Origin of the sequence: Citrobacter enshiensis, from assembly GCF_029338175.1 — a bacterium.
GTDB classification, from domain to species: Bacteria; Pseudomonadota; Gammaproteobacteria; order Enterobacterales; family Enterobacteriaceae; genus Citrobacter_D; species Citrobacter_D enshiensis.
The window spans coordinates 3334312-3391982 of sequence record NZ_CP119862.1; the positions used below are offsets into that span (position 1 = coordinate 3334312).

The window sequence follows — 57671 nt, forward strand, 5'->3', positions numbered from 1 at the left end:
TGCGACTGCATCTTCCATAATCCATTCCTGTCAGTTATGTTGCGTATTATTTTATTGTTTTATATGAATATTAATGACTTATGCGCCAATCTGAATATCGCATGCGTTGAATGCGGCGCGCAAGCGACGGGCAAAAGCGAGTGCGTGCTCGCCATCGCCGTGAAGACACACCGTCTGCGCCTCCACCTTCGCCCACTCGCCGGTAATGCTTTTGACTCGCCCGGACTGCACCATCTCCAGGGTTTGCGCCAGAGACTGTTCTTCGTCTTCGATAAGCGCCCCGGGCTGGGTGCGCGGCACCAGACTGCCATCCGCCAGATACCCTCGATCGGCAAACACTTCCTGACGCGTTGTCAGGCCATAGTGTGCGCCTGCGCGGATCAGTTCACTGCCGGCCAGTCCCACCAGAATCAACGCCGGATCGCAGGCATGCACCGCCCTGGCGATGGCATCTGCCAGCTGCGCGTCTTTGGCTGCCTGGTTATACAACATGCCGTGTGGTTTAACGTGGCGCATCACGCCGCCTTCCGCCTTTGCGATCGACGCCAGCGCGCCAATTTGATACAGCGTTTGGGCATACACCGTTTCCGGCGGCAGCGTCATGGCGGTGCGACCAAAGTTTTCCCGATCCGGAAAACTGGGGTGTGCGCCAATCGCCACACCATTTTTTAGCGCTTCACGCACGCTGACCAGCATGGTTGTCGCATCGCCCGCGTGAAATCCGCAGGCGATGTTGGCAGAGGAGACCAGCGTGAGCAGTTCGCTGTCGCTGGCGCAGCCTTCACCTAAGTCTGCATTGAGGTCAATTTTCATCATTGAGTCGCCATGTGAGCTGTTCCACGTAACGTTGCTGATCCCGGCGCGCTTTTAGCGCCTCCTCCAGCGAACACTGAACAAAATGAATCGGCTGTCCGAGGGGAATTTGCGCCAGGTGGTACATATCGGCTTCGATAATGCAGGCGATACGCGGATAGCCGCCCGTTGTCTGAGCATCATTCATCAGGACTATCGGCTGACCATTGTGCGGCACCTGCACGACGCCAGGCAGTAAACCGTGGGACATCAGTTCACGATCCGTGGTGCGTGTTAACGGCTGTCCCTGCAAACGATAGCCCATCCGGTTACTTTGCGGGCTGAGTTGCCAGGGCGAGCGCCAGAATGCCTCCTGCGAGGCCGCATCAAATTCATGATATTCCGGGCCAGGCAGAGCGCGGATCCGGTTCCCCCATAGCAGTTGCTTAACCCCCTGCGGACCGCTGAATTGCCGCGCCGGTTTCCCTGTCGCCAGGCGGTCTCCGTCTTTTAGCAGTCGGCCTCCCAGACCACCGATCCCCACTTTCAGATCGGTACTGCATGACCCCATCACCGGCGGGACATCAATCCCGCCCGCGATGGCCAAATAGCTGCGCATCCCGTGTTGCGGTCGTTTTAGCGTCAGGCGCTGTCCTGCCTTCATCGGCAGCCGCCAGCCTGTCCAGACGGGTTTGCCGTCCAGTCGCGCCTCACAGCTTGCGCCGGTCAGGGCAAACCAGCCGTCGGCCATAAACTCCACCACCAGCTGACCCAGCGTCACTTCCAGTGCCGCGGCATTGGCATCATTGCCCACCAGCAGATTGGCGATGTGCAATGCCGGTTTATCCAGCGCACCACAGTGGCTAATCCCGGACTGACGATAGCCATGCCGTCCGCCATCCTGCACGGAGGTGTACAGACCCGCACGAATAATATTCAGCATACGCCCTCCTTCTGCGGCACAAATCGCACACTGTCTCCGGGACGCAACAGAATCGGTTCGTCCCGCATCGGATCGAACAGTTTTAGCGAGGTATGACCGATCAACTGCCAGCCGCCCGGCGTCGGTAAGGGGTAAATCCCCGTTTGCGCGCCGCCGATGCCCACGGAACCTGCCGGAACAATCAGGCGTGGCTCCGCGCGTCTCGGGGTATGTAATTGTTCCGGTAAGTTCCCAAGATAGGGGAAACCAGGCTGAAAACCTAAAAACCAGACCACGTACTCGACGGACGAATGCAGTTCAACCACCTGCTTCTCACTCAGGCCGCTGTGTCGGGCCACCTCGGCCAGATCCGGTCCCCCAGCCCCGCCGTAAGTGACCGGAATTTCAATAAAACGTGAGTCAGGCTCCAGCGCCACGCTCTCTTCCCACCAGCGCTGCAGGCGCTCTATGGCATCCAGCGCCAGGGTTTGCGGCTCATGCAAAATAACCGTGATATTGTTCATTCCCGGTATGGCTTCCGCCACATTCGGCAGCTCGGCCAGACGCTGTGTCAACCGCCAGATCCGTTTTTGGGTAGCCAGAGTGACCGGCGGTTCAAGTTCAAGCACCACCGCCGTTTCACCCAACAGATAACAACGCGCTCGTTGCACTTTCGTCCCTCTTAGTGTTGTTTATGCCGGATTGGGAATATCAATAAAGGTAACGTCAAGATCGGTGTTTTCATTCAGCCATTCGCTTAACGCACGAATACCGCCACGCTCGGTCGCGTGGTGTCCGGCGGCATAAAAATGCAGTCCCTGTTCACGCGCGGAATGAATCGTCTGTTCAGACACTTCGCCCGTAATAAATGCATCGACGCCAAAACGGGCGGCGCTGTCGATAAAGCTTTGACCGCCACCGGTACACCACGCCACACGCTGAACCGTATCCGGCCCGGTATCCCCACACCATAACGGTTTACGTCCCAGGCGCGCTTCAATCCATGATGCCAGCTCCAGTCCCGGAACCGGCATCGCCAGCTCGCCCCACGGAACTAACGGCTCAATCTCACCCATTACGGTGATCCCGAGCAACGCCGCGAGCTGCGCGTTGTTGCCCAGTTCAGGATGGGCATCCAGCGGCAGGTGCCAGCCGTAGAGGTTAATATCATGGGTCAGCAGTGTTTTCAGTCGGTTACGCTTCATTCCACGGATAACCGGTGATTCCCCTTTCCAGAAGTAACCATGATGAACGATAACCGCATCTGCCTGCAGGCGGACGGCTTCGTCAAGCAACGCCTGGCTTGCCGTTACACCGGTCACGATTTTTTGTACCGTTGTTTTTCCTTCAACCTGCAATCCATTCGGCGCGTAATCACTGATGGCCGCACTGTTTAGCTTTTCGTTGATCAGATGTTCCAGTTCAGTGTTTTTCATCATTGTTCCCTTCTTAATGTATTCATTACGTTAAAATAGCGTTCTCCCGCCAGTTCGTCGATAGCCATTTCTTTGACTCATTGAGAAACAATAGCGCCGTTTTAAGACGAAATTTTCATGCTGTGCGGCGGGGTGCTGGCCTGGCTGGTCAAAGAGCGTGTCACCGGGAATAGTGCGTATCTGGGGTAAGTTCGCGCGGGGTCTTGGTTTGATGGGCGCCGGTTTCTGTATTCTGACGCTAAGCGCTCGCTGGTCTGCCGCTTACGGTCATTCTTCTATGCCGCTGATGGTATTCGGCCTGGTCGTGATGGGGTTTGCTGAACGGTTTATTGATCCGGTGACGGTCAAATTCTGACCTCATTCTGCCCGACGGGTAGTGCCTGTCGGGCCTCCTCCCTTTCTACGCATCGCTCTTTCGCGCCGCGTCATACGCCGCCAGCGTTTCTAAACGCGCCTGTTTGTGATCCACAATCGGATGCGGGTAATCCAGCGTAACGCCTTCTTTCTGGGCCCACGTCCAGGGAGTGTGGATGGCCTTTCCGGGTACGTTGCGCAATTCCGGCACCCACCGGCGAATAAAGTCGCCGTCACGGTCAAACTTTTCGCCCTGTGTCGTGGGGTTAAAAATGCGAAAGTATGGCGCGGCATCGGTGCCGGTCGAGGCGGCCCACTGCCAGCCACCGTTGTTGGCGGCAAGATCGCCATCGATAAGCGTCGACATGAAATACCGCTCCCCTTCCCGCCAGTCGATCAGCAGGTCTTTCACTAAAAAGCTGGCGGTAATCATCCGTAATCGATTGTGCATCCATCCTGTTGCATTGAGCTGGCGCATCGCGGCATCCACGATGGGATAACCCGTTTTCCCTTCCCGCCACGCCTGAAAATGGGCGGCGTTACGGTTCCACGGCACGCGATCGGTCCAGGGAATGAACGGACGGTGTTGACACAGCCCTGGATAAAAGGTGATCAAATGCCGATAAAATTCACGCCAGATCAGCTCATTCAGCCAGACGCTTCCCGCGCCGCCATCAACAGCCTGTGGCTGCTCCGCCAGTAAGCGATGCAGACACTGACGCGGCGAGAGTCCACCGGTCGCCAGGCTCGCGGATAACCGACTGGTTCCGTCAAGGGCGGGAAAATCCCGTAACTGCTCATAGCGTTCCGCCGTCTGCTGGCAAAACTGACGCAACTTCGCAATCGCCGCCTTTTCCCCGGCAGGGAACAACGTCGGGTCGAAATCCTGCTGCGGCATAGTCAATGTCAACGACGTTATGTCGCACGACATTGCCCCACCGTCACGGCGCTCAGGTGCCGCAACACACGCTGGCATCTCCTCTTTGAGTCGCTTTAGCCAGGCGTTTTTAAAGGGGGTAAACACTTTGTACATCTCGTGATTGCCGGTCATCACCGCGCCGGGCGGCAATATCACGCTGTCATCAAATCCTTCACAAACAACATGGCTTAGTGCGCGCTCTACCGCGACATCACGCTGGCGTTCGTTCACTTCATATTGATAGTTGTAAAACAGATGGCTGACGCCATGCTGCTGGCATACCTCAGAAACCACGCCGACGCTGGCCGCGAAATCATCCACTTCACGAAACAGCAGCGGGATGCCTTTCTCCGCCAGCGCGATTTGCAACGCGTTGAGTTGGGTATTAACCAACGCCGCCTGACGCGGGGACATGTCGTGCGCCGCCCACTGGGCCGGGGTGGAGATGAACAGTGCCAGTACCCGCGCCGAACGATCCCGGCAGGCGGCAGCTAAAGCAAGATTATCATGCAGACGTAAATCACGACGAAACCAGACCAGATGGGTGGTCATAACACTCCTGAATCAGTTATACGTTTAGCTTCCGTAGCGCAAACGCAGGGCCTCGGGCCAGGGATCAAAGTAACGTTGCCCACAAAGGTAAGCATCCGGATACTCCGCCATATAGTGTTTGAGTAACGTGATCGGCGCAAGCAGCGGTTGCGTCGCGCGGCGATACCCGTCGATCAGCGCGGTCAGCTCCTGGCGTTGACGGGCATTCAATTGGTTACGGAAATATCCCTGAACATGCATCAGAACATTGGTGTGATTACGCCGGGTGGCGGGGTGCGAGAGCAGCGTCATTAACCGCAGGCGGTACTCTGAAAAATAAACGTCGAGATCCGGCCAGTCGTGAATGGCCGCCACAAAACGCCCCAGGTCCCGATACTCCGGCTGTGAATGCGCCAGCAGCAGCAGTTTGTAGCGGCTGTGATAACCCAACAGCGCCGCGCGGGTCAGTCCCTGTTGACGAATCCCATTCAGTTCATGCAGCGCATAGATGCGTTCGACAAAGTTTTCACGAATTTGCGGATCGTGCAGCCGCCCGTCCTCTTCCACCGGCAGCCACGGAAAGGTTTCCATTAAAATCGAGGTGTAGATCCCGCGCCCGGCTTTACGGTTGTTTTTGCCGTCAGCATCGTAGACACGTACGCGCTCCATCCCGCAACTGGGCGATTTGGCGCAAACGATGTACCCGCACAAATGTTCGAACCCGGTAACTCGCACATGGCTGAACGTGGTCATGGCATCGGTCAGGTTCCCTTCCCGCTTATCGCTAAAGCGTAACGCGAAGGCGCCGCCTTCATCTTTCACCAGACGCAATGCGGGTCTGGGTACAGGCAGACCGATCGCCATTTCCGGGCAAACCGCTTCAAAATGAACCCAGGGGGATAACGTTTCAACGGCAAATTCCAGCCGTTTATGCCCGCCATCAAAGCGAACCGCGTCGCCTAATAAACAGGCGCTGATGCCAACAGGGATTTTCTCACTCATCACAGCTCCTTTTTCGTGCCTGAGATAAGTGTAGACATAAGGGACGCTACATTGTGGTGGTAATGCGGGTCAATTAAGGAATGAGGAAGAACTTTTTACTCTGGTGAAGAGTGACGTTCACCTTATGTCCACGGCTTCTCTGCAATCACCATACCTGTGAACGTGCAAGGGAAGCCCCGGTCAGCCGTCAACGTCTCATCGATTTCAGCCGGACCGTGGTGTCGCTCCCGCATTCTGACTTTCAGTGATTTCCGTTTGGCTGTTTAACCAAAAACTCAGATAGTCAGGTGTGGGAAGGGTCCGGCCGAAAATTGCCGACGTGTTTCCGTAAGGCCGGGGGAACCCGCAGGGATGCGGGTTCAGGGCGCGTTTTACAGGGACGTTACCTCGCGCCCGGTCCGGTAGCCTGGAGGAATAAACGGAGGGTACCGCGAAGCGGCAATTTTCCTGCCGGGAGCCGGGATTGTTAAGGGGGCGGCGATAGCCCCCTTAACCCGTTCACGGGAAATAAGATACCAGAGAAGCGAAGAACATGAAGTGAACGGAACCCTTCGCAAAACCAGCATGTTACCTTTTCAGGCGACGATCAATTAATAAAAATCGCAGGTGGCTTTTTCAGCCTGATCCATCCACACCGGCTTATCGCTGGTTTTCGACCAGACGCGATGCAGATAGCTATAAAAACGGGCGCGGTCTTTCCAGAACAACATCACCGGCAGCGCCAGTACACCAGCCATAACGGCAAAAGTACGGCGTAACAAGACAATGTGTGCAGGATATTCTTTATAGAGTTCCATACTTTTCTCCCCTTTATCTGGCCGGTGAATCGCACCGGAAAAATGAACTTGGTTAACTGATGAAAAGAGTATCGCTTTTCGTGTAATTTTACTACTCATCCGACCACTTATTTTTAGCTATTTAAGCTTTATTTACCTTCACCACCGTAATTAAGTTACAAGAAAGTTAAATTAAAACTAACCATTAGTTAAATAATGGTCTTTTTCATTTTTATACTTTTTTTATACCCGCCCCCCGGATTTTTGCGAAATCTTTGCAACCAAAATCCTACCCTTTGGATATCAAAACAAATGCCACGGGAGGTGCTCTGTGAGTACAGGCGTGATAATCGGCATCGGGCTGGTTTTCTTGTTATTGGTTTATCTGGTGTATGCCTTGATTAATGCGGAGGCATTCTGATGGCCGCTTCAGGATTTTTACTCATTGCCAGCTTTTTACTGGTGCTGTTTGTGGTCGCCAGACCGTTAGGATCTGGACTGGCCAGGCTTATCAACAATACACCGCTACCGGGCGTCGGCGGCGTCGAACGCCTGCTCTGGCGGGGTCTGGGGATCCCGACTGAAGAGATGAACTGGCAGCGCTATTTGCTGGCTCTCCTCATGCTGAATTTACTGGGTCTGGCGGTGTTGTTTTTGATGCTGCTCGGGCAAAACCTGCTGCCGTTCAACCCACAGCAACTGCCGGGCCTCTCCTGGCATCTGGCGCTGAATACAGCAGTCAGTTTTGTCACCAATACCAACTGGCAGTCTTATAGCGGGGAGACCACCCTGAGCTACTTCAGTCAGATGGTCGGGCTTACGGTACAGAACTTCCTCTCCGCCGCGACCGGTATTGCGGTGATCTTCGCGCTGATCCGCGCCTTTATGCGCCAGAACATCAGCACGCTGGGCAATGCCTGGATGGATCTGGTCCGCATTACATTGTGGATACTGCTGCCTGTTTCGCTGCTCATTGCGCTGTTCTTTGTTCAGCAAGGCGCACTGCAAAACCTCTCCCCTTATCAGCCTTTTGTCACCCTCGAAGGGGCAAAACAGATCCTGCCGATGGGCCCGGTGGCCTCGCAGGAGGCGATCAAAGTGCTCGGCACTAACGGAGGCGGGTTCTTCAATGCCAACTCATCACACCCGTTTGAGAACCCTACGGCGCTGACCAACATGGTACAGATGCTGGCGATCTTTTTGATCCCGACCGCGCTGTGCTTTGCGTTTGGCGATGCCGTGGGCGATCGCCGACAGGGACGCACCCTGCTGTGGGCAATGTCGCTGATTTTTGTAGTCTGCGTGGCGGTGGTGATGTGGGCGGAAGTCCAGGGTAATCCCCATCTGTTGTCGCTGGGCGCTGACAGCAGCATCAACATGGAAGGCAAAGAGAGCCGCTTTGGGGTCCTGGTCAGCAGCCTGTTTGCGGTGGTGACGACAGCGGCGTCCTGCGGCGCGGTCGTTGCCATGCACGACTCCTTCACCGCATTGGGCGGTATGGTGCCCATGTGGCTGATGCAGATTGGCGAAGTGGTCTTCGGCGGCGTCGGGTCTGGCCTGTACGGCATGTTGCTGTTTGTGCTGCTGGCGGTGTTTATCGCCGGGCTGATGATTGGCCGTACGCCAGAGTATTTGGGTAAAAAAATCGACGTGCGCGAAATGAAAATGACCGCGCTGGCGATTCTGGTCACGCCCGCGCTGGTCCTGCTCGGCACCGCACTCGCCATGATGACGGACGCCGGACGCAGCGGCATGCTAAACCCGGGTCCACACGGTTTCAGCGAAGTGCTGTATGCCGTCTCGTCCGCCGCAAACAATAACGGCAGCGCCTTCGCAGGCCTGAGCGCCAACTCCCCATTCTGGAACTGTCTGCTGGCGTTCTGCATGTTTGTGGGTCGGTTCGGCGTGATTATTCCGGTGATGGCGATTGCCGGGTCACTGGTGAGTAAAAAAATCCAACCCGCCAGTCCCGGCACATTACCCACGCACGGCGCGTTATTTGTCGGGCTGTTGATCGGTACGGTGCTGCTGGTCGGTGCGCTGACCTTTATTCCTGCCCTGGCGCTTGGCCCGGTGGCAGAACACCTCTCCTTACGTTGAGCGATGTGGAGCACATTGTTATGAGTCGTAAACAACTGGCGCTGTTCGAACCCTCCCTGGTCGCTCAGGCGCTTCTCGATGCCGTGAAAAAGTTAAATCCTCACGCACAATGGCGCAACCCGGTGATGTTCATCGTCTGGATTGGCAGTCTGTTGACCACCCTGATAACGGTGGCCATCGCAACCGGACATATGGCGGGCAATCCGCTGTTTACGGGCGCTATCAGCCTATGGCTGTGGGTGACGGTGCTGTTCGCCAATTTCGCCGAGGCGCTGGCAGAAGGACGCAGCAAAGCCCAGGCCAATAGCCTGAAAGGCGTTAAAAAAACCGCGTTTGCCCGCAAACTGCGTGAGCCGAAATATGGTGCAAAAATGGATCACGTCCCGGCGGATGAGCTGCGCAAAGGCGACATTGTGCTGGTAGAAGCAGGCGATATTATTCCCTGCGACGGCGAGGTTATCGAAGGCGGCGCGTCGGTGGACGAAAGCGCCATCACCGGGGAGTCAGCACCGGTTATCCGTGAGTCTGGCGGCGACTTCGCCTCCGTGACCGGCGGGACGCGTATTCTTTCCGACTGGCTGGTTATCGAATGTAGCGTCAACCCCGGCGAGACGTTCCTCGACCGGATGATCGCGATGGTGGAAGGCGCACAGCGGCGCAAAACGCCCAACGAAATTGCGCTCACCATCCTGCTGATTGCGCTGACCATCGTCTTTTTACTGGCGACGGCCACCCTGTGGCCCTTTACCGTCTGGGGCGGAAACGCGGTCAGCGTGACGGTACTGGTCGCCCTGCTGGTGTGCCTGATCCCCACCACCATCGGTGGACTGCTCTCGGCAATCGGGGTGGCGGGGATGAGCCGTATGCTGGGAGCGAATGTGATCGCCACCAGCGGCCGTGCGGTGGAAGCCGCCGGTGACGTGGATGTCTTGCTGCTGGATAAAACCGGCACCATTACCCTCGGCAACCGTCAGGCCTCCGATTTTCTGCCTGCCCAGGGGGTAGACGAAAAAACGTTGGCCGACGCTGCGCAGCTTTCTTCTCTGGCGGATGAGACGCCGGAAGGCCGCAGTATCGTCATCCTCGCCAAACAACGCTTTAATTTGCGCGTCCGCGACGTTCAGTCATTGCATGCCACCTTTGTGCCGTTTACCGCCCAAAGCCGCATGAGCGGGATCAATATTGATAACCGAATGATTCGTAAAGGCTCGGTGGATGCGATTCGTCGCCACGTTGAAGCCAACGGCGGTCATTTTCCTGCCGACGTCGAACAAAAAGTGGATAACGTCGCTCGCCTTGGCGCCACGCCGCTGGTGGTCGTCGAAGGCTCCCGCGTGCTCGGCGTGATTGCGCTGAAAGATATCGTCAAAGGGGGAATAAAAGAACGCTTCGCCCAGTTGCGTAAAATGGGCATCAAAACGGTGATGATCACCGGCGACAACCGTCTGACGGCGGCGGCGATTGCGGCGGAAGCCGGTGTTGATGACTTCCTTGCGGAAGCCACGCCGGAAGCGAAGCTGGCGCTGATCCGCCAGTACCAGGCGGAAGGTCGCCTGGTGGCGATGACCGGAGATGGCACCAACGATGCCCCCGCGCTGGCCCAGGCCGACGTTGCGGTGGCGATGAACTCAGGAACCCAGGCGGCGAAAGAAGCGGGCAACATGGTGGATCTGGACTCTAACCCCACCAAGCTGATTGAAGTGGTTCACATTGGTAAACAGATGCTGATGACGCGCGGTTCGCTGACCACGTTCAGTATCGCCAATGATGTGGCGAAGTATTTCGCGATTATTCCAGCGGCCTTTGCAACGACCTACCCGCAGTTGAATGCCCTGAACGTGATGCACCTGCACTCGCCGGATTCCGCGATCCTCAGTGCGGTCATTTTTAACGCGCTGGTCATTGTTTTTCTGATCCCGCTGGCGCTGAAAGGCGTGAGCTACAAGCCGTTATCCGCTTCAGACATGCTGCGTCGCAACTTGTGGATTTATGGTCTGGGTGGTCTGGTTGTGCCGTTTATTGGCATCAAGGTGATTGATTTACTGCTGACCCTGCTGGGTCTGGTGTGAGGTTTCTGATGACTGGATTTCGTCCTGCATTATCCACGTTACTGTTTCTGGCTGTTATCACCGGCGGCGTTTATCCGTTGCTGACGACTACCCTGAGCCAGTGGTGGTTCCCTGACCAGGCCAACGGTTCGCTCATTCGCGATAGCAACGGCGTGCGCGGCTCCGCGCTGATAGGCCAGGCATTTACCCGCGACGGTTATTTTCAGGGGCGTCCGTCTGCCACGGCTGAAATGCCCTATAATCCAATGGCTTCGGGTGGCAGCAATCTGGCTGTCAGCAATCCTGAGCTGGATAAGCAACTGCAGAGCCGTATTGCCGCGTTGCGGGCCGCCAACCCGGAGGCCAGCCCAACGGTGCCGGTGGAACTGGTGACCGCCTCCGCCAGCGGCCTGGACAACAATCTGACGCCTGCAGCGGTGACCTGGCAAATCCCGCGCGTCGCGAAAGCGCGTCAGCGTCCCGTTGAAGAGGTGGCGCAGCTGGTTGCAAAATATACGCAAAAACCGCTGGCGAGCTTTATCGGGCAGCCGGTGGTAAACCTTGTTGAACTCAACCTGGCGCTGGATGCGTCACAGGGGCACTAAGCAACATGAACGACGAACCCTTGCGTCCTGACCCGGATCGCCTGCTGGAGCAGACCAGCGCCCCCCACCGGGGAAAACTGAAAATATTCTTCGGTGCCTGTGCGGGCGTCGGCAAAACATGGGCGATGCTGGCAGAAGCACAACGGTTACGGGCGCAAGGGCTGGATATCTTGATCGGCGTGGTGGAAACCCACGGACGCAAAGAGACCGCCGCGCTGCTGGAAGGACTCGCCATCCTCCCGCTCAAACGCCATGCGCATCGTGGACGGCATATCAACGACTTTGATCTCGATGCCGCCCTCGCACGCCGTCCGGCACTGCTACTGATGGATGAACTGGCGCACAGTAACGCGCCGGGCTCACGTCATCCCCGTCGCTGGCAGGATATTGAAGAACTGCTGGAGGCGGGGATCGACGTTTTTACGACCGTTAACGTTCAGCATCTGGAAAGTCTGAACGATGTCGTCAGCGGCGTGACGGGGATTCACGTTCGTGAAACCGTCCCCGACCCGTTTTTTGATGCCGCCGACGAAGTGGTGCTGGTCGACCTCCCTCCTGACGATCTCCGCCAGCGCCTCAACGAAGGTAAAGTGTATATCGCCGGTCAGGCAGAACGGGCAATCGAGCATTTCTTTCGCAAAGGGAATCTGATCGCCCTGCGTGAACTGGCGCTGCGCCGTACCGCTGACCGGGTAGACGACCAGATGCGAGCATGGCGCGACCGTCAGGGTGAAGAAAAGGTCTGGCATACCCGCGACGCCATACTATTGTGCATCGGGCATAATACCGGCAGCGAAAAGCTGGTACGCGCGGCGGCCCGGCTGGCTTCGCGACTTGGCAGCATCTGGCACGCGGTGTATGTGGAAACGCCCGCGCTGCACCGGTTACCGGAAAAACAACGACGTGCGATCCTCAGCGCGCTGCGACTGGCCCAGGAGCTGGGCGCTGAAACCGCCACGCTTTCCGACCCTGCTGAAGAGAAAGCCGTCGTGCGCTATGCCAGAGAACATAATCTCGGCAAAATCGTCATGGGGCGCCCCACCACACGCCGCTGGTGGCGCAGCGATTCCTTTGCCGAGCGACTGGCAAAACGCGCGCCGGATCTCGATCAGGTCATTGTTGCGCTGGATGAGCCGCCCGCCCGTCCTCTGGCGCACGCCCCCGATACCCGCACCTTTAAAGACAAATGGCGGGTACAAATTCAGGGCTGCATCGTCGCCGCCGCACTTTGTGCCTTCACCACCCTTATCGCCATGCAGTGGCTGGTGGCCTTCGACGCCGCGAACCTGGTGATGCTGTATCTGCTGGGTGTGGTCGTGATCGCCCTCTTTTATGGTCGCTGGCCGTCGGTGGTGGCGACCATTATTAACGTTGTCAGTTTCGACCTCTTTTTTATTGCTCCCCGGGGCACCCTCGCCGTCTCAGACGTACAGTATCTGCTGACCTTTGCCGTGATGTTAACGGTCGGTTTGGTGATTGGGAATCTGACGGCTGGGGTCCGTTATCAGGCGCGCGTCGCCCGCTACCGCGAACAACGCACCCGCCATCTTTACGAAATGTCGAAAGCGCTGGCGGTCGGACGCAGCAGGCTGGATATCGCGACCACCAGCGAGCAGTTTATCGCCTCCACATTTCAGGCGCGCAGCCAGGTTTTACTGCCCGATGAAAACGGCAAACTGAGGCCCCTGACGCAGCAACAGGGCATCACGCCCTGGGATGACGCCATCGCCCAGTGGAGCTTTGATAAGGGCCAGCCTGCCGGTGCGGGGACTGACACGTTGCCCGGCGTGCCGTATCAAATCCTGCCCTTAAAAAGTGCGGATAAAACACACGGTCTGGTGGTTGTCGAGCCGGACAATCTTCGCCAGTTGATGATCCCGGAACAGCAGCGTCTGCTGGAAACATTCACCCTGCTGGTCGCCAGTGCCCTTGAGCGTCTGATGCTCACGGCCAGTGAAGAACTGGCCCGCCTCGCCAGCGAACGCGAAAGCCTGCGTAATGCCCTGCTCGCCGCGCTTTCTCATGATTTACGCACGCCGCTGACCGTGCTATTTGGTCAGGCGGAAATCCTGACCCTCGATCTGGCGAGCGAAGGATCACCGCATGCCCACCAGGCGAACGAAATCCGCCAGCACGTGCTCAACACCACGCGGCTGGTCAATAATCTGCTGGATATGGCGCGCATTCAGTCTGGTGGGTTTAATCTTAAGAAGGAGTGGCTGACGCTGGAAGAAGTGGTCGGCAGCGCACTGCAAATGCTGGAGCCGGGATTAACGCATCCGATCAATCTTTCACTGCCGGAGCCGCTAACGCTCATTCACGTAGACGGTCCGCTGTTTGAGCGTGTGCTGATCAATCTGCTGGAAAATGCGGTTAAATACGCTGGCGTACAGGCCACGATCGGCATCGATGCCCACATTGATGGGGATCACCTGACTCTGGATGTGTGGGATAACGGCACAGGCATCCCGCAGGGGCAAGAGCGCAGCATATTTGATAAGTTCGCCCGCGGAAATAAAGAGTCTGCGGTACCGGGCGTTGGGTTGGGTCTGGCGATTTGTCAGGCGATTGTCGAGGTGCACGGCGGTACCATCGCGGCGCAGAATCGACCGCAGGGCGGTGCCTGTTTCCGTGTTACACTGCCACAAGAATCTCCCCCTGAACTTGAAGATTTTCATGAGGATATGTGACAAACGTTCTGATTGTTGAAGATGAGCAGGCCATTCGTCGTTTTCTGCGTACCGCGCTGGAAGGCGACGGACTGCGTGTCTATGAAGCCGATACGCTGCAGCGCGGTTTACTGGAAGCCGCGACGCGAAAACCCGACCTTATCATTCTCGATCTTGGTTTACCGGATGGCGACGGTATTGATTTTATTCGCGATCTGCGCCAGTGGAGCGTTATCCCCGTCATCGTGCTTTCTGCCCGCAGTGAAGAGAGCGACAAAATCGCCGCGCTGGATGCCGGTGCCGATGATTATCTGAGTAAGCCCTTTGGTATTGGCGAACTGCAGGCGCGTTTACGTGTCGCTTTACGTCGCCATTCCGCCAGCCCTTCTCCCGACCCGGTCGTCTGTTTTTCCGACGTGAAGGTGGATCTGACCGCAAGACTGGTACATCGCGGCGAAGAAGAGATCCACCTGACGCCGATTGAATTTCGCCTGCTGGCGGTGATGTTGAATAACGCGGGTAAAGTGTTAACCCAACGCCAGTTGTTGAGTCAGGTTTGGGGGCCGAATGCCGTCGAACATAGCCACTATCTGCGTATTTATATGGGGCATTTACGTCAGAAGCTGGAGCAGGACCCAACCCGCCCCCGCCACTTTATTACCGAGACGGGAATCGGTTATCGGTTTATGCCATGAAAATGGGATAAAAAAAGGAGCCTGATTGGCTCCTTTTTCGTTTAGGTAATTGTGTGTTTAGGCGTTTTTCAGCACTTCACTGACAATTTCAACGGCTTCTTTCTCGATCTGTTTGCGATGTTCTTCACCGAGGAAACTTTCACAGTAGATCTTGTAAGCGTCTTCCGTACCGGACGGACGCGCAGCAAACCAGCCGTTGTCGGTCATCACTTTCAGACCGCCAATGGAAGCGCCGTTGCCAGGTGCCGCCGTCAGACGCGCGGTGATCGGATCGCCCGCAAGCATGCTGGCGCTGACCATTTCCGGGGACAGTTTGGACAATGCCGCTTTCTGAGCGGACGTCGCCGCCGCCTGCAAGCGGTTATAGCTCGGCGCACCAAAGCGAGCCGCCAGTTCGTTGTAGTGTTCCTGCGGGTTTTTACCCGTGACCGCGGTGATTTCCGCCGCCAGCAGACACATGATGATGCCGTCTTTGTCGGTAGACCACGGTGTGCCGTCAAAACGCAGGAAAGAGGCCCCCGCACTCTCTTCGCCACCAAAACCGAAGCTGCCGTCGAACAGACCGTCAACAAACCATTTGAAACCTACCGGCACTTCCACCAGTTTACGGCCTAAATCGTTCACCACACGGTCGATCATTGCAGAAGACACCAGCGTTTTACCAACTGCAACATCTTTGCCCCACTGTGGACGATGCTGGAACAGGTAGTTGATGGCAACCGCCAGGTAATGGTTCGGGTTCATCAGTCCTGCTGGCGTGACGATGCCGTGACGGTCATAGTCCGGATCGTTGGCAAACGCTAGATCGAACTTATCACGCAGCGCCAGCAGACCCGCCATCGCACACTCGGAGGAGCAGTCCATACGGATCGCGCCGTCTTTATCCAGGTGCATAAAGCGGAAAGTCTGATCAACCTGATCGTTCACGATGGTCAGATTGAGTTTGTAATGCTCGGCAATACGTTTCCAGTATTCGATACCGGAGCCGCCCAGCGGATCGACGCCCAGCGTCAGGCCCGCTTTTTGAATCGCCGCCATATCGACGATATCCGCCAGCCCTTCAACGAATGGCTGCACCAGATCCTGCTCTTTCACATGACCGGAGGCCATTGCCGCATCCAGTGAAATGCGTTTTACGCCTTTCAGACCATCCGCGAGCAGCGCGTTAGCCCTGTCTTCAACCACTTTGGTAACGTTGGTATCCGCCGGGCCGCCATTGGGCGGATTGTATTTAATACCGCCATCTTCCGGCGGGTTGTGGGACGGCGTAATCACGATGCCGTCAGCCAGCGGACCGCCTTTTTTGTTATGGACCAGGATCGCATTCGAAACCGCAGGCGTCGGCGTAAAGCCGTTGTTTTCCTGAACAATGACATCGACACCGTTCGCCGCCAGTACTTCCAGAACGGAAATAAAGGCAGGCTCGGACAGTGCGTGAGTATCTTTACCCACATAGCAAGGGCCAGTGATGCCGTTTTTCGCACGCTCTTCAGCAATCGCCTGGGCAATGGCCAGAATGTGCAGTTCATTAAAACTATGACGACCGGCGCTGCCGCGATGCCCGGAAGTTCCGAACTTCACCGCGTGCTCCGCATTCCCTGCTTCCGGTTTCAATACATAGTATTGCGCCGTCAGTTGGGCGACATTAATTAAATCACTCTGTTGCGCAGGCTGACCTGCACGCTTGTGGATTGCCATTGCCTGGTCCTTTTAATGCAACGTTTAGATTGTTCCGCAAACCTTTTCAATCAATTCCGCCGGGAATTGCATTGATTGCATGATGTGTTCAATCATGCTGCATTTACGGCCGGTGTTGGTGTTGGTGATCACCCAATACGGCGTGCCTGGCACGTGTTTCGGCTTGGTTTGATTACCATTTTTCAGCAGAGTCTGCTCGTCTGCCGCAAAATATACGCGCGTACGACCGTGCAACGAATCCGTCGCCTCAGCAAACGCGTTGTGATCCAGTGAGTAAAGTGTAGACAGTACCAACATAAAGCGATTTACCGCTTTCTTCTGCTCCGCATATTCATCGGAGAGCAGAAGTTCACGCATGGCGCGCACTTTATCTTTTACGGGGTTGACCGGCTTCGCTTCAACGATAGCGGGTTGCGCTGTGCGCACCTCTTTCGCCGCCGGAGTGACAGGCTGTGATGCGGCGGAAAATTTCAACATACGCCGTAAAATGTCGGATGCGCTCTCGCCGATATGCTTGGTGTGGCTGGCAATATAGCTATAGAGTTCATCATCAACTTCAATCGTTTTCATCTTAATCCAGTGCGGTGTCTTATCTGAATACAAGTCGTTGGGATTATAGGGGCAAATCCCAACAGCGGATAGCGTCAAGCCAGGCTGTCAGAAAAACTCGGAGTAAACCGTAGTTGTTGCAGCCCCGTGGCAGAATGGTCAACATAATACCCTAACCCGACAGAGCGAAAAAAAGAACTTTGCCATGAAATTGAACATCCGAGCGCAATCTGCACAAAAGCTGCACAATAATTCTCCCATCGTCCTTGTTCACGGCTTGTTTGGTAGCCTTGATAACCTCGGCATACTGGCGCGCGATCTTGTAGAGGATCACGACATCATCCAGGTTGATATGCGTAACCACGGTCTTTCTCCCCGCTCAGCGGAGATGAATTACCCGGCGATGGCGCAGGATCTGCTGGATACCCTGGACGCTGCGAATATCGAAAAAGCCACCTTCATTGGTCACTCAATGGGCGGAAAAGCCGTCATGGCGCTGACCGCACTGGCGCCGGATCGTATTGATCAACTGGTGGCGATTGATATTGCGCCGGTTGATTATCACGTGCGCCGCCACGATGAGATCTTTGCCGCGATCAACGCCGTGACCGAATCTGACGCGCAAACACGCCAGCAGGCGGCAGCCGTCATGCGCCAGCACCTCCAGGAAGAAGGCGTGATCCAGTTCCTGTTAAAGTCGTATGTCGATGGCGAGTGGCGCTTTAACGTGCCCGTATTGTGGGAGCAGTACCCGCATATCGTGGGGTGGGAAACCATTCCCGCCTGGGATCATCCGGCATTGTTTATCCCAGGCGGCAATTCCCCCTACGTCACCGAGGCCTATCGTCACGATTTACTGACCCAATTTCCTCAGGCCCGGGCGCATGTGATTGCGGGTGCTGGCCATTGGGTGCATGCAGAAAAACCGGATGCCGTGCTACGCGCGATACGCCGGTATCTGGCGGATAAGGCTAACTGATTAAAAACTCAGCGTCCGCGCGCGATTACGTGCGTGGACGTTGGCGTGCCTCACTCGCTGATGTATGATGGCGCGCTATCCATCCGGGCATACGCCTGGCTGATTGTTTCCCCGAAGTCACCAAAATCATGGCCAAAGAACAAACGGACCGTACGACATTAGATCTGTTCGCGCACGAGCGTCGCCCGGGACGACCCAAAACCAATCCGCTTTCGCGTGATGAACAGCTACGCATTAACAAGCGTAATCAGCTTAAACGCGACAAGGTTCGTGGGCTTAAGCGTGTCGAACTGAAGCTGAATGCTGATGCCGTGGATGCGCTGAATGAACTGGCGGAAGCACGCAATATGAGCCGCAGTGAGCTCATTGAAGAGATGCTGACAAACCAGCTTATCTCGCTGCGTGGCCAGGGGTCTGTCTGAATTTCTGCTCTAAATCATAAATCGTGTAGCACAGAGTGCAGTCCTGCGTGTTTGCTGTTTCCGCATGCCTGACTGATCTGCTATGATTGCCCTTATCCGTGGGCAATACGCCACCACCATTTCAATAAGTTTCAAGAGGTTATTTTACTCATGGCAATCACTGGCATCTTTTTCGGCAGCGACACCGGTAATACCGAAAATATCGCAAAAATGATTCAAAAACAGCTTGGTAAAGACGTTGCCGATGTTCATGACATTGCGAAAAGCAGTAAAGAAGACCTGGAAGGGTATGACATTCTGCTGTTAGGTATTCCAACCTGGTACTACGGTGAAGCACAGTGCGACTGGGATGACTTCTTCCCTACCCTCGAAGACATTGATTTCAATGGTAAACTGGTGGCTCTGTTTGGCTGCGGCGATCAGGAAGACTACGCAGAATACTTCTGCGATGCGCTGGGCACCATCCGCGACATTATCGAACCGCGCGGCGCGACCATCGTAGGTCACTGGCCAACCGCTGGCTATCACTTCGAAGCTTCCAAAGGTCTTGCTGATGACGATCATTTTGTCGGTCTGGCTATCGACGAAGACCGTCAGCCGGAACTGACCGCTGAGCGCGTTGAAAAATGGGTTAAACAGATTTCTGCCGAACTGCATCTCGACGAAATCATCAACGCCTGATTTCGTGCGGCGCAGAAACTATCTGCGCCGCATCAATAGATAAAACCAATCAAAATAATTGCTACAAATTTGTAACTTTCCTGCCCATCCCTGTACAATGTTCGGGTGTTATTCTGGTATTGCACAGTGTGATTGTAGGCAGTACCACGTTTTGATTAATAATATTTGCCCGAGGCTTGCAGTTTTCATTTAGACATGGCAGTTCTATAATGATACGCATTCTCTCAAGTGCAATTACTGTCACTTCTTTAATGAAGTGAATCGTTTAGCAACAGGACAGATTCCGCATGACTGACAACAATACCGCATTAAAGAAGGCTGGCCTGAAAGTAACGCTTCCTCGTTTAAAAATTCTGGAAGTTCTTCAGGGACCGGATAACCATCACGTCAGTGCGGAAGATTTGTATAAACGTCTGATCGACATGGGTGAAGAAATTGGTCTGGCGACCGTGTATCGCGTGCTGAACCAGTTCGATGACGCCGGTATCGTGACCCGCCACAATTTTGAAGGCGGTAAGTCCGTTTTTGAACTGACTCAACAGCATCATCATGATCATCTTATTTGCCTCGATTGTGGCAAAGTGATCGAGTTCAGCGATGATTCTATCGAAGCGCGCCAACGTGAAATTGCGACTAAGCATGGTATTCGTTTAACCAACCATAGCCTCTATCTTTACGGTCACTGCGCTGAAGGCGATTGCCGCGAAGACGAACACGCGCACGACGCAAAGTAATATGCCCCCCAAAGAGCCAACCACGCGGTTGGCTTTTTTATGCCCAAAAAAAGACCCGCTATCAAAGCAGGTCTTTTTCCCTTCCAGTGAGTACATTTACTGTACTGTGTTTTTACTGCGAATTTCTTTCCAGATTTTATCGCAATCGGCTTGTACCGCCTGACCATTGCCCGTACGTGTCGCCTGAATACATTGCTGGTAATCCAGTACCCGCACGCTTTCTTCGTTAGCAAACTGCTTATGCTGGTCTTCTTTTTTCAGCACATTTAATACGCTTTGGCAGGCTTCGATTTTTTCCGGTGAACCTTGCGCGGTGTTAATGCACGCACTGTATGCCTCTTTAAGGCGGCTATCTTCCTTGGGTGCGGGAGATTGCGCGCAGGCCACCAGCCCTGACGCCATAATGGCGATGAGTAACATTTTTTTCATATAACGGTCCTCAACGATGCGGCAGAGAAATACCCTGCCGCGACTGGCATCAGAAAATAGTGAATGGGGCGATAACCATGAACTTCACGTCACGCTCATCCTGGAAGATGTTGCCATAACCGCCGCTCCAGCTTGGGATGTTGGAGTGGTTGTCATACTCGGTGAAGTGCAGTTTAAACATGGTGCCTTTGGCACGTCCTTCTTGCATGGTATAAACCGCATCAAGACTGTAGGAGGATTCTTCGATGGTTTTGTTTTTGTCGTAGAACGCATCCGGGTTGCTCTGCCAGGTAGCCGGTTTTGCATCCCAGGCATAGACGTACGATGCTCCCAGCGCCATACCTGGCAGATTCCAGTTCTTCAGGTCATACATCGCGCCGAAGAAGACCGCTTTTTCGCCGTTGGCGTTAAAGTCGGAACGGTTATCCCACCAGACATCCAGACGACCGTTTGAGGAGGCGTAGGTCGGCGTCATACGCTGCAAGAAGTAACCCTGCTGCCCGTCCGCTTTAACCCAGGTTCCTTCCAGACGCAGATCGACCACTTCCGCCACTTTGTAACCGAAAGTCAGTGCCTGCAACCATGCAGTGCCGTCGTAGATATCGTTCACACTGCGGTCATCAACTTTATCGCGTGCGCCGTAGAACTGGTAACTGGTGGTAAACGGATTCCCACCCAGATCGAATTTGTAGCTGGCTTTGGCAAAGTACTGATCGACATAGCCCTCAGACTGACCAAAGGCAGCCTCAAGAATAAGGTCATTTTTGAAATCGTATTTTGCGCCAACGGAGTGGAGGTAATCGACTTTGGTCTTTTTATCAGCCTGGTAGAATTTATCCACTTCAATGTGCCACGGCGCTTTATACTCGTTGGCCCACATATAGGAGAAGCTCAACGCACCCGCATCGCCATAGTCAAAGTTGGCTCCGGCTTCTGCCCCTTGATAGGTACCCGGCATAAAGCTCCAGTGCGGCGCTAACAGCGTCTGTCCGGTTGGCTGAATATAACCGGCACGTGCCCAGGTCGGACCATATTTAAATTTTGCAGCGGCTTTATAAAGGCTGATACCACTCTTATCGCCAGAGTAATCTTCGTCATAGCCTTTATTTTTTTTCGAGAATGCAATTTCGTTAGGGTGTCCGCTGTCGTCACTTTCCGCCATTTCAATTGCGGTAAACGCCGCAATATCCAGACCGAACATATCCGCTGCATAACCCGACTGGAAATCCAGGTTGGCGTTCCAGGTCGCGTGTGAAAGGTTGGTTTTGTATTTGTCTTCATCCGTGACGTCTTTACGGTCACGCTCACGCTGCCAGTAATAAATACCGCCTGTTAAAGTCGAATCGTCGATAAAGCCCGCGGCGCTTGCCTGCGGCGCAACCATCCAACCCGACATTGCTGTGATACCGGCAATAGCCAGCGCCAGCGTACTACGTTTGCCACTAAACGTACGCATATGTTAATCCTCTTTGACGTATAAAATGCTGCCGCCAAAGGCGAACAGCTAAAAATAAAAATTAAAAATAGCGCTGAGAAAACCTCATTGACTACAGTGAACAGACTATTTTTCGCGACGCGAATTATCAATCTCTTTCTGTAACCAGTATGTAATAATATGAGCGACCGCACATATTTCATTGCTTTTTGTTACACATTCAACAAATGCGAAAAATTATCATTAAAATGAAAAATACCGTTGATTTCCATGAAGATGAAAACGGTTACAGCGTTGAATTTAGTCACGACCTAAATTTCTGAGCACACTCATCAAAAAATCATTTATCGGATTAATTATTTTTTAGGTGCAATTAATTCGCTCTGCAAACAGAGGATGTAGCGGAACTTAAGCGAAAAAAAACGCCGCGAAGCGCGGCGTTAATCGAATGGGATTGTGTCGTGTGGCTTATTCGCCCACTTTCGCCCACGTATCACGTAAACCGACAGTACGGTTAAATACCAGTTTGTCAGCCGTTGCATAGCGGCTGTCGAGGCAGAAGTATCCCTCACGCTCGAACTGGAAGGCTTTACCCGCAACCGCAGTCTTCAGCGACGGTTCTGCGAAGCCCTGCTTGATCACCAGAGAATCCGGGTTCATCGCCGACAGGAAATCTTCCGCCGCGCCCGGATTCGGTATGCTGAAAAGGCGATCGTACAGACGAATTTCAACCGGCAATGCGTGCGCAGCACTCACCCAGTGAATAACGCCTTTTACTTTACGACCGTCAGCCGGATCTTTGCTCAGGGTGTCTGCATCATAGGTACAGAAGATGGTGGTGATATTACCTTCCGCATCTTTCTCTACACGCTCTGCTTTGATCACGTACGCATTACGCAGACGCACTTCTTTCCCCATCACCAGACGTTTGTACTGCTTGTTGGCTTCTTCACGGAAATCAGCACGGTCGATCCAGATCTCACCGCTGAACGGAACTTCACGGCTGCCCATTTCCGGTTTGTTCGGATGGTTAGGCATGGTGACCATTTCGCCTTCGCCCTGGTAGTTCTCGATAACCAGTTTCACCGGGTCGATAACCGCCATTGCGCGCGGGGCGTTTTCGTTCAGATCTTCACGGATGCAAGATTCCAGCGATGCCATCTCAATGGTGTTGTCCTGCTTGGTGACGCCGATGCGTTTGCAGAACTCACGGATAGCGGCAGCCGTGTAACCACGGCGACGCAGACCAGAAATCGTCGGCATGCGCGGGTCATCCCAGCCTTCTACGTGCTTTTCCGTCACCAGCTGATTCAGCTTACGTTTGGACATCACGGTGTATTCCAGATTCAGGCGCGAGAATTCGTACTGGCGCGGGTGAACCGGGATCGTGATGTTGTCCAGCACCCAGTCGTACAGGCGACGGTTGTCCTGGAATTCCAGCGTACACAGGGAGTGCGTAATGCCTTCCAGCGCATCGCTGATGCAGTGGGTGAAGTCGTACATCGGGTAGATGCACCACTTGCTGCCCGTCTGATGATGATCGGCAAATTTAATGCGATACAGCACCGGATCGCGCATGACGATAAACGGCGACGCCATATCAATTTTGGCGCGCAGGCACGCTTTGCCTTCTTCAAAACCGCCAGCCCGCATTTTCTCAAACAGCGCGAGGTTCTCTTCTACGCTGCGATCGCGGAACGGGCTGTTTTTGCCAGGCGCTGTCAGCGTGCCGCGGTATTCGCGGATCTCATCAGCAGACAATTCGTCAACATAGGCCAGGCCTTTGTTGATCAGCTCAACGGCATACGCATACAGCTGATCAAAGTAATCTGAGGAGTAGCAGATGTCGCCAGACCAGTTGAAGCCCAACCATTGCACATCGTTCTTAATAGACTCTACGTATTCGATATCTTCTTTTACCGGGTTGGTATCATCGAAACGCAGGTTGCATTGACCCTGGTAATCTTGCGCGATACCAAAGTTCAGGCAGATAGACTTAGCGTGACCGATATGCAGGTAACCATTGGGTTCCGGCGGGAAACGGGTATGAACTGTGGTGTGCTTACCACTGGCCAGATCTTCATCGATGATCTGACGAATAAAGTTAGTCGGGCGGGCTTCAGCCTCACTCATCGTGGATTCCTCAAAGCGTAAACAACGTATAACGGCATATGATCTTATAAGCCGGACAGACTGACAACCTTTAGTTACTTAAAATACGTATCAGACTGGCATTATGGGATCGATTGCTGCAAAAAAAAGCGGCGGAGGTTTCCCCCCGCCGCTTAAGGCATAGACTCTACTCAGGAGCGATTACTTGCCTTTAATCTCATACAGCACCGTCTGACCTGCAACGACGTGTCCTTCCGCTTTCACAACCAGCCCACCAAAATCATCGATGTTGCTGCAAACGACAGGACTGATCATTGAGCGCGCATTCGCATCCAGGTACGCCAGATCCATTTCCAGAATCGGCTGCCCTGCAACGACTTCGGCACCCTCTTCCACCAGACGCTTGAAGCCCTGGCCACCCAACGCGACAGTATCGATACCCATGTGGACAACGATTTCCGCACCTTTTTCTGTTTCCAGGCAGAAGGCGTGGTTGGTGTTGAAGATTTTCACGATGGTACCCGCAGCCGGGGAAACCACGGTTTTATCAGTTGGTTTTACCGCTACGCCATCGCCTACGGCTTTACTGGCGAACGCTTCATCAGGAACCTGATCCAGTGCCACGACATCACCGGTAACCGGGGAAACCAGCTCAGCGATAGTCACTGTATTCAGAACAGCCTGTGGTTTAGCTGCTGGAGCCGCCGCGGCTGGCGCTGCGTCAGCAGAGGCTGCTGCGACCGGACCCGTGGTTTTCATCGCGTTAGCGATTTTCTCAGCCACAAAGCCAACGATAATCTGTACGCTGGTTTTGTTCAGGCGAATCACACCAGAAGCCCCCAGGCGTTTTGCCATCGCTTCGTTCACCAGTGAAGAGTCTTTCACATTCAGACGCAGACGAGTGATACACGCATCGATACCTGTCAGGTTGTCAGAACCCCCCACCGCAGCGATATACTGACGCGCCAGACCGGCAACGTCCTGGTCTTTGTCAGCGCTCACATTCATGTCCTGACCATCGGCTTCGCTACCGGCAACCGCCAGCTCACGACCCGGAGTCATCAGATTGAATTTGGTGATAGTAAAGCGGAACACCACATAGTAGATCGCGAAGAAGACCAGACCCTGTGGGATCAGCATCCACCAGTGCGTCGCCAGCGGGTTACGGGAAGAAAGCACCATATCCACCAGACCCGCACTGAAACCGAAACCGGCAATCCAGTGCATAGAGGCAGCGATGAAGACTGAAATCCCGGTCAGAACGGCGTGGATAACATACAGAACCGGTGCAACGAACATGAAGGAGAATTCCAGCGGCTCGGTGATCCCGGTGAAGAAGGCAGCGAATGCGCCCGCCATCATGATACCCAGCACTTTCGCCTTGTTCTCAGGACGCGCGCAGTGGTAGATAGCCAGCGCTGCACCCGGCAGGCCGAACATCATGATTGGGAAGAAGCCCGCCTGGTAACGACCGGTAATGCCCACCACCGCTTTGCCCGCGTCAATAGACTGTGCGCCGCCGAGGAAGTTAGGAATGTCGTTAATGCCCGCCACGTCGAACCAGAACACGGAGTTAAGTGCGTGGTGCAGACCAACCGGAATCAGTAGGCGGTTGAAGAAGGCGTAGACGCCCGCGCCAACGGAACCCAGTTTCTGGATGTGTTCACCGAAGTTCACCAGACCGTCGAAGATAATCGGCCAGATAAACATCATGATGAAGGCAACAATGATCATCACAAAGGAGGTCAGAATCGGCACCAGACGACGGCCGCTGAAGAAGGAGAGCGCTTTCGGTAATTCAACGCCGCTGAAGCGGTTATACAGCTCAGCAGAAATGATACCCACCAGAATCCCCACGAACTGGTTGCTGATTTTACCGAACGCGGCAGGAACCTGGTCCGCAGGGATCTTCTGGATCATCGCAACTGCCGCTGGAGAACAAAGCGTGGTCAACACAAGGAAGCCCACAAAACCGGTCAGCGCCGCAGCACCGTCTTTATCTTTGGACATACCGTAAGCGACACCAATCGCAAACAGTACGGACATGTTATCGATGATTGCGGAACCCGATTTAATGAAGAACGCTGCTACCGCGTTATCTCCACCCCAACCCACGGGATCAATCCAGTAACCTACACCCATCAATATTGCTGCCGCAGGCAGCGTGGCCACCGGCACCATAAGCGCGCGGCCAACCTTTTGTAAATAACCTAGAATACTCACTTTATTCCCCCTATGAGACCCCGTTTAAGGCGCGTTCTCAGCTGTATTTTTATTGTGTCACTATCTTAGTGGTTCACTGGCATTCTGAGTGTGTGAAAATTTAATTCGTATCGCAAATTAAAAGCATGTTTTTTGTGAGTCCAGTCACCAAATATCGTTATAACCACTCCCTTTTACTGGCTAACTGCGAAAACTTATTTTATCATTCAAAAAATCAAGACGGATTGACTCTTGTTGATACAAAACCAGGTTACGCTTGTCTATGTACCCATGCTCAATCCGCCAACGTCTACATATACTTTTGAGGTGAAGAATGAGACTGATCCCCCTGAATACCGCTGAACAAGTCGGCAAATGGGCTGCTCGCCACATCGTTAACCGTATCAACGCATTCAAGCCGACGGCGGATCGTCCGTTTGTTCTGGGTCTGCCTACCGGTGGCACGCCATTGACCGCCTATAAAGCTTTAGTTGAAATGCACAAAGCGGGCCAGGTCAGCTTCAAGCATGTCGTGACTTTCAACATGGACGAATATGTTGGCCTTCCGAAAGAGCACCCGGAAAGCTATCATAGCTTCATGCACCGTAACTTCTTTGATCACGTTGATATTCCAGCAGAAAACATCAACCTTCTCAACGGTAACGCAGCGGATATTGATGCTGAATGTCGTCAGTATGAAGAAAAAATCCGTTCTTACGGTAAAATCCACCTGTTTATGGGTGGCGTAGGCAACGACGGTCACATCGCGTTTAACGAACCGGCCTCTTCTCTGGCTTCCCGCACGCGTATCAAAACATTGACCCATGACACTCGCGTGGCAAACTCTCGTTTCTTTGATGGCGATGTAAGTCAGGTGCCTAAATACGCGCTGACAGTGGGCGTGGGTACGCTGCTTGACGCAGAAGAAGTGATGATTCTGGTGCTGGGCCATCAGAAAGCGCAGGCGCTCCAGGCGGCGGTAGAAGGCAACGTCAACCACATGTGGACCATCAGCTGTCTGCAACTGCACCCGAAAGCCGTGGTGGTATGCGATGAGCCTTCCACCATGGAGCTGAAAGTTAAGACGCTGAAATACTTCAACGAGTTAGAAGCCGAAAATATTAAAGGTCTGTAATAGTATCCCCGCCCTGGTGAGCGTGTTGCAGGGCGGTATTTTTTGAAATCGGGGGTCGGAATGTATGCTTTAACCCAGGGCCGGATTTTTACCGGTCACGAAATTCTTGATGACCATGCGATTGTTGTCGCCAATGGCCTGATTGAAAGAGTCTGTCCAGTGGCGGAACTGCCGCCGGAGATCGAGCAACGCTCGCTGAATGGGGCCATTCTCTCCCCCGGTTTTATCGACGTACAGTTAAATGGCTGTGGTGGCGTGCAGTTCAACGATACCGCAGAAGCGGTGACCGTTGAAACGCTGGAAATTATGCAAAAAGCCAATGAACGTTCTGGCTGCACCAGCTATCTGCCAACGCTTATCACCACCAGTGATGATCTGATGAAACAGGGCATTCGCGTCATGCGTGAATACCTGGCGAAATATCCGCATCAGGCATTAGGTCTGCATCTTGAAGGCCCATGGTTGAACCTGGTCAAAAAAGGGACGCATAATCCGGGTTTTGTCCGTAAGCCTGACGCTGCGCTGGTTGATTTCCTGTGCGATAATGCCGACGTCATCACCAAAGTCACCCTGGCGCCAGAGATGGTTCCCGCTGACGTGATCACAAAACTGGCAGACGCGGGGATTGTGGTTTCTGCCGGGCATTCCAACGCAACGTTGAAAGAAGCGAAAGCCGGTTTCCGCGCGGGGATCACCTTCGCCACTCATCTGTTTAATGCCATGCCGTACATTACCGGTCGTGAGCCGGGTCTGGCGGGTGCGATTCTGGATGAAGCCGACATTTATTGTGGCGTAATCGCCGATGGCTTGCATGTTGATTATGCCAACATCCGTAACGCCAAACGCCTGAAAGGCGACAAACTGTGTCTGGTGACAGATGCAACAGCACCGGCAGGCGCAAACATTGAACAGTTCATTTTTGCTGGTAAAACAATATACTACCGCAATGGACTCTGTGTGGATGAGAACGGTACGCTGAGCGGTTCATCTTTAACCATGATTGAAGGTGTCCGTAATCTGGTCGAACATTGTGGTATTGCACTGGATGAAGTGCTGCGCATGGCGACTCTCTACCCTGCCCGTGCGATTGGCGTCGACCAACAACTCGGCAGCATTGCACCGGGTAAAGTGGCCAACCTGACCGCATTCACACACGACTTTAAAATCATCAAGACCATCGTTAATGGCAACGAGGTCGTTACTGAGTAAGAAAACGTATGACACCTGGCGGACAAGCTCAAATAGGTAATGTTGATCTCGTAAAACAGCTTAACAGTGCGGCCGTTTACCGCCTGATTGATCAGCATGGACCCATCTCGCGAATTCAGATTGCCGAGCAAAGTCAGCTTGCCCCCGCCAGCGTAACGAAAATTACGCGTCAACTTATTGAACGCGGGCTGATCAAAGAAGTTGATCAGCAGGCCTCCACCGGGGGCCGCCGCGCCATCTCTATCGTCACGGAAACCCGTAATTTCCATGCGATTGGCGTGCGTCTGGGTCGTCACGACACCACGCTGACCCTCTATGATCTGAGCAGTAAAGTCCTGGCGGAAGAGCATTACCCGCTCCCTGAACGTACTCAGGAAACGCTGGAATATGCCCTGCTCAATACCATTGAGGCCTTTATTGAAAGCTGCCAGCGTAAAATCCGCGAACTGATCGCCATTTCGGTGATCCTGCCGGGGCTTGTCGACCCCGAAAGCGGCGTCATTCGCTACATGCCACATATTCAGGTCGAAAACTGGGGGCTGGTTGAAGCGCTGGAAAAACGTTTTCACGTCACCTGTTTCGTCGGCCATGACATCCGTAGCCTGGCATTGGCTGAGCACTATTTTGGCGCAAGTCAGGATTGTGAAGACTCCATTCTGGTGCGCGTACACCGGGGCACCGGGGCGGGGATCATCTCCAACGGCCGAATTTTTATTGGTCGTAATGGTAATGTCGGCGAGATCGGCCACATTCAGGTTGAACCGCTCGGTGAACGCTGCCACTGCGGTAACTTTGGCTGTCTGGAAACCATCGCCGCCAATGCCGCCATTGAACATCGCGTACATAATTTATTGAAACAAGGCTATCAGAGCCGCGTTCCGCTGGATGACTGCACCATCAAAACCATCTGCAAGGCGGCCAATAAAGGCGATAGTCTGGCCGCAGAGGTTATTGAGCACGTGGGTCGCCATCTGGGAAAAACCATCGCTATTGCGATAAACCTGTTTAATCCGCAAAAGATTGTCATTGCCGGTGAGATAACCGAAGCCGACAAAGTCTTGTTACCGGCGATTGAAAGCTGCATTAACACACAGGCATTGAAAGCATTTCGTAAAAATCTGCCGGTTGTGCGTTCAACGTTGGATCACCGCTCCGCCATCGGTGCATTTGCGCTGGTAAAACGCGCCATGCTTAACGGCATTTTGCTTCAACATTTGCTGGAAAATTAATGCGCTTTTATAGTATCGGATTCATAACAATTTCCCTGGGTAGTTCATGACCATCAAAAATGTCATTTGTGATATCGACGGCGTGCTAATGCACGACAACATTGCCGTACCCGGTGCGGCAGAATTTTTGACGGGTATTCTGGAAAAAGGCCTGCCGCTGGTGCTGCTGACCAATTACCCCTCCCAAACCGGACAAGACCTGGCGAACCGCTTTGCCACCGCAGGTGTGAATGTGCCTGACAGCGTCTTTTATACCTCCGCAATGGCAACAGCCGATTTCCTGCGTCGTCAGGAAGGCAAAAAAGCCTACGTGGTGGGTGAAGGCGCGCTGATTCACGAATTGTATAAAGCAGGCTTTACCATCACCGACGTTAACCCGGACTTCGTGATCGTCGGCGAAACCCGTTCCTATAACTGGGAAATGATGCATAAAGCGGCCTTCTTTGTTGCCAATGGCGCCCGCTTTATTGCCACCAACCCGGATACCCACGGTCGCGGCTTCTATCCTGCCTGTGGCGCACTCTGCGCGGGTATTGAGAAAATCTCCGGTCGCAAACCGTTCTACGTCGGCAAACCGAGTCCGTGGATCATCCGTGCGGCGTTAAACAAAATGCAGGCACATTCCGAAGAAACGGTCATTGTCGGCGACAATCTGCGTACCGACATCCTTGCTGGTTTCCAGGCGGGGCTCGAAACGATTCTGGTGTTGTCTGGCGTCTCCACGCTTGACGATATCGACAGCATGCCGTTCAGACCAAGCTGGATCTACCCTTCCGTGGCCGAGATCGACGTTATCTGAAAACGACGCCATGTCTGATGGCGCTTTGCTTATCAGGCGACGATTCGCACTTCGCTGTAAGCCGGATAAGGTGTTTACGCCGCTATCCGGCAAAGTCTCATTTAATAAAACCGCCATAAAATTGCCGATTCATCAATAAACACGTTCATCACATAATCTTTTTTCACTAATCCACAATGCCTATTGCATTTTTTCTTTTCTGACCGGCAATTCACTTGCGCCCTCTCCTGCTTTGCGGCATTTTCTTAATCAAGCAAACACAAAAAGCACCACGCAACAGATTAATGGAGAAGGTTATGTGTTCTATTTTTGGCGTATTCGATATCAAAACAGACGCGGTTGAACTGCGTAAAAAATCCCTCGAACTGTCACGTCTGATGCGTCATCGCGGGCCGGACTGGTCCGGCATCTACGCCTGTGACAACGCGATCCTGGCGCATGAACGCCTGTCAATTGTTGACGTGAACGCCGGTGCCCAGCCGCTGTATAACGAGAAAAAAACGCACATCCTGGCTGTAAACGGTGAAATTTATAACCATCAGGCGTTACGTGCGGAATATGGCGATCGCTATACCTTCCAGACCGGTTCCGACTGTGAAGTGATCCTCGCGCTGTATCAGGAGAAAGGGGCGCAATTCCTCGACGATCTGCAGGGAATGTTTGCCTTTGCGCTTTACGACAGCGAGAAAGATGCCTACCTGATTGGTCGTGACCATCTTGGCATCATCCCTCTTTATATGGGATACGACGAACACGGCAACCTGTACGTCGCCTCCGAAATGAAAGCACTGGTTCCGGTATGCCGTACCATCAAAGAGTTCCCGGCGGGCAGTTATCTGTGGAGTAAAGAAGGGGAAATCCGCCAGTACTATCAGCGCGACTGGTTCGATTTTGATGCGGTAAAAGATAACGTTACCGACAAAAATGAACTGCGCCAGGCACTGGAAGACGCCGTCAAAAGCCACCTGATGTCAGACGTCCCCTATGGCGTACTGCTCTCCGGTGGTCTGGATTCATCGGTCATTTCCGCTATCACCAAAAAATATGCCGCGCGGCGTGTGGAAGATCAGGAGCGTTCCGAAGCCTGGTGGCCACAGTTGCACTCCTTTGCCGTCGGTCTCGAAGGTTCTCCGGACCTGAAAGCCGCACAGGAAGTGGCAAATCACCTTGGCACGGTGCACCACGAAATTTACTTCACGGTACAGGAAGGTCTGGATGCGATCCGTGATGTGATTTACCACATCGAAACTTACGATGTCACCACCATTCGCGCCTCGACGCCGATGTATTTAATGTCGCGTAAAATCAAAGCGATGGGTATTAAAATGGTGCTGTCCGGTGAAGGTTCTGACGAAGTGTTCGGCGGCTATCTCTACTTCCACAAAGCGCCAAATGCCAAAGAATTGCATGAAGAGACGGTACGTAAACTGCAGGCGTTGCATATGTTTGACTGCGCGCGTGCCAACAAAGCAATGTCAGCCTGGGGTGTGGAAGCGCGGGTCCCGTTCCTGGATAAGAAATTCCTTGATGTGGCAATGCGCATCAACCCACAGGATAAAATGTGCGGCAACGGTAAAATGGAAAAACATGTCCTGCGCGAATGTTTTGAGTCTTACCTACCGGCAAGCGTCGCGTGGCGTCAGAAAGAGCAATTCTCGGATGGCGTGGGTTATAGCTGGATCGACACACTGAAAGAAGTGGCCGCAGAACAGGTTTCTGACCAACAACTGGAAACCGCCCGCTTCCGCTTCCCGTACAACACGCCGTCATCAAAAGAAGCGTACTTGTACCGCGAGATCTTTGAAGAACTGTTCCCGGTTCCCAGCGCCGCAGAATGTGTGCCTGGCGGTCCGTCCGTCGCCTGTTCCTCTGCGAAAGCTATCGAGTGGGATGAAGCGTTTAAAACCATGAACGATCCTTCCGGTCGTGCGGTTGGCGTCCACCAGTCCGCCTATAAATAAGCGAAACGTGTAAAAAGAGCCCTCAGGGGCTCTTTTTTATATTGTAATAATCCTTACAAAAACGATTAATAACCAATAATTGCCGAATATTGCGTCACGCTGTTCGCAACCTAACCAAACAGTCACATTCCGGCCATTTTCAATGAAAAAGGGGTTGACGCTTCAAGGCTCAATACGCATAATGCGCCCCGCAACGCCGATAAGGTAACGCGAAAAAAAGATGGCTACGTAGCTCAGTTGGTTAGAGCACATCACTCATAATGATGGGGTCACAGGTTCGAATCCCGTCGTAGCCACCATCTTTTTTGCGGGAGTGGCGAAATTGGTAGACGCACCAGATTTAGGTTCTGGCGCCGCAAGGTGTGCGAGTTCAAGTCTCGCCTCCCGCACCATTCACCAGTAAGCGTTGCACGGATGGGGTATCGCCAAGCGGTAAGGCACCGGTTTTTGATACCGGCATTCCCTGGTTCGAATCCAGGTACCCCAGCCATTTTTTCTTCGATATAGCGGTTCACCGCAACGGTCTTTGGGGTATCGCCAAGCGGTAAGGCACCGGTTTTTGATACCGGCATTCCCTGGTTCGAATCCAGGTACCCCAGCCATCGAAGAAAGAAATCTGGCTACGTAGCTCAGTTGGTTAGAGCACATCACTCATAATGATGGGGTCACAGGTTCGAATCCCGTCGTAGCCACCATATTAAGGACGTATCGATTCAGTTCGGTAAATCCAAAAAAATTGTTGGGGTATCGCCAAGCGGTAAGGCTCTGGTTTCTGATACCAGCATTCCGAGGTTCGAATCCTCGTACCCCAGCCAATTTCAAAAGACGTTTACGTTGTAGACGCACCCGTTGGGGTATCGCCAAGCGGTAAGGCTCTGGTTTCTGATACCAGCATTCCGAGGTTCGAATCCTCGTACCCCAGCCACATAAAAAAAGCTCGCTTCGGCGAGCTTTTTGCTTTTCTGCGTTTATTGCCTGATGGCGCTACGCTTATCAGGCCTACGACGAGTCGCGTAGGCCTGCATAAAAATTACAACCCTAATGCATACTTCAGCGCCTGGCGCTTAAGTACCCCGGCCCGCTCGGCCGCCATTAGCCCAATATTGCGCATGATCCTCAGCGGTTGCAGATTATTGCTGAACCCGGCATAGAACAGATCCATCCCACTCTGCATGATGAAGTTATCGGTCATACGGCGTGTCTGATAGCGTTTCAGCACCTGATGGCTGGACCAGGATTCACCATAGCTCCGCGCATTGGCCAGCACGTCGATCAACGCATCAACGTCACGATAGCCTAAATTCACCCCCTGCCCCGCAAGAGGATGAATGGTGTGCGCCGCATCCCCCACCAGCGCCAGTCCTGGCTGAACGTACTGCAAAGCATGTCGGCGCGTGAGTGGAAATGCCCCTGCCGCTATGGCTGTGACGCTGCCCAAACGCGAAGGGAAATGTTTTTCAATCTCGACCTGCAACTGCGGCATGCTCAGGCTCTGCAACTGGCGAATTCGGGCTGGCGTGTCATACCACACCAGCGACGCCCAATTGTCGAACAACGGCAGAAATGCGCGTGGACCGTCTGGTGTAAATTGTTGCCAGGTGCTGTCGCCAGGATCGCGGTCACATTGCACGCTGATCAACATGCAGGATTGATCGTACTGCCAGGCATGGATACCGATGCCCGCCATTTGCCGAATCCGCGAGTTAGCACCATCCGCCCCCACCACCAGTTTTGCCGTGATTATCTCGCCACCGGCCAGCTCCAGCTCGTGACGGTCATTGTTACGGTGCAAGGCAATGAGGGAGGCGGGAACACGCAGCGTCACTTTAGGATGCGCCTCCAGCGCCTGCCAGAGTGCGCGTTGCAGGACGTTGTTCTCCACCATATATCCCAGCAGCGGTAATTTAAGCTCGGCGGCATCGAACATCACATGGGCGTTTTCCCACTCCCAGGTTTCCAGACGGCGGTATGGGTGGCTGCGCATCCCTTGTACCGTATCCCAGACGCCCAAACCTTTGAGTAACGACACTGACGCCGCGCTGATCGCCGAGATACGGACATCGGGCTGGCTGTCGGTAACAAATGGCGCAGGGGCGGCATGCTCTATGACCGTCACCGAAAATCCTTGTTGCGCCAGCCCCAGCGCCAGCGCGCCGCCGACCATCCCAGCGCCGACAATGGCTACTTCCGTTGGTTGATTTGTCATGGTCAATCATCCTGTTAGCAATATGCTTTAAGTTTACAGGATTTTTTACCCCTTGAGGCTGATAACGGTCATACTGGTCACAACCGCGTCAAAGCATTACACTATGCGCCCTGCATTCCTGGCTACTATTTCGCAAGAGCAAGTCGATGACCAAAAAACTCCATATTAAAACCTGGGGCTGTCAGATGAACGAGTACGATTCATCGAAGATGGCCGATCTGCTGGACGCCACCCACGGGTATCAACTGACCGACGTGGCGGAAGAAGCGGATGTGCTGCTGCTGAATACCTGCTCAATCCGCGAGAAGGCTCAGGAAAAAGTCTTCCATCAATTAGGTCGCTGGAAGCTCTTAAAAGAGAAAAACCCGGATCTGATTATCGGCGTCGGCGGCTGTGTGGCGTCCCAGGAAGGTGACCACATTCGTCAACGTGCGCACTATGTCGACATCATTTTTGGGCCGCAGACGCTGCATCGCCTGCCTGAAATGATCAACTCCGTGCGCGGCAACCGGAGTCCGGTCGTCGATATCAGTTTCCCGGAGATCGAGAAGTTCGACCGCCTGCCGGAACCGCGTGCCGATGGTCCAACGGCATTTGTCTCCATCATGGAAGGCTGCAACAAATATTGTACTTACTGCGTGGTGCCCTACACCCGTGGTGAGGAAGTCAGCCGTCCGTCTGATGACATTCTGTTTGAAATCGCCCAGCTTGCTGCCCAGGGCGTTCGCGAAGTGAATCTGCTCGGCCAGAACGTTAACGCGTGGCGTGGCGAGAACTACGACGGCACCACCGGTTCATTCGCCGATTTGCTGCGTCTGGTCGCCGCGATTGATGGCATTGACCGCATTCGTTTCACCACCAGCCATCCGATCGAGTTCACCGATGATATCGTTGAAGTCTACCGTGATACCCCTGAGCTGGTGAGCTTCCTGCATCTGCCAGTACAGAGCGGCTCAGATCGCGTGCTGAATCTGATGGGGCGTACCCACACGGTGCTGGAATACAAAGCGATCATCCGTAAACTGCGCGCAGCGCGTCCGGACATTCAGATAAGCTCCGATTTCATCGTCGGCTTCCCTGGCGAAACGACGCAAGATTTCGAGCAGACCATGAAGCTGATTGCCGACGTGAACTTCGACATGAGCTACAGCTTTATCTTCTCTGCCCGCCCGGGTACTCCTGCCGCCGATATGGTTGACGACGTTCCGGAAGCCGAGAAAAAACAGCGTCTGTATATCCTGCAAGAGCGTATCAACCAGCAGGCGACGGCCTGGAGCCGCCGTATGCTCGGCACCACGCAGCGTATTCTGGTGGAAGGGACATCGCGCAAGAGCATCATGGAGCTGTCGGGGCGCACTGAAAATAACCGGGTCGTGAACTTTGAAGGTAGCCCGGACATGATCGGTAAGTTTGTCGATGTGGAAATCACTGACGTCTGGACCAACTCCCTGCGCGGTAACGTTATCCGCACAGAAGACGAAATGGGCCTGCGTATTGCAGAAACCCCGGAATCGGTCATTGCCCGTACCCGTAAAGAGAACGACTCAGGCGTTGGATTCTACCAGCCTTAATCCTCAAGGCCTGCCACCGGGCAGGCCTTGTAATTCCCCTCTTTGTCCCCATCTTCATTGCAATGCTTGCGCCTTTATCCTGTGGCGTGAATAATTTCCTTACAGGCCGGGAATATTCATCTTCCGGCGCCCTATGCATAAGAGGAACAGTTTGAACATAGACACTCGCGAAATCACCCTTGAGCCTGCAGACAATGCCCGTCTGCTGAGCCTTTGCGGCCCGTTTGATGACAACATTAAACAGCTGGAGCGCCGTCTCGGCATCGAGATTAACCGCCGTGACAACCACTTTAAACTGACCGGTCGCCCGATTTGCGTGACCGCTGCGGCAGATATTTTACGCAGTCTGTATGTCGATACCGCTCCGGTGCGTGGTCAAAAGCAGGATATTGAGCCGGAACAGATCCACCTCGCCATCAAAGAAGCGCGGGTGCTGGAACAGAGCGCGGAGAGCGTGCCGGAGTACGGCAAAGCGGTGAACATCAAAACCAAACGCGGTGTGATTAAGCCACGTACGCCAAACCAGGCGCAATACATCGCCAATATTCTTGATCACGATATCACCTTCGGGGTTGGCCCCGCCGGTACAGGGAAAACGTACCTTGCCGTCGCCGCTGCCGTCGATGCTCTTGAGCGTCAGGAAATTCGTCGTATTCTGCTGACCCGTCCGGCGGTAGAAGCTGGGGAAAAGCTGGGATTCCTGCCAGGCGATCTGAGCCAAAAAGTCGATCCGTATTTGCGTCCCTTGTATGACGCCCTGTTCGAAATGTTAGGTTTTGAAAAGGTCGAAAAACTGATTGAACGTAACGTGATTGAAGTCGCACCGCTGGCCTATATGCGTGGTCGTACCCTGAACGACGCCTTTATCATTCTCGATGAAAGCCAGAACACCACCATCGAACAGATGAAAATGTTCCTGACGCGTATCGGTTTTAATTCGAAAGCGGTGATCACCGGCGACATCACGCAAATTGACCTGCCGCGCAGCACCAAGTCTGGTCTGCGCCACGCCATTGAAGTGCTCTCTGAGGTTGATGAGATCAGTTTTAATTTCTTCCACAGTGAAGACGTTGTACGCCACCCGGTTGTCGCGCGGATCGTTACCGCCTATGAAGCCTGGGAAGAAGCAGAACAAAAACGAAAAGCAGAACTGGCTGCCGTTCGTAAGCATGAAGCCCAGGAGCAAGGACAAAAATGAGTCAGGTTATTCTCGATTTACAGCTCGCATGTGAAAACAACACGGGCTTACCGGAAGAAAGTCAGTTTCAGACATGGCTGAATGCGGTGATCCCACAGTTTCAGGAAGAGTCAGAAGTCACCATTCGTCTGGTGGATGAAGCGGAAAGCCACGATCTTAACCTGACTTACCGTGGCAAAGATAAGTCAACCAACGTACTCTCTTTCCCGTTTGAAGCACCCCCGGGTATTGAGATGCCGCTGCTGGGCGATTTGATAATCTGCCGTCAGGTGGTTGAGCAAGAAGCGAAAGAACAGGGCAAACCGCTGGATGCCCACTGGGCACATATGGTGGTGCACGGTAGCCTGCATTTATTGGGCTACGATCATATTGAAGATGACGAAGCGGAAGAGATGGAATCCCTTGAAACAGAGATTATGCTTGCTCTGGGCTATGAGGATCCGTACATTGCCGAGAAGGAATAAGCGACCGGGCTGATGCCCGGCTGCTGACCACAATGCCGTACGCTGAATACACGCGTGACGAGCAACCCATTAACTCACATGAGAACCCATACGACGCCATGAGCGACGACAATTCACACAGTAGTGACACATTAAACAGCAAAAAGGGATTTTTCTCCCTGTTACTGAGCCAACTGTTCCACGGTGAACCGAAAAACCGTGACGAACTGCTGGCGCTGATCCGTGATTCCGGGCAGAACGAGCTTATCGATGAAGATACGCGCGACATGCTCGAAGGGGTGATGGACATTGCGGACCAGCGCGTTCGTGACATCATGATCCCCCGCTCCCAGATGATTACCCTGAAACGCAACCAAACCCTGGACGAGTGCCTTGATGTCATCATCGAGTCTGCTCACTCGCGTTTTCCGGTGATCAGCGAAGATAAAGATCACATTGAAGGGATTCTGATGGCGAAGGATTTGCTGCCGTTTATGCGCAGCGATGCCGATGCTTTCAGCATGGAAAAAGTGTTACGCCAGGCAGTTGTCGTACCTGAGAGTAAGCGTGTTGACCGCATGCTGAAGGAGTTTCGCTCTCAGCGTTACCATATGGCGATCGTCATTGACGAATTCGGCGGTGTTTCGGGTCTGGTGACCATTGAAGATATTCTTGAACTGATTGTCGGTGAAATTGAAGACGAGTACGACGAAGAAGACGATATCGACTTCCGTCAACTCAGTCGCCACACCTGGACCATTCGCGCGCTGGCGCCCATTGAAGACTTCAACGACGCCTTCGGCACCAGCTTTAGCGATGAAGAGGTCGACACCATTGGTGGGCTGGTCATGCAGGCGTTTGGTCATCTGCCAGCGCGTGGTGAAACCATCGACATTGATGGTTATCAGTTCAAAGTGGCGATGGCCGATAGCCGTCGTATTATTCAGGTTCATGTCAGAATTCCGGATGACTCACCTCAGCCGAAACTGGACGAATAAAACCAGGATTGGACTTAAAATGGCATTTGCCTCATTGATTGAACGCCAGCGCATTCGCCTGCTGCTGGCGTTATTATTCGGCGTCTGCGGGACGCTGGCCTTTTCTCCGTATGACATCTGGCCTGCCGCGATTGTGTCGCTCATGGGTTTGCAGGCCCTCACCTTAAATCGCCGTCCGCTTCAGTCTGCCGCCGTGGGGTATTTCTGGGGGCTGGGACTCTTCGGCTCCGGCATTAACTGGGTTTACGTTAGCATTGCGCAGTTTGGCGGCATGCCCGGCCCGGTTAACGTCTTTCTCGTGGTGTTGCTGGCCGCTTATCTCTCGCTTTATACAGGGCTTTTTGCCGGCGTATTATCACGCTTGTGGCCAAAGACCACCTGGCTTCGCGTAGCGATTGCCGCCCCGGTAGTCTGGCAAGTAACGGAATTCCTGCGTGGCTGGGTATTAACCGGCTTCCCGTGGCTGCAGTTCGGTTACAGCCAGATTGACGGTCCGCTGAAAGGGCTGGCGCCGGTCATGGGTGTGGAAGCCATTAACTTCCTGTTGATGATGGTCAGCGGTCTGTTGGTCCTCGCCATCGCCACACGTCACTGGCGTCCCTTTGTCGTGGCTGCGGTGCTTTTCGCCCTCCCCTTCCCACTGCGCTATATCCAGTGGTATACCCCTGAGCCGGAAAAGACCATTCAGGTTTCGATGGTGCAGGGCGATATCCCGCAATCGCTGAAGTGGGATGAGAATCAGCTGATCAACACGCTAAAAATCTATCTCGACGCCTCACAGCCTGAGCTTGGAAAATCGCAGTTGATTATCTGGCCGGAGTCCGCGATTCCGGATCTGGAAATTAATCAGCAGCGTTTTCTTGGCATGATGGATGACCTGCTGAAATCGAAAAACAGCACGCTGATTACTGGCATTGTTGATGCGCGTCTGAACAAGAAAAACCGTTACGACACGTACAACACCATCATCACGCTGGGTAAAGACAGTCCGTACAGCTACGACTCAACCAATCGCTACAACAAAAATCACCTTGTCCCGTTTGGCGAGTTTGTGCCGCTGGAATCTATTCTGCGCCCGCTTGCGCCGTTCTTCGACCTGCCGATGTCGTCATTCAGTCGTGGGCCGTATGTGCAGCCGCAACTGCATGCGCACGGCTTCAAACTGACCGCCGCCATTTGCTACGAAATTATTCTCGGAGAACAGGTACGGGACAACTTCCGCCCCGATACCGATTACCTGCTGACCATCTCGAACGATGCCTGGTTTGGTAAATCTATTGGTCCGTGGCAGCACTTCCAGATGGCGCGGATGCGTTCACTGGAGCTGGCGCGTCCGCTGTTGCGCAGTACCAATAACGGCATTACGGCAGTCATTGGACCGCAGGGCGACATCCAGGCGATGATCCCACAGTTTACCCGTCAGGTGTTGACCACCAGCGTCACACCAACGACGGGCCTGACGCCCTACGCCCGCACCGGCAACTGGCCGTTGTGGGTAATCACCGCGTTGTTGGGTTTCGGTGCGGTGATCATGAGTCTGCGCCAGCGTCGTCAATAATCTCCTTCCCCTTTTGCCCGGTGGCGCTTCGCTTACCGGGCCTACAACTTCCCTCCCGTTTTTCACTCTGGCACGTCTATTGCTTTGTTATACAAGATAAATTCGTTTTTGGCCGATTGTGCAACCCGGTCGCACCAATACCGTTCGTTGGTAGCGCCAAAATAGTGCAATGACAAATTATTGTCTCTAAACGGTGCGGCGCACTTCGCAAAAATAAACAATAACGCAGCAATATCTTTACATTAAGCCAGACTAAATGTTAACAAACAGTCATAACACTGCACATTAAAGTTGCAGGTGATAACAACACAGACACTCACAATGGGTATCAATGCGTTTCTGACGCAGACGATAAAGGAGTTGGATATGCAATTACGTAAGCTGGCCACAGCAATGCTGGTGATGGGAATGTCTGCCGGTCTGGCGCATGCAGAAGATGCAGCACCTGCCGCAGGTAGCACGCTGGACAAGATCGCGAAAAATGACGTCATCGTCGTCGGCCATCGCGAATCCTCAGTGCCATTCTCTTATTACGACAACCAGCAGAAAGTGGTGGGTTATTCACAGGATTACTCCAACGCCATCGTTGAAGCCGTGAAGAAAAAACTCAACAAACCTGACCTGCAGGTGAAGCTGATCCCAATCACTTCTCAGAACCGTATTCCGCTACTGCAAAACGGCACATTCGACTTTGAATGTGGCTCCACCACCAACAACCTTGAACGTCAGAAACAGGCGGCTTTCTCCGACACTATTTTCGTCGTCGGTACTCGTCTGCTGGCGAAAAAAGGCGGTGATGTTAAAGACTTCCCGGACCTGAAAGGGAAAGCGGTCGTCGTTACTTCCGGCACAACCTCCGAAGTACTGCTGCATAAACTGAATGAAGAACAAAAAATGGACATGCGCATCATCAGCGCGAAAGACCATGGCGACTCCTTCCGTACCCTGGAAAGCGGTCGTGCGGTTGCCTTTATGATGGATGACGCGCTGCTGGCCGGCGAACGCGCAAAAGCGAAGAAACCGGACAACTGGGAAATCGTCGGTAAGCCGCAATCCCAGGAAGCCTACGGCTGTATGCTGCGTAAAGACGATCCCGAGTTTAAAAAGCTGATGGATGACACCATCGCCAAAGCACAGACCTCAGGTGAAGCGGAGAAATGGTTCGATAAATGGTTTAAAAACCCGATCCCACCAAAGAACCTGAATATGAATTTTGAACTGTCTGAGCAGATGAAAACGCTGTTCAAAGAACCGAATGATAAAGCGCTTAACTAACTAAAATAATGGGAGGTTTTCCCTCCCTCTCGATTGATGCTCAGCACGGACAGACTATATGCCAGGTGGTCGTTCCCCACCTGGCCTGAAAACCGCAAGTCGCTGCGCAACAATCTTCGAGGGTAGCCCTGCTACCCTTTTTTTTCTGGAGTAGATTTATGTCAATAGACTGGAACTGGGGGATTTTTTTACAACAAGCCCCGTTCGGCAACACCACCTATCTCGGCTGGCTCTGGAGCGGCTTTCAGGTCACCGTCGCGTTATCCATTAGCGCCTGGATTATTGCTTTCCTGGTCGGATCTTTATTCGGTATCCTGCGCACCGTTCCTAACCGCTTCCTCTCCAGCCTCGGCACGCTGTATGTAGAACTGTTTCGTAACGTTCCGCTGATTGTTCAATTTTTCACCTGGTATCTGGTGATCCCAGAACTGCTGCCCGAAAATATCGGCATGTGGTTCAAGTCTGAGCTGGACCCCAACATTCAATTCTTTCTCTCGTCCCTGTTTTGTCTGGGATTGTTTACTGCTGCTCGTGTTTGCGAACAGGTTCGTGCCGCTATCCAGTCCCTGCCGCGCGGGCAAAAAAATGCCGCGCTGGCCATGGGCCTGACGTTGCCGCAGGCGTATCGCTATGTTTTGCTGCCGAATGCGTATCGCGTGATTGTGCCGCCAATGACGTCAGAGATGATGAACCTGGTGAAAAACTCGGCCATCGCGTCCACGATTGGTCTGGTGGATATGGCCGCACAGGCGGGCAAACTGCTGGATTACTCCGCTCACGCCTGGGAATCGTTTACCGCCATTACGCTGGCCTATGTGTTGATTAACGCCTTCATCATGCTGGTGATGAATCTGGTGGAACGCAAAATCCGCCTGCCTGGCAATTTGGGAGGCAAATAATGTACGAATTTGACTGGAGTTCCATTGTTCCCTCCCTGCCTTATCTGCTGGCGGGACTGGTCATTACCCTGAAAATTACCGTCACCGCCGTTGTCATCGGGATTGTCTGGGGAACCCTTCTCGCGGTGATGCGACTCTCCAGCTTTGCGCCTGTTGCCTGGTTTGCCAAAGCCTACGTCAACGTATTCCGCTCCATCCCGCTGGTGATGGTACTGCTGTGGTTTTACCTGATTGTACCGGGGCTACTACAGGATGTGCTTGGACTCTCGCCAAAGGCCGATATTCGGTTGATTTCAGCGATGGTCGCGTTTTCCATGTTTGAAGCAGCATATTACTCAGAAATTATCCGTGCCGGTATCCAGAGTATTTCACGCGGTCAGTCCAGCGCGGCGCTGGCATTAGGAATGACACACTGGCAGTCAATGAAACTGATCATACTGCCGCAGGCGTTTCGCGCGATGGTGCCGTTGCTGCTCACCCAGGGCATTGTGCTATTCCAGGATACCTCGCTGGTCTACGTATTGAGTCTGGCGGACTTCTTCCGTACCGCCTCCACGATTGGCGAACGCGACGGTACACAGGTCGAAATGATTCTGTTCGCGGGTGCCGTCTATTTTGTTATTAGCCTGAGCGCGTCGTTGTTGGTCACCTATCTGAAGAAAAGGACAGTTTAATGATTACCCTGAAAAATGTTTCTAAATGGTATGGTCACTTTCAGGTGCTGACCGACTGCTCCACAGAAGTGCAAAAAGGGGAAGTGGTGGTCGTGTGCGGCCCTTCGGGTTCCGGCAAATCGACGCTTATCAAAACGGTGAACGGGCTGGAGCCTGTTCAACAGGGGGAAATTACCGTCGACGGCACCGTCGTTAACGATAAAAAAACGGATTTGGCGAAACTACGCTCTCGTGTAGGGATGGTTTTCCAGCACTTTGAACTGTTCCCGCACCTGTCCATCATTGAAAACCTGACGCTGGCGCAAGTGAAAGTCCTGAAGCGCGAGAAAGAACCGGCTCGCAAAAAGGCGCTGAAACTGCTTGAACGTGTGGGTCTTTCTGCGCATGCCGATAAGTTTCCGGCGCAGCTTTCCGGGGGCCAGCAGCAGCGTGTGGCGATCGCCCGTGCCTTGTGTATGGATCCCATCGCGATGTTGTTTGATGAGCCGACTTCCGCCCTCGATCCGGAAATGATCAATGAAGTGCTGGATGTCATGGTGGAGCTGGCGCATGAAGGCATGACCATGATGGTGGTGACTCACGAGATGGGCTTTGCACGGAAAGTGGCCAATCGGGTCATTTTTATGGATGAAGGCAAAATCGTCGAAGACTCGGAAAAAGAGGCCTTCTTTGCCAACCCGAAATCAGAACGCGCCAAAGATTTCCTCGCCAAAATCCTGCATTAATCTTGCTGGCGCGCACGCCATAGTGCGCGCCATTTCATGCTTTTCTGCACATAGTCCCGAATACCTTACTGCTCAGCGTTCCCCATGTTATATAAAAAACCGTACAAACCACCAGGAATGGGTAAGTTTGCAAAATGCTTAATCAAATGTCTTGATTGAGATCACCGCAATAAAATAGGGTGGCTTTATTCTGTTATTCTCATTTCCGACAAGTTAAAAATGCAATGGATAATGCAAATCTCGCTATTGGTATCGATTTGGGTACTACCAACAGTTTAATTGCCGTCTGGCAAGAAGGTCGCGCAAAATTAATCCCTAATAAATTTGGTGAATATTTAACGCCATCCATAATTAGTATCGATGAAAATAAACATATTTTGGTAGGTAAACCGGCGAAATCCCGACGCATCTCTCATCCGGATAAAACCGCCGCATTATTTAAACGGTCGATGGGCAGCAATATATCCTGGAAACTGGGTGATGAGTCATTTAATGCCCCGGAATTGTCCTCTTTAGTTTTGCGGTCGTTAAAAGAAGATGCGGAAGAGTACCTTCATCAGCCTGTAAATGATGTAGTGATTTCCGTTCCCGCCTACTTCAGCGACGAGCAACGTAAACATACCCGCCTGGCGGCGGAGTTGGCTGGGTTGAATGCGGTGCGTTTAATCAATGAACCGACCGCCGCCGCGATGGCTTATGGCCTGCACACGCAGCAAAATACCCGTTCGCTGGTTTTCGACCTTGGCGGCGGCACCTTCGACGTGACGGTACTTGAATACGCTACTCCGGTCATCGAAGTACATGCATCCGCAGGCGACAACTATCTGGGCGGCGAAGACTTTACCACTATGCTGGTTGATGCGGCTCTGAAACACTGGGAGCTCAACAAATCAACCCTGCCCGAAGCCGCGCTTGCTGAACTGTATTCCATGGCCGAAACCGCAAAATGCGACGGCGATATGCCACTGAAGCTGTCATGGTGCCCCGTTCACGATCGCGAGTTGATGACGTGCGAATTTTACGAAGATGAGCTGGAAGACCTGTGGCTGCCGCTGCTTAATCGTCTGCGCGTACCGATTGAACAGGCGCTAAGAGACGCACGACTGAAGCCGAGTCAGATAGACAGTCTGGTGCTCGTCGGCGGCGCCTCGCAAATGCCGTTGGTGCATCGCATCGCCGTTCGCCTTTTCGGCAAATTGCCCTATCAAAATTATGACCCCAGTACCATTGTCGCACTCGGCGCTGCCATTCAGGCCGCCTGCCGGTTACGCAGTGAAGATGTCGAAGAGGTCATTCTTACCGATATTTGCCCTTATTCATTAGGCATTGAGGTCTGCCAACAAGGCGTCTCGGGGATCTTCTCACCGATCATTGAGCGTAATACCACGGTCCCGGTTTCAAAGGTCGAGACCTACTCCACCATGCACCCTGACCAGGACTCTATTCAGGTTAATGTTTATCAGGGCGAAAATCATAAAGTTAAAAATAATATACTGGTGGAGTCGTTCGATGTGCCATTGGAAAAAACCGGTGCCTATCAGTCGATAGACATTCGCTTTAGCTACGATATCAATGGGCTGCTGGAAGTTGATATCCTGCTGGAAGACGGGAAAACGGAGTCGAGAGTAATCAACCATAGCCCGGCGTTACTGACTCAGCAGCAAATCGACGCCAGTCGGGCGCGCTTGCAAGAATTGAAAATTTATCCGCGGGATATGTTGGCCAACCGGACGTTTAAGGCGCAACTGGAAGAAAGATGGTCACGCGCGCTGAGTGAAGAGCGGGAGTGGCTCGGTAAAATCATTACCGATTTCGATGCCGCTCTGCTCTCCAACGATCAAGAGCGTGTTGATAACGTTCGCCACCGGGCCTGTGAATATCTGGGTATTGAAGAACCGAAAGCGCCGTAACGGGCGCTTTCGGTCGTCAGAAGCGTGCGCTAGAAAAAATGGAAGAATCGGTTTAAGGCGCCGACAATTAGCGCAATGAAGCCGATGATTTTTAGTACTTTCATTGTGTTACTGGTTGGTACATCAGGGGCCGTTTTTTCAACTTCAGGCGGTGCGTTTTTCGCCTCCTGAAGCTCTTCCTCAAGGTCTTTCTTGTCACGAAGATCGCCCTGTTTCAGAGGGATTTTAGCAAGTAATGAGCGAGTGACCAGCGCTTCCAGCGGACAAGCCTCATCGGCTTCCAGACGCATAAGCAAGCGATAAAACGCTTTTTGTTTCGGAAACGCTTCGAGGACAACTTGTTCAGCCGTCCGGTAGAGATCGAGTAACGGCGTTTCCGGTTCGCCCTGCTCCTTCAGCATCGTCTTCGACCACGACATGGCTTTCCGTTTGTAGAGCAGCGACTCGACAAACGAGCGGCCCAATGACGACAGCCGACCGCTGTGCAAAATCTCCGCCCACAATAGACGCGTCCGCGCGCTTTCGCCGGGAACATACTTCAGCGACATTCCTTCAGCATCGACCAGGCTACGAGCTTCAATCACCAGTACCAACAGCGGGAAATAATCGGGGCGATACTGGCGACACCAGTGCAACAGCAGATCGTCAGCGTGTGTCGAGGGCCAGGTCTGCCAGAAGGCGCAGAGATCGGGCAGTAAGCTCTCTCCTTCCTGGAGGCACAATCGCTGGACACAAAGGCAATAGTGCGCATCCTCATTTTCTGGTTCAGCATCCCGCCATTCATAGGCAACCTTTAATAATTCTTCTCCTCCGCATCGCAATACACTGTGCCAACGCAACAGTTTACGATGTAGTTGTTTGTCATCAGGGATAACCCAGGTTCCGTGAATTTGATGCAGAAATGTCATTAAATATTCGGAATGATAATGCCAGATACGTTCAAGTTCGAAGAAATAGCTGATGGTTTGGTTTTGCGCAGCGTTTGACCATTCAGCAATACTAAGGAGATCAAAACAGTCACCCAACTTTACGGCTTCCAGAAATGCTTCCTGATGCTCTTCGTCTATCACGTCGTTTTTCTGTGAAGGCTGCCAGTTTAATCGCTCGGCTAATAAAGAGAGGCAATTGAACGAAATATGGCGCGTATTCATCGCTATCTCGCAAAGCGGCCAGCGCAACTTGTCGATCTCGTCCATCGGACACAAATTTAGCTGTTGAATAAATCGCTGCCAGGCAGAGGGTTGAAAACGATCGCGGTCTGACGCCACCAGGGCCCGAAATGCGGTAAGAATGTCATGCTCATCCTCAACATCGACCACAATATCATCGTCAGGTTGTTGCGCCTGGCGCTGCGCGTCTTCATAGGCCTGACGAAGCTGTTTAAAGCCTTGCGGATCACTTTCAGGATGAAACGACGGTAACAGTGCGAGATAAGCCTGGCGGATTACATCTATTTGCGTCGTGGCTTCAACGCCGAGGATTTGCCAACAGGTTTTCATAGGTCGCTCACTCCTTTAAGCGTTTCAGGGCACTCCGGCTCTGTGACTAAAGGTCTCCAGGGTAATGTGATATAAAAACGCTCCCCACTGGACACCAGTTCATCGAACATTCGCCCACCTGAACGATCATAGCTATAACGAACCAACGTATCGCGTAGACTTTCACTGTCAGAGGATTGCCAGTACAAGCGCCCGAGGGAGTATGCGGCGAAATACTGCATCCAGCCATTATAAAAATGACCGGCCCTCGCATAGATTCGTGACTGTAACCACAGGCTCTCTTCTTCCGTTAACCATTTATTCAGTACCCCCATCCGGCACAAAAAACCCATCCGCACGTAATCCCAGGCCTTAATTCCCGCCTCGCCACAGCACATAGCTGTTTCGGCAACGAAGCGGGCGTAGATATGCCCACGGTCACCCATTTTGGTCATCGATTCACGCCATTCACGAGGCGTTAAATGAAACCAGGCGGAATAAAGCCCTGCCAGACCTTCCGCATGACCATCATCGGTCATTCGGTAAATGGTTTGAATTAACTCTTCACGATCCTCAATACCCCATGAATCAGAGAGATCGACATGATCTATTCCGGTATACATTGCAGGCGAAGAGTGCGAAGGTTCATTGCCGCTATACAGCACCTCCATTGGCGCAGAAAGTGCAAAAAGTAAATATTGTTCGTCCTTATCCATAAATAATCCCTGTCAGTCATTTATTTCGCTAAATATACACTCCGTTGATCGCACTGAAGCAACGCTCACGACTTAACCCGTCGCCGCAAGGTGATGCAAAATTCTGACCACCGCACCGCAAATCAACACAATGTAGAAAATGATTTTAATAATGCCAGGGCCATCGTTGTCAGCTGCTTCACTTTCCACTTTAGCCGGTTGAGATGTTTCAACCCGGCTTGCCTCGGCAGAGCTCACCAATAACCAGCGAATGATGATGGCCTCCAGTGGGCAGCATGCCGCGTCATCAAGTCGGCTCACTAAAGACTGCAACGGTGCTTCCGCTGGCGGCTCGGAACAGACCAGCCGATCGGCCGCCTGATAGAGCGACGATAAGGGACCTGAGCCACTTTCCTGGCCCGGCGTCTGTTTCATCCTCGGTTTACTGCGTATATTCAGCCACGATGTCAGGAAATCACGACTTAACGGCGACAAATCGCCGCTATACAGAATATCCGCCCATAACAAACGGGTATGGGCGCTGTCACCCGGAATGTAAACCAGCGGTTTGCCTTTCTCGTTCACCCGCTCTCTGGCTTCGATGACCAGCGCGAGTAAGGGAGCAGTGCCAATCCGGTGCTGGCGACACCAGTACAGCAGGAGCGCGTCCGCCTGTGTTGAAGGGAAACGCTGCCAGAAGGCGCAAAGATCGGGCAGCAGGCTATCGCTTTCACCACAGTACACGCGCTGAGCACACGCATAATAGTGAGCATCTTCGTTTTCGGGTTCCGCTTCACGCCACGCGCGTGCGTAGGCCAGCAATTCCGGCATGCCGCATTTCAGTGCGCTGTACCAGCGCAGTAAATTGCGATGGAGGCGGGTATCGTCAGGGGTCACGACCGTGCGATGAATGGACAAAAAAGCCGCCAACCATTCGGGGTGGTTGAACCAGATTCGGCCAAACATACGGAAAAAATCTATCGCTTCATTTTGAGCAACAGCAGAAAGGTCGGTTAATGTGCTGAAAGCGAAAATATCGCCTCTACCAAGAGTATCCAGAAATGATTCGAGCTCTTCCTGAACGATTTGTTCAGTGTTAGGCTGCTGACGCCAGCTTAAGCGTTCAGCTAACAGCCTAATACAATCAAAAGAGAGATAGTCGCTCGCCATCGCAATCTCACACAACCGCCAGCGCAATTCATCAACTTCATCAATAGAGTACGTATTCAATCGCTGGATAAACCGTTGCCAGGCAGAAGGCTGAAAACGTTCGGTATCCGAGGCTAACAGTGCGCGGAATGCAATGAGAACGTCATGTTCTACCGCCATCGGATGCGGAGATGTGTCCGTTTCCTCAGATGGCGATTCAGCCAGCAGCAGTGCCTCTTCATAGGCCTGACGTAGCTGTTTAAACCCCTGTGGATCCGTTTCCGGGTGAAAGGAAGGTAATAACGCCAGATATGCCTGACGAATAATATCCTTGTTTTCCGTCATAGCAATATTGAGCGTCTCCCAGCAGCTTTTCATAATTCGCTCAACTCCTTAAGCGTGTCCGGGCGGGTGGGATATTCAGCAAAGTATTCCCACGGCAACGTCGTATAAAATCGATGCTCACCGGCAAGGAGTTCATGAAACATGCTGTTGCCCGATTCGTCATATTCTTTACGGGCTAAAACATCGCACAATAATGGCAGGTTGTTATCCTCAGGTGCCTGCCAGTACATCCGCCCGAAAGAATAGGCCGCAAAATATTGCACCCAACCGCGATAAGCGTGGATAGCGCGTACATGGATACGCGACTGGATCCACAAGCTTTCCTCTTCCGTCAACCACCGATTGAGCACCCCAACCCGACATAAAAAGCCCATACGGACATAGTCCCAGGACTTAATGCCCCCTTCTCCACAACATGCGGCGGTACTGGCGACAAACTGCGCATAAGCACGGTATCGTTCACTCAATGAACCTACGTATTCACGCCACTCGGTGGGGGAAAAGCGAAACCATCGATGATAGAGGAAAGCAAGTTGTGTGGCATGACCACCGTCCATCCGGGTACGAAGCATTTTAAGTAAATCATCACGATTATTAATCCCCCAGGAAGAGGAGAGGTCGAAAAACCTTCTGCCTAAATACATTCTCGGCGAAGAATGTGAGGGTAAGCAGTGGAATTCATTAAGCACCTCCATGGGGGTGGAGAGTGCAAAAAGCAAAGATTGAGACTCCATGTCCATTAGACTTCCTTCTTAAATATTCACTCCATTTATAAAAACAAAGACGCGTAACACATTTATTTATTCGCATCAAACACTGTATAGTATGCACAAAATAGGGCACGCGCTAAAACAGGAAATATTAATAACAAATCATAAATATATTAAATATGACAGGGAGCAATAATGATTTATTCATCAAACATATGTGACAGATTGTCTCAGGAAGAGATCATTGAGCTTGCCTGCCAGGGAGAATACGAAGCTCAATATATATTAGGCATTTATTATAATAATGACTGCGTGCGTAACTCCGATGACGACAAACAAGCTTTCTATTGGCTACACCAGGCCGCCGAACAAGGCCATTGCGAGGCACAATATTTTCTTGGGTTAAAGTACAACAATGATGAGAGTGCCAGCAAAGATAACGAAAAAGCACTCACCTGGTTTAAGAAAGCCGCCCTTCAGGGGCATAAATTAGCCCCTAACATGGTGGGGTGGATACTTGCTGAAGAGATAAAACTCCATTACGAAGATGCTGTTGCCTGGTACCGTATGGGCGCAGAACGAGGTCATTACAATGCCCAGAACAATCTGGCCAGAATGTATCAAGCGGGAAAAGGCATTGAGCAGGACTATCAGCAGGCTATCTACTGGCATAAACAGGCTGCAATGCAGGGCTACGACTACGCCCAGGAAAATCTGGCGGATATGTACAATGACGGTATTGGTGTTCCCCAAAGTAAGGCTCTGGCCGCATACTGGTATATGAAATGTGCTTTGCAAGGCAGAGTCAGGGCTCAGTTTTCGTTAGGGTATCAGTATAACGAGGGTGAAGGTGTCGAACAGGATTACCAGCAATCAATGTACTGGTATCTGAAAGCGGCAGACCAGGGCAGTGTTGGAGCCTGTGTCAATATTGGCTATATGTATAGAAACGCCCGCGGTGTAGAACAAAACTACCCGCTCGCGCTGGAATGGTTTAATAAAGCGGCGGAGCAAGGAAATCCTATCGCCTGGTATAACATCGCCTTGATGTACCATTATGGTGAAGGTATGCCAGCCGATCTCCACAAGGCGCTCGACCTGTACAAAAAAGTGCAATTGTCGAACGAACTGGATGTCCGCGAAAAAATTCAGGAAGTGGAAGCGTTACTCGCTGGTTAACACCACCCGAAAGCGCTTATTTCAGCACCAGCAGCTTCTTCGACATCACTTGCGTGGTGGTGACTTCATTCTCGTCATCCCGCACCGCCTGCGTCACCTTCAGCAGCCCCGGATGCCGGGTGTCGCGTTGCACAATATCCGCGGCCTTCGCCCCTTCCTGAATATTGAAATTTCTGGCAATAGCCGGAAGAACCTGAATCCACTGCTGTTGTTGAATATCGTAGACATACACCAGACGAGAGGCTCTGCTCTACCACTCAGGGAAAATCACCACTCTGTCGCGACCTCTTTCATCCAGTGCGGTTCGCAGATTTGCTGTTCATCCGTGGGTGTCAGGGTGATATCGGCAAGCGCGGGAACAGAAACCACACCTAAAACAAGCGCGATCCCCACTCTACGAAATAGTGAATAAAACAACTCATGTTATTTATTTCCTTTATATATCTCCCAATACGCATAAAGGTGCTCCTCACGGAACACCTTTACCATCAGCGCCAGCATAAACCGGCGGATCAGCGAGATAAACCCTTACGGCTCAAACGGCCTACGCTGGAACTGGTCATGACCGCATTTCGGGCACAGCGGCAGCACATCCGGGGTGTAGACCGCTAAATGGAAATGGCATTTTTCGCAGACCAGATTGCCCAGCCCTACTACCTCTCCGCTGTGATAGACGCCATGGTGGCTCAAATCCTGAAAAACTTCACGCCACTCCAGTTGCGTTTTGTCGGTGATGTCGGCCAGTTCCTGCCAGATGCTCTCTTTGATCACCCGCATAAAAACGCTGTCGGTTTCCTCGCTCTGGCTCTCCTCGTAGCTAATGGCGAACTCTTCCAGGTCGCGTCTGACGGCGCGCGTCAGTTCGTCCACTTCCGTTCGTGTTAACTCCCCTGCCTGCAAAACACGCTGACGCGCTTGTGCTACCAACGCATCAATATCTCGTTCGCCATTTCGCAAGCGTTCGCTTAATGACGCCACCAGTTCACGGTAATATTGAGCAACCTTGTTCATCACTTCGCCTCCTGGGTCGTTAACTGTCTATAATAATAGACGTTATTTGCGCGCCACTCTGCAAGAGTGCCCACAGAGTATGTAAATTCGTGCAAGAATTGTCCTTGCGGGAATTCAGAGCAGAATGCGCGAAAGGCTGTTTTGACGCGGGCGTTTGGGCTATGCTATGCGGATCTGAAACACCACCTCTAAGGCTACGTTTGTAGCTGTATTGAAAACAGGACCACTGGCTGCCATGCAAGAGCAATACCGCCCGGAAGAGATAGAATCCAAAGTACAGCTTCACTGGGATGAGAAGCGCACATTTGAAGTAACCGAAGACGAGAGCAAAGAGAAGTATTACTGCCTGTCTATGCTTCCCTATCCTTCTGGTCGACTACACATGGGCCACGTACGTAACTACACCATCGGTGACGTGATCGCCCGTTACCAGCGTATGCTGGGCAAAAACGTCCTGCAGCCTATCGGCTGGGATGCATTCGGTCTGCCTGCAGAAGGCGCGGCGGTAAAAAATAACACCGCCCCGGCACCGTGGACGTATGACAACATCGCCTACATGAAAAACCAGCTCAAAATGCTGGGCTTCGGCTATGACTGGAGCCGCGAGCTGGCGACCTGCACCCCGGAATACTACCGTTGGGAGCAAAAATTCTTCACCGAGCTGTACAAAAAAGGCCTGGTGTATAAGAAAACGTCAGCGGTGAACTGGTGCCCTAACGACCAGACCGTACTGGCAAACGAGCAGGTGATCGACGGCTGCTGCTGGCGCTGCGACACCAAAGTTGAGCGTAAAGAGATCCCTCAGTGGTTTATCAAAATCACCGCTTACGCTGACGAACTGCTGCGCGATCTGGACAACCTGGATCACTGGCCAGACACCGTTAAAACCATGCAGCGTAACTGGATTGGTCGCTCTGAAGGCGTAGAAATCACCTTTAACGTGACCGGTTATGACAACACGCTGACCGTCTATACCACCCGTCCTGACACCTTTATGGGCGCCACGTATCTGGCGGTTGCTGCGGGTCACCCACTGGCGCAGAAAGCGGCCGAGAATAACCCACAGCTGGCGTCCTTTATCGACGAATGCCGTAATACCAAAGTTGCCGAAGCAGATATGGCGACCATGGAGAAGAAAGGCGTTGATACTGGCTTTAAAGCGGTTCATCCGTTAACGGGTGAAGAGATCCCGGTATGGGCGGCAAACTTTGTCCTGATGGAATACGGTACCGGCGCCGTAATGGCAGTTCCCGGTCACGACCAGCGCGATTACGAGTTTGCATCAAAATACGGTCTGAATATCAAACCGGTTATCCTGGCGGCTGATGGTTCCGAGCCGGATCTGTCCCAACAAGCGCTAACCGAGAAAGGCGTTCTGTTTAACTCTGGTGAATTCAGCGGTCTGAGCTTTGAAGAGGGTTTCAATGCTATCGCCGACAAATTAACGGCGCTGGGCGTAGGTGAGCGTAAAGTTAACTACCGTCTGCGCGACTGGGGCGTTTCCCGTCAGCGTTACTGGGGCGCACCGATCCCGATGGTGACACTGGAAGACGGTACGGTACTGCCGACCCCGGAAGATCAACTGCCGGTGATTCTGCCGGAAGATGTGGTGATGGACGGTATCAGCAGCCCGATCAAAGCCGATCCTGAGTGGGCGAAAACCACCGTTAACGGCCAGCCAGCGCTGCGCGAAACCGACACCTTCGACACCTTTATGGAGTCCTCCTGGTACTACGCGCGTTACACCTGTCCGCAGTACAACGACGGTATGCTGGACCCGGAAGCGGCAAACTACTGGCTGCCGGTTGATATCTACATTGGTGGTATTGAACACGCCATCATGCACCTGCTCTATTTCCGCTTCTTCCACAAACTGATGCGCGATGCGGGCATGGTCAACTCTGACGAACCGGCTAAGCAGTTGCTGTGTCAGGGTATGGTGCTGGCAGACGCCTTCTACTACGTTGGTGAGAACGGCGAGCGTAACTGGGTTTCTCCGGTTGATGCTATCGTTGAGCGCGACGAAAAAGGCCGTATTGTTAAAGCCAAAGATGCCGCGGGCCATGAGCTGGTGTATACCGGCATGAGCAAAATGTCCAAGTCCAAGAATAACGGTATCGACCCGCAGGTCATGGTTGAACGTTACGGCGCGGACACCGTGCGTCTGTTTATGATGTTTGCGTCCCCGGCTGATATGACGCTGGAGTGGCAGGAGTCCGGTGTTGAAGGGGCAAACCGCTTCCTGAAACGTGTCTGGAAACTGGTTTACGAACATACGTCTCAGGGCGATGTTGTCGCGCTGAATGTCGGAAGCCTGAGCGAAGATCAAAAAGCACTGCGCCGTGACGTGCATAAAACGATTGCGAAAGTGACCGATGATATTGGTCGTCGTCAGACCTTCAATACCGCGATCGCCGCGATTATGGAGCTGATGAACAAGCTGGCGAAAGCACCGACGGAAAGCGAGCAGGACCGCGCCCTGATGCAGGAAGCGCTGCTGGCGGTGGTCCGTATGCTCAACCCGTTCACACCGCATGCCTGCTTCACCTTATGGCAGGCGCTGAAAGGCGAAGGCGATATCGATAACGCGCCGTGGCCAGTAGCTGACGAAAGCGCTATGGTTGAAGACTCCACGCTGGTTGTGGTTCAGGTCAACGGCAAAGTCCGTGGCAAAATCACCGTTCCGGTGAATGCAACTGAAGAGCAGGTTCGCGAACGTGCTGGCCAGGAACATCTGGTGGCAAAATATCTTGATGGGGTTACCGTGCGTAAAGTGATTTACGTTCCGGGTAAACTTCTCAATCTGGTCGTTGGCTAAGCGCGGGAGGAAGCGTGCGATTTCTGACAACATTGGTGTTATCTCTGGCGGTGCTTGCCACCGCCGGGTGTGGCTGGCACCTGCGTAATACCACGCAGGTTCCTGACACGATGAAAACCATGATTCTGGACTCAGGCGATCCGAACGGCCCGTTAAGCCGTGCGGTGCGTAATCAGTTACGTCTGAATGATATCGAATTGCTTGAAAAAGACTCGATGCGCCAGGATGTTCCGTCATTGCGCCTGGGCCGGGTGAGTATCGCAAAAGATACGGCCTCTGTTTTCCGGGACGGTCAAACGGCGGAATATCAAATGATAATGACCGTTAACGCCAGCGTATTGGTTCCCGGGAATGACATTTATCCTATCAGCGTGAAGGTATATCGCTCGTTCTTCGACAACTCGCAGATGGCGCTGGCGAAGGATAACGAAGAGGAGATGATCATCAAAGAGATGTACGACAAGGCTGCCGAACAGTTGATTCGTAAACTGCCGAGCGTTCATGTTGCTGATGTTCAGTCATCCAAAGAGGACAAGGCGGCTGTTGAGAATTCAACCGCCGCTCCGGCATCTTCATCGTCACGCGTCACTACCACGCTGGGTAACTGATGCTTAAGTTGTACCCTGAACAACTCCGCGCACAGCTCAATGAAGGGCTGCGCGCGGCGTATTTATTGCTGGGCAACGACCCGCTCCTGTTGCAGGAAAGCCAGGATGCTATCCGTCAGGTCGCTGCCGAAAATGGATTTGAAGAACACCACACCGTCACGATCGATACCAGTACCGACTGGGATTCACTTTTCTCGATATGTCAGGCCATGAGTCTGTTTGCCAGTCGGCAAACGCTCCTTTTACTGCTCCCCGAGAATGGCCCCAATGCCGCCATCAACGAGCAACTCGCGACACTGACCACTCTGCTGCATGACGATCTCCTGCTGATCGTTCGGGGCAATAAACTCACCAAAGCCCAGGAAAATGCAGCATGGTACACCGCGCTGACAGCGGCGGGCGTGCAGGTCAGTTGCCAGACGCCGGAGCAAGCCCAGCTTCCGCGCTGGGTTGCCGCACGAGCAAAGCAAAATGGTCTACAGCTGGATGACGCGGCAAATCAGCTGTTGTGTTACTGCTACGAAGGTAACCTGTTAGCGCTGGCGCAGGCGCTGGAACGGCTGTCACTGTTGTGGCCCGACGGGAAACTCACTCTGCCCCGCGTGGAGCAAGCCGTTAACGATGCTGCCCATTTTACCCCTTTCCATTGGGTGGACGCGTTATTGATGGGCAAAAGCAAACGCGCGCTGCATATCTTGCAGCAGCTACGGCTCGAAGGCAGCGAACCTGTGATTCTGCTGCGCACAATACAGCGTGAGTTACTGTTACTGGTTAACCTGAAACGGCAATCTACGCATACGCCGCTGCGCGCCTTATTTGACAAGCATCGGGTATGGCAAAATCGTCGGGGCATGGTTGGCGATGCGCTGAATCGCCTGAGTCAGACCCAGCTCCGCCAGGCGGTACAGTTACTGACACGTACAGAAATTACGCTTAAACAAGATTATGGTCAGTCGGTATGGACTGAGCTGGAGGGACTCTCTCTCCTGCTCTGTCATAAAGCACTGGCCGATGTTTTTATTGATGGTTGATTATGAAATCACTGCAGGCTCTGTTTGGCGGCACCTTTGATCCGGTGCATTATGGTCATCTCAAACCCGTAGAAACGCTGGCCAATTTGATTGGCTTGTCCCGGGTCATTGTCATGCCCAACAACGTGCCGCCGCATCGCCAGCAACCAGAAGCCTCTGGTCTCCAGCGCAAACACATGCTTGAACTGGCCATCGCCGACAAACCGTTATTTGCCCTGGACGAGCGTGAACTGAAGCGCCCCACTGCCTCTTATACTGCGCAAACGCTGCGCGAATGGCGGATTGAACAGGGCCCGGAATGCCCTCTGGCTTTTATCATCGGCCAGGACTCACTGCTCACCTTTCCCTCATGGTATGACTATGAAACCATTCTGGATAATACCCATTTGATTGTCTGTCGGCGTCCCGGATACCCGCTGGCGATGGCTAACGAGCAACATCAACAATGGCTGGAACGCCATCTGACGTCTGTGCCAGATGATTTACACCAGCTACCTGCGGGGAAAATCTATCTGGCAGAAACCCCGTGGTTCAATATCTCCGCAACGTTAATCCGCGAACGTCTGGAAAAAGGTGAGCCCTGCGATGATTTGATGCCAGAGTCGGTGCTGAACTACATCAATCAGCAGGGACTGTATCGGTAAACACTCCGCTTAGCGCAGCGAGAACCCGATTATTCTCCTCACGGCTACGAATCGCCACCCGATAAAAACGGGCATCAAGCCCTGGGTAGTTGGCGCAACTGCGAATCAAAATATGCTGCTCCA

At 53.1% G+C, this 57671-nt stretch carries 53 protein-coding genes, 7 tRNA genes and 1 pseudogene (2 of these 61 only partly in view); 38 read left to right on the forward strand and 23 right to left on the reverse strand.

The window, feature by feature from the left end; all coding sequences use genetic code 11:
- The 5 genes in view from P2W74_RS16040 to ybgI are tightly spaced (at most 60 nt apart) and all read right to left on the reverse strand, a layout consistent with a single transcriptional unit that may run on beyond the window.
- A protein-coding gene (locus P2W74_RS16040; RefSeq protein ID WP_276292390.1) for a DUF969 domain-containing protein crosses the window boundary here: on the reverse strand, positions 1–18 show its 5' portion. 711 nt of this gene lie to the left of the window's left edge; the window shows 18 of its 729 coding nt (coding positions 1–18); the start codon lies at positions 16–18; its stop codon lies beyond the left edge, outside the window.
- A gap of 60 nt (positions 19–78) precedes the next feature.
- Positions 79–813, reverse strand: a complete 735-nt coding sequence (gene pxpA, locus P2W74_RS16045) for a 5-oxoprolinase subunit PxpA (RefSeq protein WP_276295206.1) — start codon at positions 811–813, stop codon at positions 79–81.
- Positions 803–1735 carry a 5-oxoprolinase subunit PxpC gene (gene pxpC, locus P2W74_RS16050; RefSeq protein ID WP_276292391.1) on the reverse strand — a complete coding sequence of 311 codons (933 nt, stop codon included), beginning with the start codon at positions 1733–1735 and terminating at the stop codon, positions 803–805. Before pxpC ends, pxpA begins: the two co-directional genes overlap by 11 nt.
- Positions 1729–2385 (reverse strand): 5-oxoprolinase subunit PxpB, encoded by a 657-nt coding sequence (gene pxpB, locus P2W74_RS16055; protein ID WP_276292392.1) that lies wholly within the window; start codon positions 2383–2385, stop codon positions 1729–1731. Before pxpB ends, pxpC begins: the two co-directional genes overlap by 7 nt.
- 21 nt (positions 2386–2406) lie before the next feature.
- A complete protein-coding gene (ybgI, locus tag P2W74_RS16060) occupies positions 2407–3150 on the reverse strand; it encodes a radiation resistance protein YbgI (protein ID WP_276295207.1) in 744 nt (247 codons plus the stop codon).
- A 117-nt stretch (positions 3151–3267) separates the two neighbouring features.
- Between ybgI and P2W74_RS16065 the strand changes: the two are divergent.
- Positions 3268–3496 (forward strand): annotated as a pseudogene (locus P2W74_RS16065) (POT-type proton-dependent oligopeptide transporter); the annotation flags it as partial.
- Between the two features lie 54 nt (positions 3497–3550).
- Here P2W74_RS16065 and phrB read toward each other — a convergent pair.
- From phrB to P2W74_RS16080, 3 genes are all read right to left on the reverse strand, one after another.
- Positions 3551–4975: a deoxyribodipyrimidine photo-lyase gene (gene phrB, locus P2W74_RS16070; protein WP_276292393.1), complete on the reverse strand. Its 1425-nt coding sequence runs from the start codon at positions 4973–4975 to the stop codon at positions 3551–3553.
- A gap of 24 nt (positions 4976–4999) precedes the next feature.
- Positions 5000–5956, reverse strand: a complete 957-nt coding sequence (locus tag P2W74_RS16075) for a YbgA family protein (RefSeq protein WP_276292394.1) — start codon at positions 5954–5956, stop codon at positions 5000–5002.
- 590 nt (positions 5957–6546) lie between these two features.
- Positions 6547–6753, reverse strand: a complete 207-nt coding sequence (locus tag P2W74_RS16080; protein WP_276292395.1) for a YbfA family protein — start codon at positions 6751–6753, stop codon at positions 6547–6549.
- Between the two features lie 310 nt (positions 6754–7063).
- Between P2W74_RS16080 and kdpF the strand changes: the two genes are divergently transcribed.
- Genes kdpF through kdpE form a run of 6 tightly spaced genes read left to right on the forward strand, consistent with a single transcriptional unit; the run spans position 7064 to position 14849 of the window.
- On the forward strand, positions 7064–7153 hold the full coding sequence (kdpF, locus tag P2W74_RS16085) for a K(+)-transporting ATPase subunit F (RefSeq protein WP_162382540.1): 90 nt from the start codon (positions 7064–7066) through the stop codon (positions 7151–7153).
- Positions 7153–8832 carry a potassium-transporting ATPase subunit KdpA gene (gene kdpA / locus P2W74_RS16090; RefSeq protein ID WP_276292396.1) on the forward strand — a complete coding sequence of 560 codons (1680 nt, stop codon included), beginning with the start codon at positions 7153–7155 and terminating at the stop codon, positions 8830–8832. The genes kdpF and kdpA overlap by 1 nt, the downstream gene beginning before the upstream one ends.
- 20 nt (positions 8833–8852) lie before the next feature.
- Positions 8853–10901 carry a potassium-transporting ATPase subunit KdpB gene (gene kdpB / locus P2W74_RS16095; RefSeq protein ID WP_276292397.1) on the forward strand — a complete coding sequence of 683 codons (2049 nt, stop codon included), beginning with the start codon at positions 8853–8855 and terminating at the stop codon, positions 10899–10901.
- Between the two features lie 8 nt (positions 10902–10909).
- Positions 10910–11485, forward strand: coding sequence for a potassium-transporting ATPase subunit KdpC (gene kdpC / locus P2W74_RS16100; RefSeq protein ID WP_276292398.1), 576 nt, complete (start codon positions 10910–10912; stop codon positions 11483–11485).
- Positions 11486–11490: 5 nt separating this feature from the next.
- Entirely contained in the window at positions 11491–14175 is a 2685-nt protein-coding gene (gene kdpD / locus P2W74_RS16105; RefSeq protein WP_276292399.1) for a two-component system sensor histidine kinase KdpD, read from the forward strand.
- Positions 14172–14849: a two-component system response regulator KdpE gene (kdpE, locus tag P2W74_RS16110; protein WP_276292400.1), complete on the forward strand. Its 678-nt coding sequence runs from the start codon at positions 14172–14174 to the stop codon at positions 14847–14849. Before kdpD ends, kdpE begins: the two co-directional genes overlap by 4 nt.
- A 57-nt stretch (positions 14850–14906) precedes the next feature.
- Here kdpE and pgm read toward each other — a convergent pair whose 3' ends face one another.
- Entirely contained in the window at positions 14907–16547 is a 1641-nt protein-coding gene (gene pgm, locus P2W74_RS16115; RefSeq protein WP_203358481.1) for a phosphoglucomutase (alpha-D-glucose-1,6-bisphosphate-dependent), read from the reverse strand.
- A gap of 24 nt (positions 16548–16571) precedes the next feature.
- Complete coding sequence (seqA, locus tag P2W74_RS16120) at positions 16572–17117, reverse strand: replication initiation negative regulator SeqA (protein ID WP_276292401.1); 546 nt, start codon at positions 17115–17117, stop codon at positions 16572–16574.
- Between the two features lie 184 nt (positions 17118–17301).
- On the opposite strand from seqA, the gene ybfF reads away from it, so the two are divergent.
- The 4 genes from ybfF to fur all read left to right on the forward strand — a co-directional run bounded on the left by ybfF (position 17302) and on the right by fur (position 19912).
- Positions 17302–18075, forward strand: a complete 774-nt coding sequence (ybfF, locus tag P2W74_RS16125; RefSeq protein ID WP_276292402.1) for an esterase — start codon at positions 17302–17304, stop codon at positions 18073–18075.
- A gap of 128 nt (positions 18076–18203) precedes the next feature.
- Positions 18204–18497, forward strand: a complete 294-nt coding sequence (gene ybfE, locus P2W74_RS16130; RefSeq protein ID WP_203358484.1) for a LexA regulated protein — start codon at positions 18204–18206, stop codon at positions 18495–18497.
- A gap of 150 nt (positions 18498–18647) precedes the next feature.
- Positions 18648–19178, forward strand: a complete 531-nt coding sequence (gene fldA / locus P2W74_RS16135; protein WP_167456047.1) for a flavodoxin FldA — start codon at positions 18648–18650, stop codon at positions 19176–19178.
- Between the two features lie 287 nt (positions 19179–19465).
- Positions 19466–19912 (forward strand): ferric iron uptake transcriptional regulator, encoded by a 447-nt coding sequence (gene fur / locus P2W74_RS16140; protein WP_276292403.1) that lies wholly within the window; start codon positions 19466–19468, stop codon positions 19910–19912.
- Positions 19913–20008: 96 nt separating this feature from the next.
- Here fur and P2W74_RS16145 read toward each other — a convergent pair whose 3' ends face one another.
- The 4 genes from P2W74_RS16145 to nagE form a co-directional block, all read right to left on the reverse strand.
- Complete coding sequence (locus tag P2W74_RS16145; protein ID WP_276292404.1) at positions 20009–20341, reverse strand: ChiQ/YbfN family lipoprotein; 333 nt, start codon at positions 20339–20341, stop codon at positions 20009–20011.
- A 49-nt stretch (positions 20342–20390) separates the two neighbouring features.
- Complete coding sequence (gene chiP / locus P2W74_RS16150; RefSeq protein ID WP_276292405.1) at positions 20391–21797, reverse strand: chitoporin ChiP; 1407 nt, start codon at positions 21795–21797, stop codon at positions 20391–20393.
- Between the two features lie 447 nt (positions 21798–22244).
- Positions 22245–23909: a glutamine--tRNA ligase gene (glnS, locus tag P2W74_RS16155; RefSeq protein WP_276292406.1), complete on the reverse strand. Its 1665-nt coding sequence runs from the start codon at positions 23907–23909 to the stop codon at positions 22245–22247.
- A gap of 180 nt (positions 23910–24089) precedes the next feature.
- Positions 24090–26111 (reverse strand): N-acetylglucosamine-specific PTS transporter subunit IIBC, encoded by a 2022-nt coding sequence (gene nagE / locus P2W74_RS16160; RefSeq protein WP_276292407.1) that lies wholly within the window; start codon positions 26109–26111, stop codon positions 24090–24092.
- A 313-nt stretch (positions 26112–26424) separates the two neighbouring features.
- Here nagE and nagB point away from each other — a divergent pair, with 313 nt between their 5' ends.
- From nagB to P2W74_RS16220, 12 genes are all read left to right on the forward strand, one after another.
- Complete coding sequence (gene nagB / locus P2W74_RS16165; protein ID WP_203358490.1) at positions 26425–27225, forward strand: glucosamine-6-phosphate deaminase; 801 nt, start codon at positions 26425–26427, stop codon at positions 27223–27225.
- Between the two features lie 60 nt (positions 27226–27285).
- Complete coding sequence (nagA, locus tag P2W74_RS16170; protein ID WP_276292408.1) at positions 27286–28434, forward strand: N-acetylglucosamine-6-phosphate deacetylase; 1149 nt, start codon at positions 27286–27288, stop codon at positions 28432–28434.
- Positions 28435–28442: 8 nt separating this feature from the next.
- Complete coding sequence (nagC, locus tag P2W74_RS16175; protein WP_276292409.1) at positions 28443–29663, forward strand: DNA-binding transcriptional regulator NagC; 1221 nt, start codon at positions 28443–28445, stop codon at positions 29661–29663.
- Positions 29664–29709: 46 nt separating this feature from the next.
- Positions 29710–30462: a ribonucleotide monophosphatase NagD gene (nagD, locus tag P2W74_RS16180; protein ID WP_192611555.1), complete on the forward strand. Its 753-nt coding sequence runs from the start codon at positions 29710–29712 to the stop codon at positions 30460–30462.
- A gap of 296 nt (positions 30463–30758) precedes the next feature.
- Positions 30759–32423, forward strand: coding sequence for an asparagine synthase B (gene asnB / locus P2W74_RS16185; protein ID WP_276292410.1), 1665 nt, complete (start codon positions 30759–30761; stop codon positions 32421–32423).
- A 222-nt stretch (positions 32424–32645) separates the two neighbouring features.
- Positions 32646–32722, forward strand: a tRNA-Met gene (locus P2W74_RS16190).
- Between the two features lie 8 nt (positions 32723–32730).
- Positions 32731–32815 (forward strand) — tRNA-Leu (locus tag P2W74_RS16195).
- 23 nt (positions 32816–32838) lie between these two features.
- Positions 32839–32913 (forward strand) — tRNA-Gln (locus P2W74_RS16200).
- Between the two features lie 37 nt (positions 32914–32950).
- Positions 32951–33025 (forward strand) — tRNA-Gln (locus tag P2W74_RS16205).
- Between the two features lie 16 nt (positions 33026–33041).
- Positions 33042–33118 (forward strand) — tRNA-Met (locus P2W74_RS16210).
- A gap of 45 nt (positions 33119–33163) precedes the next feature.
- A tRNA-Gln gene (locus P2W74_RS16215) sits at positions 33164–33238 on the forward strand.
- 35 nt (positions 33239–33273) lie between these two features.
- Positions 33274–33348 (forward strand) — tRNA-Gln (locus tag P2W74_RS16220).
- Between the two features lie 105 nt (positions 33349–33453).
- On the opposite strand, the gene ubiF is transcribed toward P2W74_RS16220, so the two are convergent.
- Entirely contained in the window at positions 33454–34629 is a 1176-nt protein-coding gene (gene ubiF / locus P2W74_RS16225; RefSeq protein ID WP_276292411.1) for a 3-demethoxyubiquinol 3-hydroxylase, read from the reverse strand.
- A 146-nt stretch (positions 34630–34775) separates the two neighbouring features.
- Between ubiF and miaB the strand changes: the two genes are divergently transcribed.
- From miaB to P2W74_RS16275, 10 genes are all read left to right on the forward strand, one after another.
- Complete coding sequence (gene miaB / locus P2W74_RS16230) at positions 34776–36200, forward strand: tRNA (N6-isopentenyl adenosine(37)-C2)-methylthiotransferase MiaB (RefSeq protein ID WP_276292412.1); 1425 nt, start codon at positions 34776–34778, stop codon at positions 36198–36200.
- Between the two features lie 151 nt (positions 36201–36351).
- Positions 36352–37398: a PhoH family protein gene (locus tag P2W74_RS16235; RefSeq protein WP_276292413.1), complete on the forward strand. Its 1047-nt coding sequence runs from the start codon at positions 36352–36354 to the stop codon at positions 37396–37398.
- Entirely contained in the window at positions 37395–37862 is a 468-nt protein-coding gene (gene ybeY / locus P2W74_RS16240; protein ID WP_276292414.1) for an rRNA maturation RNase YbeY, read from the forward strand. Before P2W74_RS16235 ends, ybeY begins: the two co-directional genes overlap by 4 nt.
- A gap of 98 nt (positions 37863–37960) precedes the next feature.
- Positions 37961–38839, forward strand: coding sequence for a CNNM family magnesium/cobalt transport protein CorC (gene corC / locus P2W74_RS16245; protein WP_192614318.1), 879 nt, complete (start codon positions 37961–37963; stop codon positions 38837–38839).
- Positions 38840–38858: 19 nt separating this feature from the next.
- The gene (gene lnt, locus P2W74_RS16250) at positions 38859–40397 is read left to right on the forward strand and encodes an apolipoprotein N-acyltransferase (RefSeq protein WP_276292415.1); all 1539 of its coding nucleotides are present in this window, start codon (positions 38859–38861) and stop codon (positions 40395–40397) included.
- A 366-nt stretch (positions 40398–40763) separates the two neighbouring features.
- Positions 40764–41672, forward strand: a complete 909-nt coding sequence (locus P2W74_RS16255; RefSeq protein WP_276292416.1) for an amino acid ABC transporter substrate-binding protein — start codon at positions 40764–40766, stop codon at positions 41670–41672.
- Positions 41673–41830: 158 nt separating this feature from the next.
- Positions 41831–42571, forward strand: coding sequence for a glutamate/aspartate ABC transporter permease GltJ (gene gltJ / locus P2W74_RS16260; protein WP_276292417.1), 741 nt, complete (start codon positions 41831–41833; stop codon positions 42569–42571).
- Complete coding sequence (gltK, locus tag P2W74_RS16265; RefSeq protein ID WP_276292418.1) at positions 42571–43245, forward strand: glutamate/aspartate ABC transporter permease GltK; 675 nt, start codon at positions 42571–42573, stop codon at positions 43243–43245. The genes gltJ and gltK overlap by 1 nt, the downstream gene beginning before the upstream one ends.
- The gene (gene gltL, locus P2W74_RS16270; protein ID WP_162382568.1) at positions 43245–43970 is read left to right on the forward strand and encodes a glutamate/aspartate ABC transporter ATP-binding protein GltL; all 726 of its coding nucleotides are present in this window, start codon (positions 43245–43247) and stop codon (positions 43968–43970) included. The genes gltK and gltL overlap by 1 nt, the downstream gene beginning before the upstream one ends.
- Before the next feature lie 224 nt (positions 43971–44194).
- Positions 44195–45880 (forward strand): molecular chaperone HscC, encoded by a 1686-nt coding sequence (locus tag P2W74_RS16275; RefSeq protein WP_276292419.1) that lies wholly within the window; start codon positions 44195–44197, stop codon positions 45878–45880.
- Between the two features lie 29 nt (positions 45881–45909).
- On the opposite strand, the gene P2W74_RS16280 is transcribed toward P2W74_RS16275, so the two are convergent.
- The 4 genes from P2W74_RS16280 to P2W74_RS16295 all read right to left on the reverse strand — a co-directional run bounded on the left by P2W74_RS16280 (position 45910) and on the right by P2W74_RS16295 (position 50287).
- Positions 45910–47379, reverse strand: a complete 1470-nt coding sequence (locus P2W74_RS16280; RefSeq protein ID WP_276292420.1) for a J domain-containing protein — start codon at positions 47377–47379, stop codon at positions 45910–45912.
- Positions 47376–48074 carry a DUF1266 domain-containing protein gene (locus P2W74_RS16285; protein WP_276292421.1) on the reverse strand — a complete coding sequence of 233 codons (699 nt, stop codon included), beginning with the start codon at positions 48072–48074 and terminating at the stop codon, positions 47376–47378. The genes P2W74_RS16280 and P2W74_RS16285 overlap by 4 nt, the downstream gene beginning before the upstream one ends.
- A 72-nt stretch (positions 48075–48146) precedes the next feature.
- Entirely contained in the window at positions 48147–49580 is a 1434-nt protein-coding gene (locus P2W74_RS16290) for a J domain-containing protein (protein ID WP_276292422.1), read from the reverse strand.
- A complete protein-coding gene (locus P2W74_RS16295; protein WP_276292423.1) occupies positions 49577–50287 on the reverse strand; it encodes a DUF1266 domain-containing protein in 711 nt (236 codons plus the stop codon). Before P2W74_RS16295 ends, P2W74_RS16290 begins: the two co-directional genes overlap by 4 nt.
- Before the next feature lie 165 nt (positions 50288–50452).
- Between P2W74_RS16295 and P2W74_RS16300 the strand changes: the two genes are divergently transcribed.
- On the forward strand, positions 50453–51436 hold the full coding sequence (locus P2W74_RS16300; protein WP_276292424.1) for a tetratricopeptide repeat protein: 984 nt from the start codon (positions 50453–50455) through the stop codon (positions 51434–51436).
- Positions 51437–51452: 16 nt separating this feature from the next.
- Here P2W74_RS16300 and P2W74_RS16305 read toward each other — a convergent pair whose 3' ends face one another.
- From P2W74_RS16305 to P2W74_RS16315, 3 genes are all read right to left on the reverse strand, one after another.
- Positions 51453–51668, reverse strand: coding sequence for a hypothetical protein (locus tag P2W74_RS16305; protein ID WP_276292425.1), 216 nt, complete (start codon positions 51666–51668; stop codon positions 51453–51455).
- Positions 51669–51703: 35 nt separating this feature from the next.
- Positions 51704–51853: a hypothetical protein gene (locus tag P2W74_RS16310; protein ID WP_276292426.1), complete on the reverse strand. Its 150-nt coding sequence runs from the start codon at positions 51851–51853 to the stop codon at positions 51704–51706.
- 111 nt (positions 51854–51964) lie between these two features.
- Entirely contained in the window at positions 51965–52447 is a 483-nt protein-coding gene (locus P2W74_RS16315; RefSeq protein WP_276292427.1) for a zinc ribbon-containing protein, read from the reverse strand.
- Positions 52448–52682: 235 nt separating this feature from the next.
- On the opposite strand from P2W74_RS16315, the gene leuS reads away from it, so the two are divergent.
- The 4 genes from leuS to nadD are packed head-to-tail and all read left to right on the forward strand — an operon-like array spanning position 52683 to position 57548.
- Positions 52683–55265 carry a leucine--tRNA ligase gene (gene leuS, locus P2W74_RS16320; protein ID WP_276292428.1) on the forward strand — a complete coding sequence of 861 codons (2583 nt, stop codon included), beginning with the start codon at positions 52683–52685 and terminating at the stop codon, positions 55263–55265.
- A gap of 14 nt (positions 55266–55279) precedes the next feature.
- Complete coding sequence (gene lptE / locus P2W74_RS16325) at positions 55280–55873, forward strand: LPS assembly lipoprotein LptE (protein WP_276292429.1); 594 nt, start codon at positions 55280–55282, stop codon at positions 55871–55873.
- Positions 55873–56904: a DNA polymerase III subunit delta gene (gene holA, locus P2W74_RS16330; protein ID WP_276292430.1), complete on the forward strand. Its 1032-nt coding sequence runs from the start codon at positions 55873–55875 to the stop codon at positions 56902–56904. Before lptE ends, holA begins: the two co-directional genes overlap by 1 nt.
- Before the next feature lie 2 nt (positions 56905–56906).
- Positions 56907–57548 (forward strand): nicotinate-nucleotide adenylyltransferase, encoded by a 642-nt coding sequence (gene nadD, locus P2W74_RS16335; RefSeq protein ID WP_276292431.1) that lies wholly within the window; start codon positions 56907–56909, stop codon positions 57546–57548.
- Here the strand turns inward: nadD and cobD are convergent.
- A protein-coding gene (cobD, locus tag P2W74_RS16340) for a threonine-phosphate decarboxylase CobD (RefSeq protein WP_276292432.1) crosses the window boundary here: on the reverse strand, positions 57523–57671 show its 3' portion. 946 nt of this gene lie beyond the right edge of the window; only the last 149 of its 1095 coding nucleotides appear in the window; its start codon lies off the right edge, out of view — the gene reads right to left on this strand; it ends in the stop codon at positions 57523–57525. The genes nadD and cobD overlap by 26 nt on opposite strands.

Excerpts from the sequence above, each read along its gene's own strand:
- pxpA (WP_276295206.1), bottom strand. The coding sequence starts at position 813 with ATGAAAATTGACCTCAATGCAGACTTAGGTGAAGGCTGCGCCAGCGAC.
- pxpC (WP_276292391.1), bottom strand. The coding sequence starts at position 1,735 with ATGCTGAATATTATTCGTGCGGGTCTGTACACCTCCGTGCAGGATGGC.
- ybgI (WP_276295207.1), bottom strand. The coding sequence starts at position 3,150 with ATGAAAAACACTGAACTGGAACATCTGATCAACGAAAAGCTAAACAGT.
- phrB (WP_276292393.1), bottom strand. The coding sequence starts at position 4,975 with ATGACCACCCATCTGGTCTGGTTTCGTCGTGATTTACGTCTGCATGAT.
- P2W74_RS16075 (WP_276292394.1), bottom strand. The coding sequence starts at position 5,956 with ATGAGTGAGAAAATCCCTGTTGGCATCAGCGCCTGTTTATTAGGCGAC.
- P2W74_RS16080 (WP_276292395.1), bottom strand. The coding sequence starts at position 6,753 with ATGGAACTCTATAAAGAATATCCTGCACACATTGTCTTGTTACGCCGT.
- kdpA (WP_276292396.1), top strand. The coding sequence starts at position 7,153 with ATGGCCGCTTCAGGATTTTTACTCATTGCCAGCTTTTTACTGGTGCTG.
- kdpB (WP_276292397.1), top strand. The coding sequence starts at position 8,853 with ATGAGTCGTAAACAACTGGCGCTGTTCGAACCCTCCCTGGTCGCTCAG.
- kdpC (WP_276292398.1), top strand. The coding sequence starts at position 10,910 with ATGACTGGATTTCGTCCTGCATTATCCACGTTACTGTTTCTGGCTGTT.
- kdpD (WP_276292399.1), top strand. The coding sequence starts at position 11,491 with ATGAACGACGAACCCTTGCGTCCTGACCCGGATCGCCTGCTGGAGCAG.
- pgm (WP_203358481.1), bottom strand. The coding sequence starts at position 16,547 with ATGGCAATCCACAAGCGTGCAGGTCAGCCTGCGCAACAGAGTGATTTA.
- seqA (WP_276292401.1), bottom strand. The coding sequence starts at position 17,117 with ATGAAAACGATTGAAGTTGATGATGAACTCTATAGCTATATTGCCAGC.
- ybfF (WP_276292402.1), top strand. The coding sequence starts at position 17,302 with ATGAAATTGAACATCCGAGCGCAATCTGCACAAAAGCTGCACAATAAT.
- ybfE (WP_203358484.1), top strand. The coding sequence starts at position 18,204 with ATGGCCAAAGAACAAACGGACCGTACGACATTAGATCTGTTCGCGCAC.
- fldA (WP_167456047.1), top strand. The coding sequence starts at position 18,648 with ATGGCAATCACTGGCATCTTTTTCGGCAGCGACACCGGTAATACCGAA.
- fur (WP_276292403.1), top strand. The coding sequence starts at position 19,466 with ATGACTGACAACAATACCGCATTAAAGAAGGCTGGCCTGAAAGTAACG.
- P2W74_RS16145 (WP_276292404.1), bottom strand. The coding sequence starts at position 20,341 with ATGAAAAAAATGTTACTCATCGCCATTATGGCGTCAGGGCTGGTGGCC.
- chiP (WP_276292405.1), bottom strand. The coding sequence starts at position 21,797 with ATGCGTACGTTTAGTGGCAAACGTAGTACGCTGGCGCTGGCTATTGCC.
- glnS (WP_276292406.1), bottom strand. The coding sequence starts at position 23,909 with ATGAGTGAGGCTGAAGCCCGCCCGACTAACTTTATTCGTCAGATCATC.
- nagB (WP_203358490.1), top strand. The coding sequence starts at position 26,425 with ATGAGACTGATCCCCCTGAATACCGCTGAACAAGTCGGCAAATGGGCT.
- nagA (WP_276292408.1), top strand. The coding sequence starts at position 27,286 with ATGTATGCTTTAACCCAGGGCCGGATTTTTACCGGTCACGAAATTCTT.
- nagC (WP_276292409.1), top strand. The coding sequence starts at position 28,443 with ATGACACCTGGCGGACAAGCTCAAATAGGTAATGTTGATCTCGTAAAA.
- nagD (WP_192611555.1), top strand. The coding sequence starts at position 29,710 with ATGACCATCAAAAATGTCATTTGTGATATCGACGGCGTGCTAATGCAC.
- asnB (WP_276292410.1), top strand. The coding sequence starts at position 30,759 with ATGTGTTCTATTTTTGGCGTATTCGATATCAAAACAGACGCGGTTGAA.
- ubiF (WP_276292411.1), bottom strand. The coding sequence starts at position 34,629 with ATGACAAATCAACCAACGGAAGTAGCCATTGTCGGCGCTGGGATGGTC.
- miaB (WP_276292412.1), top strand. The coding sequence starts at position 34,776 with ATGACCAAAAAACTCCATATTAAAACCTGGGGCTGTCAGATGAACGAG.
- ybeY (WP_276292414.1), top strand. The coding sequence starts at position 37,395 with ATGAGTCAGGTTATTCTCGATTTACAGCTCGCATGTGAAAACAACACG.
- corC (WP_192614318.1), top strand. The coding sequence starts at position 37,961 with ATGAGCGACGACAATTCACACAGTAGTGACACATTAAACAGCAAAAAG.
- lnt (WP_276292415.1), top strand. The coding sequence starts at position 38,859 with ATGGCATTTGCCTCATTGATTGAACGCCAGCGCATTCGCCTGCTGCTG.
- P2W74_RS16255 (WP_276292416.1), top strand. The coding sequence starts at position 40,764 with ATGCAATTACGTAAGCTGGCCACAGCAATGCTGGTGATGGGAATGTCT.
- gltJ (WP_276292417.1), top strand. The coding sequence starts at position 41,831 with ATGTCAATAGACTGGAACTGGGGGATTTTTTTACAACAAGCCCCGTTC.
- gltK (WP_276292418.1), top strand. The coding sequence starts at position 42,571 with ATGTACGAATTTGACTGGAGTTCCATTGTTCCCTCCCTGCCTTATCTG.
- gltL (WP_162382568.1), top strand. The coding sequence starts at position 43,245 with ATGATTACCCTGAAAAATGTTTCTAAATGGTATGGTCACTTTCAGGTG.
- P2W74_RS16275 (WP_276292419.1), top strand. The coding sequence starts at position 44,195 with ATGGATAATGCAAATCTCGCTATTGGTATCGATTTGGGTACTACCAAC.
- P2W74_RS16280 (WP_276292420.1), bottom strand. The coding sequence starts at position 47,379 with ATGAAAACCTGTTGGCAAATCCTCGGCGTTGAAGCCACGACGCAAATA.
- P2W74_RS16285 (WP_276292421.1), bottom strand. The coding sequence starts at position 48,074 with ATGGATAAGGACGAACAATATTTACTTTTTGCACTTTCTGCGCCAATG.
- P2W74_RS16290 (WP_276292422.1), bottom strand. The coding sequence starts at position 49,580 with ATGAAAAGCTGCTGGGAGACGCTCAATATTGCTATGACGGAAAACAAG.
- P2W74_RS16295 (WP_276292423.1), bottom strand. The coding sequence starts at position 50,287 with ATGGACATGGAGTCTCAATCTTTGCTTTTTGCACTCTCCACCCCCATG.
- P2W74_RS16300 (WP_276292424.1), top strand. The coding sequence starts at position 50,453 with ATGATTTATTCATCAAACATATGTGACAGATTGTCTCAGGAAGAGATC.
- P2W74_RS16315 (WP_276292427.1), bottom strand. The coding sequence starts at position 52,447 with ATGAACAAGGTTGCTCAATATTACCGTGAACTGGTGGCGTCATTAAGC.
- leuS (WP_276292428.1), top strand. The coding sequence starts at position 52,683 with ATGCAAGAGCAATACCGCCCGGAAGAGATAGAATCCAAAGTACAGCTT.
- holA (WP_276292430.1), top strand. The coding sequence starts at position 55,873 with ATGCTTAAGTTGTACCCTGAACAACTCCGCGCACAGCTCAATGAAGGG.
- nadD (WP_276292431.1), top strand. The coding sequence starts at position 56,907 with ATGAAATCACTGCAGGCTCTGTTTGGCGGCACCTTTGATCCGGTGCAT.